The following is a 43901-nucleotide window of genomic DNA, read 5'->3' on the forward strand; positions in this document are numbered from 1 at the left end:
CAGCACGGTCAACACCAGCAGTAGTATTAACAATAATGTTGTTAGCCTCTACAGTACCGGTTGTGCTGTATATGTCTAAGCTGTAGTAGTATCTTGCACCGTCTTCAGTAGTGGTGTCCATATGAGTAATGTTGTTGCCTTTGACTAAAAGGTCATTAGCACTGTGAATCATTACTGCATCAATAGTAGGGTAACTACCGACTGCACCGTTAGTGTTAACATTTACAATGTTATTGGTGAATTCAACATCTTCTCCGCCTTGTATACCGACAGCTAAAACTAAATCTTGGTCGATTCCACTTGCACTGAAGGCAACAGGGACAGCAGGTAAGACTGCGCTGATAGTGTTGTTGTCTATTTTAGCTGCATTACTGTTGCGTACTTCTAATCCGCGATAGTGGTTGGATCCTGGGTTTGCACCTGTGAAGATGATTTCAGAGTTGATTAAAGCGAAGTTTTCAGCGCCGTTAGCGAAGATTGCTTTTGCTTCCACTTCACTAGGAGCATTATAAGTCACAGATACATTGTCTAATGTGACATCAGAACCGCTTACGTAAAGAGCAGCACCGCCGTTATTGGTGAAGTTAGCATCATTTTCGTTTAAGGTAAATCCGTTTACAGTCACATCATCTCCAGTGATGTATAAAGCAATGTTGTTTAAAACAGCATTATCGCTTGTAAGGGTGATTTCATCAGAAATGATTATAGTGTTAACTAAATCAGAGAATTCACCTTGGAAGATTAACTCATCAAACTCAATAGTGTCTAATAATATACCATTTTCATCGAAGAACCTGAAGAAAGTATCATTAGTTACAATATTGGTTAACTCTCTAGGAGGAAGGTTTTCTTTAAGAGTTACATTTGTACAATTACCTGGATTGATTGAATCATCACCAGATAATTCATGAGCATATAAGGTGTTTCCTTCAGCATTTAAGAAAGTTGCATTGATTACAGATATTGTGTATTTACCTTCTGTGTAAACTGTGTTGTTCTGAATATCAAAGGAACGGTCCCCATACATCCATTGAGCGTAACTTATACCGTACATATAAGCGCCATCTTCATAATCACCTACATTATAAGTATAAACTGTGTTATTGTAGATTTTTGCATCACCGTTTTGGATTTCGATACCAGAAACTAATGCCCAACTACCAGTAGATGAAGCATAACCTGTGACATTAATGAAGTTATCTTCAATTAAAAGTTTTGAATCTCCACCGAACATACTTGCTACATAAATACCCAAGTTAGGACCATTAGACACACTTGTAATGTTGTTTCCTTTAATGATTACTTCAGATTCGACACCTTGGAACGCATATGCAGTACCATGTTGATCCTGACCACCTTTAGTAGACATTATGAAATTGTTATATGAGAATGTCACGTTGGTATTGTGGCCAAAGTCTATTCCATACATATAATTGTCCATTCCAGCAGGAGTCATTTCATCAATCATGTATATTTCATTGTGGTCGATTAAAGAATCACTACAACCAATGATATAAATAGATTGAATTGTAGGGAAATCAGCTGAATAGTCATTAGTTGTTGAATTAATAAAGTTATTGGTAAATACAAGGTTGTTGCAGTCTTTGAGTCTTACAGGATTTACATTATTTGAACCCATCAAATAATAATCCTCATCATAGTTATTTACATATACACATGGCAATTTTGTAGTAATGATATTGCCATCAACTAAAGCATTGCCAGCATCAACCATTTGAAGAGCAACTGAAAGCAGTGAATCATCAGTTACATGGCTTTCAAAGAATATTGAGTTGTTTAAAATTTTAGCATCATTACATTTAATATCAATAGCAACACCCATTTCCGCACCAGTGGTGAATGAAATATCCGAATTAGTCAATTCAAAACCGTCAGAATTATCATCAGCAGCAATCAATCCACCAGCAATTCCTTCATCAACAACAAAATCATCTGCAATGAAAGTTAATTGGTCTAATTTTACATCAGGTGCCATAATACAAATTCCCATATCATTTAATACAGCATTGTCACCAGTAATAGTGATAGGCCTTGTAATGAGTATATAGTTATCGGAAATAAGATCAGAGAATTCACCACTGAATATTAGTTCATCGAATTCGACAGTATCTAACAAGAAACCATCAGCATCAAAGAAGTCAAAGAAGTTTTCTTGGGTTACAATATTGGTAGGTTCTACAGCATTTTCTTCAGCTGTGAAAGTAGTTGAATTAGTTAATCCTCTGTAGGTAACTTCAATAGTGTTTTCACCAAGAACAATATCACTAGCAGGAATAGTTTGAGTAACAGCGCCATCAGTTAAAGTAGGAGTAGCAATAACAACACCGTTAAGTTTAATAGTTACTTCACCAGCACCTGCAATAGTGACTGTGACAGAATTTTCTTCACCCAACCAAATTGTAGAGTTTTGAACGCTTAAAATAATATCAACAGGCAAGTTATCATGAACCTGATTGCCTGAACCTGTACCTAAATTTACAGCTCCATCACCTTTTTTACCATTACTAATTAAATAATTATCAGTGACAGTGTTGTCTTTAGTTTTTCCTAAAGAAATTGCATAATCTGAAGTAGTATTAATTGTATTTCCAGTAATTACATTAGTACCGCCTGCAGTTATGCCTACATTACCTGTAATATTGTTATCAGTTACTTCTGTTCTTGCACCAGGAGCATTAATACCGCAGCCAATGAAAGTATTTCCTTTAATGACACCATCATTACCGAAAGATTGTATTCCTGCACCTGTGTAAATTACAGTGTTGTTTTCAAATCTGTTGAAACCGTTACCCTGACTAGCGAATAAGTAACAAATTCCTAAAGCTGTATCAGGACCTTGGATATAACAATTGGTAAAGTTGTTGTGGTCATTGACTGTAATTTGTCCTTTTGCAATAGCTTGAAGCAATTGTGGCAAGAACCATCCTTCAGGCATGGTTTCAAGGTTATATAAGTTAAGATATATCAAGTTTCCAACATTTCCTCTACCTATAATTGATGAGTTATCAACACTAACATAACTTGCATTGGTCAATACAAAGTTAGAGTGACCGCCATTATCTTCAGTTAAGAAGTAAGAGTTTGTAACTTTGATATGTGATGATCCGCCTCTGAATGCAACAACACCGACACCAGAACCAATTTCCTTACCTCTTGCAATAGAGGTCATGTTATTAATAGTTAAATTATGTGCACCAAAGAACCATAATTGAGTATTAAAGAATGAAAGATCACTAATGTTACTTCCAGAACCATTGAAACTAACAGTGAAACGGTTTGAGGATGAAGCGTCCAAATCAATGTAGACATCTTTAGTAGTGGAAATAATGTTTACAGGTTTGTTAATTTCCATTGCATATGAATTGCTGGATGTACTTATGAATTGGCCTTGGAAGTCTAAAGTAGCTCCCTCAGGAATTTCATCACGCAATACTCCATTATTAAAGAAATCTGAAAATGTTTCAGCAGTTACAACACCGTAGAATGGTTCAACTTCTTCTTTAGCACCATGGTTGTTTTCAATAATGGTATTACCTGAAGCATCATTAATATAAACAGTGTCATCACCCTCACCAGTAGATGAGACTAAATAGTTATCGGTAATTGTTGTATCCTCTGCTTTTAACAAATAGATTGTATATTGACCTTCAGTTTCGATTGTATTACCTCGAATATCATAATTGTGGTCGTCGTTTAATGCTTGAGCATAGCTTATACCGTAAATATTCATACCATCTTCATAGCTACCTGTAACGGATTTGGTTACAATGTTATTGTTGTATACGCGGGCAACATTGTCCTGCAATTCAATACCTGATACCAATCCCCAACTGTGGTCAGTAGGAAGGCCAGTTATATCAATATTATTGTTTTGAACAGTGATTTCAGTATCACCATAATAGTTTTGTGAATATATTCCTAATGCAGGTCCACCGCAATTTGAATAAATATTATTTCCGTCAATTACCACACCTTCATACGGTCCGGTTAATTGAACAGGATAGGAAGTTCCTGCATTTTCACTACCACCAGTGGTTTCAACGCTGATGTTATTTCCTTTTACTAAAACAGTATTAGAGTAATACATATCCAAAACGTTTAAGTAATTTGCTTCACCTTCAGGAGTGATAAAATCACTTTCTTCAAATGTATTTCCTATTATATTAACATTATCACAGGATTCCATCATTACACAGTCAAGAGTTGGGAAATCACCATAACGGTCAACTACATTAGCAATGAATGTATTGTCAATAATGTCCAAACCATCAACTGATTTAAGTCCAGTGTTTAATACCAAATCTGTTTGAAGACCAGGTTCCCCCTTATTATAATCCACAGGTAAGATAGGCAGATTTGCTATAAGAGTATTTCCTTCTATCAAAACGCCATTAGATTCAGCAATTCTCATTGCATATTCATAATATTCCTCAACACTTGAACCAGTGAATTCAATATTTGAATTTAAAAGCTGGAAATTATTTGCATTTTCAACATAAATACCATAAGCATCACCATCAGGAGTTGGAGCATAATTAACAGTCAATCCATCAAGAATATTGTCATCACCAGTTACATAAACAATTGCTCCCGGACTCATTCCATTATCTACATCTTCCAGATATTTTGAAGATGTGAGGGTTAGTCCACTAAGTTGCACATCACCCTGTAAGATGATTCCAATGTCCTGAAATTCAGCTTCACTAGCATCTATAACACAACCTCCATCAATGAACATGAATGAAGGAAACTCATCAGCACTAAATACTCCTTCAAGTTTATAATTTCCAGTACAAACGGTACCGCTATCAAATCCACGTTCACGGAAATCATTAGGAGTAAGAATCTCATAATCATCACTTAGCACATCATTATCACTTGATGCACCAAGTTTTACATTTGAATTATCATTTACATTATCATCGAAAGCATTATCGCTTGATGAAACATCCGTAGCGATATCACCATCGACTTCTATTTCTTCAACAGAAGAAGCTATTTCATAACTTCCTCCATCATCAGCAACCGTTAAATTATCAACAGTTGCATCATCAGCCGCATTTACGGCTCCAAAAGTCAAAATGGCTAGCAAAATTAAACTAACCAATAAAAGTTTATTTAATCTCAAAATTAAAATCTCCTTTATAATTTATCAATTATTATAATATTCAGTAAACTTGAATATTACTAATATATATATGAAAATAATTATTTAAAATTTTTCAATTTATTAAAAAGAAATGAATAATGAGCATTTTAGAAAGAAATATTAATAAAAAAATAAAAAAAAGTTAGGACATGAAAGTCCTATTAAAACAATTTATGTTTTTATGCGCTGTTTACTGTTACAGTATTTGATATTGTTTTGCCATTATATTCAGCGGTAACAGTATAAGTGCCTGCCTTTAAATTAATAGGCAAGCTTGCAATACCATTTCCATTAGTTTTGATGTCATATGTTTTGCCGACGATAGTGATTTTTACAATTTCGTTGGCAAGAGCAACAGGCTGGTTTTTACTATCAATCAATTGAACATCATAGCTGCTGCCGTCTTTATAGACCATATTTACATCATTTGCTGAAATGGACATGCCGGAATCTTTAACTGTAATAGTGTTAGTAACTTCAACTGCATTAAACTTGTTGTTTCCTTCGAATTTTGTTGAAATATCATATGTGCCTTGTTTTAAGTTGATTGCTAATGATGCAACACCATTAGCGTCGGTTTCAACAGTATATGCTCTGCCAAGGATAATGAATTTAATAGCAGTGTTAGCAATAGCTTTGCCTTTATTATCTTTTAAAGTTGCTTTAAATGATGATCCATCCTTATAAAACATGACAAGATTATTTGTAGCTAAAGTAGGATTTGCCTTATTGACAGTAATTTTAGCACTGACAAAGCTGGATTCATATCTGGCATGATTGAAAGTGGCATTAACATTATAAGTGCCCGGAGCCAAAGTAATAGGCAATCTGGCAACACCATTAGCATCAGTAGTGAAAGTATAAACCTTACCTACAATGCCAATACCAACGGCCACATTGCTAATGGCCTTACCAGTACCATCCTTCAAAGTAACAGACCAGGAAGAACCATCATTATATGTCATTACAAGATTAGTTGCAGTTAAACTAGAAATTGCCTTATTAACAGTAATTTTAGCACTGACAAAACTAGATACATAATTACTATTAGCGAAAGAAGCATTTACATCATAAACTCCAGGAGCCAAAGTAACAGGCAACTTGGCAACACCATTGGAATTGGTAGTGAAAGTATAAACCTTACCAAGAATGCCAATGCCAACATTTGCATTGCTAATGGCCTTACCGGTACCATCCTTCAAAGTAACAGACCAGGAAGAACCATCATTATACTTCATTACGAGATTTTTAGCAGTTAATTTGGAAGTTGCCTTGTTAACAGTTATTTTAGCAGTTACCATATTGGATTTATATACATCATTTTCAAATGTTGCATTTACATTGTAGGTGCCTGGCTTTAAGTTGATAGGCAGACTAGCCACACCATTTCCATCAGCATTAATTGTATAAACCTTGCCTACAATACCAATTCGAATGCCAACATTGCCTATAGCATTGCCGCCAGCATCAGTTAATGTAACAGTCCAAGCTGAACCATCATTATACTTCATAACCAAATTAGAACCAGTTACGATAGCTGGATTCTTAATTACTTTAACAGTAGCAGAAACAGTTTTCGGATTATATTTAGTATCTCCTGAATAGATTATATCAATATTCTTAGTACCATATGATAAATCTGGAATAGTTACTGATACTCTAGATTTAGCAGCGTAAGTCTCATTGAAGTTATCTCCACAAACTACAGTTATATCTCCTGCCATATCCGGAGCCAAAATGATGTCAAAGGTTGCATTTTCCCCTACATATATATCGTCAATAGGATTAACTGTAATTTCACTATCCCTTTTGACTACAATGATATTCTGAGCGGAAGGGGTTGCTGAATTATATTTTCCATCTCCAGAATAAGAGATTTGAGGAGTTTTAGTACCTTCAGACAGACTTGCAATAGTGACAGTTGTTTCACCATTAACAACCTCACCTATTCCTGTTTTACCATCCACAATCACTGTGACTGTTCCGCTTGCATCAGAGTTCAATACAATATTGAAATCAACGCTATCTCCAACATAAACTGACGTATTATAGTTAACAGTGACTGTTGGGGTATTTTTATTTACTTTGAAAGTCTTTGTGACACTAACAGATTGATATTTGTTGTCTCCAGGATAGCTTATAGTGGCAGTTTTAGTTCCGCTTGTCAATCCTGCAATTTTAATTGTGACTGCACCATTTGAAATGGTACCTGATTTGGAAATGCCATCAACAGTTACAGTTACTTTTCCTGTTGCATCTGAAGGCAAACCAGTAACTTTGAAAACAGCATTTGCACCAACTTTGATATTTGAAACTGAAACTGACATGGTTGGTGTAATCTTATTTACACTAAATTGGATATTCTGTGAATCCGCCATGTAATTGTTATCATTGGAATAGCTTATTTCAGCGTTATAAGTTCCTTCAGCCAACATTGTGATGATTATGCTTGCAGCACCATTATTCACCTGAGTAGAATTAGATGCATCGCCCACCACTACAGTAACAATACCATTAGCATCGGAAGGCAATCCTGAAATTATGAAATTAGCGGAATCTCCAACATTAATGTTGCCTATTGGGGTAACAGTGAATGTTGTTTCTGTCTTAGCAACTGATATGGTACTGGTTTTTGTATCTGAACTATATTTGCTGTTTCCAGAATAGGTTACAGTATATGAATAATCCCCTTTTGTTAAGCCAGAAATGCTTATAGTCGCACGCCCTTTGCTTACGGTTGCAGAACCTGATTTGGTTCCGACAGTAACTGAAACTGTACCTGTTGCATCACTAGGCAATACCACATTGAATACTGCATTTTCACCATAGTTAATGTTATTAGCAGTCACATTCATGTTTGGATCCAATTTAGCTACTGTAAATTTAGGAGATTTAGTAAGTGAGGAATATCTCATGTCCCCAGAGTAGGTTACCTTTGCAGTATAAGTGCCTGCAGGAAGATTGGAAATTACTTTAACTATGTTTCCATTGATTACATCTTCTGTGTAAGTTTGACCATTTACGACAATAGTTACAGTACCTGTAGCATTTTCATTCAATGAAATGGTAATTGTTTCATCATTTCCTATATCAATGTTTTGAGTAGAAACTGTTAAGCCGGATGCCTTTAGGTTAGACTCCATCAATGCATAAACTTTGTTTGATGTAGTAACATAGATTATTCCATTATTATCCATTATTGGAGTTCCGACAATATCTCCGCCTAATTTAGCCTTCCATAATACGTTTCCATCACAATCAAATGCATATAGATAATTATGAGATGCAAAGTACAGATTATTGTCATTTCCGATTAGAATTCCTGAAGTGACTTCCAGATTGCAAAACTTTAACTCATTTCCATCAAAAATATCATAAAGATATAACTCGCCATTAGCATTGACTGAATATATTCCAATTTCAGAATCTAAGAACAATTGCTCTCCAACACCGCCTGTGACTTTTTTACTCCAAACTGAAGAACCTGAATTATCTCTTGCAACAATATTCGCTCCAAGGAATGAATAAATAATACCATACTCATCAGCAACGGCATATCCATTAGAAATTACACCACCAATAGAAGCAGTAATCTCATTTAAATAAACATCAACGATTTTTAGACCATTGTCACATGGAACAGCAACAATACCATCGCCCATAATTGTTGGAGCAGCAACAGGATTGCCTCCTAATGAAATTACAGTAGGATTACCACCATTTTCCCAAATTTTGTAAGGAATAATGACTAAATTAGGATTGTTTCCATCTCCCTGACCCGCAATATAAACATTACCCTTGGAGTCAATTACCGGAGAATAATAGCTTGATCCTTGATATAAGTTGGCATGACCATATCTTGCACCTGTTGACTGGTTGATTAAATACAAAGTATCGTTAACTTTTGGTGCGATAATTATGTCACGGCTGATTGCAATTCCTGAGAAATAATCTCCAGCGGCTGTGGATTCATAAGTCCATCTGAGATTTCCATTGCCATCAAATGAATATATTGCATTTGCAGTGGTTACATATATATTACCTTCACTATCAATAGCCAAGTTTCCAGTAATTTCCTCAACAGAAGCAGACCATTTAATTTCACCGTTTACATTACTGTCATAAGTGGATTTACCTGTACGTCCTATATCTCCACCTTCATTCGCCCATTGTGGTTGATTCCAATCTAGAACATTGAATTTAGTAGTTTTTGTTTTAGTATTATAATTATTTCCAGTATATGTAGCCTTAACAGTATAAGATCCTACATCCAAATCTTCATAAGTCAATGTAACTACACCTGATGTAGGAACATTTTTGGTTTCTGTCCTAATTCCAGATATTTTTAAAGTTCCTCCACATCTTGCAGGCAATACAATCTGCACAACAGCATCTTTGCCCAGCATGATATTATTAGAGCTGATTGTGAAATCAATATTCGCTTTAGCTACATTAAATGTTTTGCTAGTTGATGCATTTTTATAATCATTGCATCCGCTATAGCTAACATCGACATATTTATTGTTTCCGGCATCAATTCCGGAAAGTCTGACAACAGCTACTTTGTTTACAATACTTGAAGTATTTGATTTTCCATCGATTGTTACTGTCACGTTTCCAGTAGCACCATTATTTAAAGTAACAGTAACGACAGCATCCTCACCATAGGTTATGTCCGGAACATCAACAGTTAGTGTCGGTGTCAACTTGCCCACTTCAAATACATATTCATCTTCACTTGGCAAGTATTTAGAATCTCCGCTGTAAACAGCTCTGATTACATGATCCCCTCTAGTGACAGCATTAATTGTATAGCTTTCGCCTACATTAATTGTTTGCGGATTACCGTTGTCGTAATATACATCAACAGTTCCTGTTGCTCCACTTGTAACGGCAATATTAACAGTAACGTCTTCACCTAATTCAAGAGCACCAAGTGAAATTTCTGTTGTGGATTCAAATTTATTAACAGTGAGACTGCCTGTTTCAATAGTGGATGCGTATTTTTCATTTCCGGTATAATTTGCAATCACATCATAAGTGCCTGCAGCAAGATTTGTAATTGAAAATGATGCCTTTGAGTTTGAAATGGTTGCTGTTTTGGTAACGCTTCCCACTTTAAGCACGACTTTACCTGTTGCATCTGATGGAACATAAACAACAACTTTTGCGGTTTGACCTACGCTAATATTATTAGCTACAATTGATAAAGCAGGGGTTGATTTCTTGAATGTGAAATTGATAGTGGAATCAATACCATTGAATGACCCAGTAAGAGAAGAAGGACCCATATTAGTTAAAGTGAAATAGGTTTGTCCAATTCCATTTTCCACGATTATTTTTTGATTGGAACAGGTTCCATTGACGGCAGTTAATGCTAAATCAAAACTTGGTAACTTTAAACCGTCATAATAAGTTACATTACCTTCATTATCGATTTGATTGAAGGAGAATTGAACCAAAGCCATTTGATTAAGTTCAATTTCATTACTTAAAGCTGATGCATTTAATATTAACCAGGTTTTTACAGGATCCCATCCATTTGGCAATTGATTTGATACACCATATACTTTTAAAGCAGGTTTAGTTAAATTATCCGGAGTATTTCCCCACCAGTTATTATGAGCCTGTAATTTTTTAAGGTAGGTTTCACCACCATTAATTACTATTCCATTAGTATTTTCATAAGAGTTGTTAATTAAAATAGAATCTCTGATTACTAAAGTACCTGATGAAATGTAAATGACTGATGAATATTTGCCCATATCCTTATTATTGATAAATTTAGAGGATTCGATCAATACTGAACAGCTATCTTCAATCAATATTGCTGATCCCTTATTGCTTGAAGTGGATATGCTGTTTCCAATGAATGTACAGTCAGTGATTGTTGCCTTATTCTTTTTAACGTCAATACAACCTGCACTAACGACATTATTGATAAAAGTTAGATTTTCCACTTCTAATTTGGTTGTTGAAGATTTATACATCACTAAACCTTTAGATAATGAATAGGTTGCTGTGTTATTAATAAACACTGATGATTTAAGGTATAGTGAATCTGATTTGATTACTGAACCATCTTTATTCTTAATGAATTGTAAATTTTGACCTTGAAGAATACCGCTGGCCTCAATATGTGTTTTATATTCATTTGATTCGAAAATACAATCTTCAATTATTAAAAATCCTGAATTGCTTTGTGTAATTAGTCTATTTTTAGTACTTGACCCATATTTACAATTTTTAAAGATGAGATTTTCAAATTTGACATCACCATCTGTAATAGTAAATCCTTGGCCGGTAACTGTTATTGTTGCACCATTCTCACCGGTTATTGTCAAATTGTAATTAATTGTCAAATTATCTTCGTTAAATGTTCCACCCATAATCACAATATTTTCAGTAGTCCTTGCAAGTTCAATTGCTCTTGCCAATGTCTTAACTGGGACATTTCTGGTTGACCCATTATTCGCATCGTTACCTGATGGTGATACATAAATAAATTTTTTTGCAACACCTGCAAAAACTTCGTTACTTTTACTGTCTGATATAGATGGCATTACATAAACATTGGCACTATTGCCTTTTCCCAAGAATAGTGTGAATGTTCTGCTTGAAACTGTAGTATTATAAACACCATTTATATAAACATCATAGTCTGATTTATCTAAAATATCCGCATCAAAAGAAGTTGGATTTTTTAAACTGGCATCAAGATGGAAAGTTACATATCCATTAACCGGATCGTCAACTGTAAGTTTAAGTTTCTCATATACCAAGGAATTATTATAATAGTAATTGTCCCTTATTTCTGCAACTGAACCTGTAGCTACTCTAACATCCAATACGTCACCGATACGGGTGTGGTTAATGAACCTGTTTCCTACAATCCTTACATCAGGAGAACCGTATGTAAGACCACCATTAATAGCACAGATAGCAGTACCTATAGAAGCACTGTTTTTAATGAATACACTATTATATACTTCAAGACCACCTTCATCCATTAAGGATATTGCTCCTCCACGGCCAGTACCTGAAGTAGACAATTCATCTAATCCCCAACAAGTGTTTTCATTGTTTTCAAATAGACATTCCTCAATGTGTATGTATGGGGCATGTAGGTATTTACAGGCACCAATAGCTCCACCACCATTATTAGTAGTACAGTTATTACCTATAAACCTAGTGTTGTAAATCTGTAGATAACTATAGGTATACAATGCACCACCATTCCAACCTGCAACATTATCTATAAAGTCGGAATCATATATAGTAGTATTGGCACCACCATGAGTATGTATAGCACCTGCCCACCAGAAAGCACTATTTTTATAGAAAGTACTATTGTTGACTACAAGTATACCACAGTTATTAATACAACCAGGTTCGGTTCTAGCATAATTACCTTCAAAGTAACAATCAGTTACTTCCATAGATGCTAGAGTACATGTACCAGTAGGATCATCCTTAGGATTATAAACACTCAAACAACCAAAATCAGTAGTACAATTGATAAAAGTACAGTTAGTCATGACAACATTACCTTTCTTAATATGAAGTATACTTGAATGACCTAAATTAGTTGAAATGTTGGTAAAGTAACAGTTTATAAATGCATTATAATCCACATTACCTCCCATCTGCAGGAACACACCATCAGGCTGATAGCGGGTTCCAATCCATTTAAAGGTTACATTTTCCATAGTGATTCCTACACCAGAATCATCATCTGTTTTAATAGCAGTATAAGTGATATTTCCAGCATTAGGTGAAGTATCCCCAATATATGCACCAGAATTCCCTATAATTTTCACATTATTCTTAACTATAATCTGATAATTTGAATCTGAAACAGAATCAGGATAATAGTTAGTATTTTCCTTTAATTTCAAAACATAATCCTTATCTGTAAGAGAACAGTAATACTGAAGATCATTCCAATCATTTACCGTTATCTCTTCAGAAGTTGTTTGAAACTCAGAATCATCCAAACTGGAATCCAATTCTTCACTATCTGAAGATTCAATCTCTTGTACAACACTTATATCTTCGCTTACGGCAGCTGTTTCAACTTCAAGTGCATCAGAAGCCATTGTTTGATTGGCATCATCCACATCATTAGCTGAAACAGAACCTAATGAAAGCAGAACAAGACATATTGTTATACTTATCATAATAAATTTATTCAATTTCATTTAATCAACCTAAACATATATTATATTAAGCATATTTTTATCCACACACATATATAAAGATTTCAAATGAACTTGAAAATAAATTAAAAAAAGATAAGTTAAAAATATATTAAATTAATAAATTAATATTAAAAAAATAAAAAAAAAGATAAGCTTTAAAAGCTTAAAACTTAATTTTATCTGTTTACTATGATGCTGTTAACAATTGTCTTATCAACATATTGTGCAGCAATTGTATAGTTGCCCGGCCTTAAATTAATAGGCAATTTAGCAACACCATTTGAATCAGTCTTAATATTATAAGAAACGCTTCCAATGTTAAATTTAACAGTTACACCCGGCACAGCAAGAGAATTGCCACCATCATCGATCAATTGAACATCATAAGAAGTTCCATCCTTATAGGTCATATTAACATCATCTGCCTTAATGGATGCCTTTACGTTTACAGAGATTGTGTTGCTTACCCTTACATAATCATAACATGAATCTCCAAAAGCAGCGGTGATTATATATTCCCCTACACGTAAATTTATCGGCAATTTTGCAATTCCATCAGAGTTTGTTTTGATATTATAAGTTACGGAACATATTGTAAACTTAACGACTTCATTAACAATTGGCCTGCCGTTATTATCAACCAAACTTACTTCATAAGCACTGCCATCCTTATAATACATCACAAGATTACTGGAAGTGAGCACTGGAGTTACTTTTAAAACGGTAATAGTATTAGTAATATTATCACCATTGTACATAGCATTACCATTGAATTTAGCAGATATTGTATAATTGCCTGTTCTTAAATTAATAGGCAAGTTGGCAACACCATCACTACCGGTGATACGATTATATGTAGATTTACCGATAGTAACTGCAACTGCAGCATTTGCAATTGGATTATTATTTGCATCAGTTAACCTGACAAGATATGCAGTACCATCCTTATAATCCATAACAATATTATCGGCGGATAAGGTAACTGAAGCTTTGTTTACTGTTACGGTAGCATTGATGAATGATGATTCATACCTATCATTGCCTTCAAAAGTAGCATTTAACTGGTAAACACCAGGTTTGAAGTTTATAGGTAATGTAACCAAACCTTCATCGTTTGTTTTGAGACTATAAACTTTTCCCGGCATGCCGATTTTCACTGTAGTTCCACTAGCAAGCATATTTCCCATATTATCAATCAACTTAACAATCCAAGCGCTTCCATCCTTATAGCTCATAACAATATTATCAGCCAGTAGGATGGTTCGAATAGATGAAATTTGAATTTCAGAAGTGTCAACAGATGATTTATAACCTACAGCATTAAATGTAGCGGATATGGAGTTAAGCCCATTTGCAAAACTGTGGGCTATTTTAGCTATTCCATTGGTTACTTTAACAACAAATTCGCTTCCATTTAAATTAAATGTGACATTTCCATTATTCAACAGATTCCCATACTGATCAATTACAGTAGCAGTAATATTAACCGGATTAAAACCGTCATAATCAATTACCAAGTTAGTGATTGTGTCAATTTCATTTAATATTGTGAACGCTTTAATGCAAGCCACCTGAGATGAATATGTATGGCCTGTATAAGATCCAGAATGATTAAATAAATCAACCCAATTTTCACCATCCAAACTTATGAAAGAAATTCCAGGTTTGTAACTCAATTTATTAAGTGACACATGTTCTGAAATAGGGAACGATACAACATCCGGACGACTTACTTTAAATACAACTTCAAAATCAATACTTGAATTCAAATATATTAACTCATCTAAACCGAATGTATAATATCCAGGATTGGAAATACCTTCCATTACTTCTTTCAATGAACCATTTACATAAACGGATGCTGTCCAATTGGTTTCCTTTTCAAAGTAGGTTGATATTCCCGCTAAAAATTCATTATCCTCAGCATAGAATATATTTTTATACCAAAGAGTACTTTCTCCATTATAATAGAAATCAGTCTCACCAGCAATATCATACTGATAATTTCTGTCATATCTCATGGTATCATTCAGAATATAGGTATATGCAATATTATCTTTGCCCGGTTGAGCTAATTTTTCATCATAGTATGATACATAGAAGTATCCGTTGTCTTTCCAATTAGGACCCCAACTGTTTCTTACTATCCATGCACCGTCACCCTTATCCTGAGACAACCCATAGAAGTGATCTCTGGAGTAGTTATCATCCCATCCTACAATGGTTACAGCATGGTTTGATGAACTGGTACTCCAGCAGTAATATCCTTCCCATCTGAAGAAGTTGCTATCATATAACATTGAAGTTCCAACGGCACCATATTTCATAATAGCTTTTTTGATTGCATCATTATCAAGATAGTTATCCCTTTTTAAGAATAGAACATTTTGAACATGCATTACACTATTCAATATTGGTGATAATGTTCCATGATCATCGAAAACATCGTCAGAATCACTGACAGGACCTAACCAACTTGTAAGATAACCTATATGCATACGGTCATAACCGCCTTCATTGGTTTCCATATCCCATCCGTAATCTGAAAACTGAGCCATGAGATTCTTCATGTTCTCTTCAGACAAATCCAAAGATTCTCCACCAGCCTTTAAAATAGCGGACTCTAAAACTGCAATTGATGCAAATGCCCAACAGTTACCGGAAGATTGCTGGTCTTTTGGGATTGTAAGCAAATTAAAATCACGTAAACTGTAGTATGAAGGCAAATCTGTAACTTCAGAGACATTGTTTTTGTACATAGTGTAATTTCCATTACCTATTGTTAAATTTATAGAGGATATTGAATATTCATCATTTCGGAAAAATGCACTATTTCCATTGAACCTATTATACTGCCTAATGGAAGACATGCCTTTGAATGTGTTGCAGATAGAATAAACTGCCCCTGCAGTCATATTAGCATTATTGTTTGTAAAGACATTATTTCTCAAAAAGAAATTAGTGGAATTATCAATGAATAATGCGCCACCGTTGTTTGCTGAATTGTTAATGAAATTACCATAATAAGATGTGAAATTACCATACATATGATAAATCGCTCCACCATCCCATTTGGCAACAGAATCATTTACAACTATATGATTTAGACTAACATCAGTTAATAAAGAAGAGATTGCACCTCCAAATGTAGCGGATGAATTGACTATTTCCACATCATTCACTTTTAAAGTGGAACCTCTAATATAGATTGCGCCACCTGCATCAGCCAATGAATAGGAATTATAAAATTTAGACCGTGTAATATTAATTTTAACCCCATATTCACCAGCAATTGAACCGCCAAAGTTATATGCAAAGTTATTAATGAACATGGTATCGATTATGTCCAGACTACCGCCATCCATGTAGATTGCACCACCATATTCAGCATAATTATCTATAAATGTACAATTCTTAATATTTACTGCAGGAGTATATCCGCTATAATACGGACAGTATATCGCCCCGCCAAAATTATTTCCGTAGCTATCCTTATTACTGCCGGAACCATGAGCAAATATGGTATTTGTAGCATTTAAAGTTGCATAATTCATTATAGTAGCATCACTGATGGTCAAATTTGTTAAAGTCATTGCATTCCAAGCCCTAAATGCAACACCATCAAATTTTATGATTGTTTGATTGGCATTACAGCCTATGAAATTGACCTGCTCTATTGATTTGACTTTATCCAAATTATATTCCCCATTAGCCAAATAAACATTAGCGTTGGCCTTAATCCTATCGGCAGTCAAATATTTGTAGGGATTGTCTTTTGAACCATCACCCGAATCATCTGCTGCGGATGCATTGAAATAATAATCCTTACTGGTATCTTTGATTATTTCAGCATCTTCATTAATTTCAAGTGGATTTGAACTTCCATCATCAATCATTACTCCAGTAGCGTTTTCATGAGCAAAACTTGAAGGAATAATAATCAATAATACCAATATTATCGAAAGGAAGCACAATCCTTTATTAATCTTAAACAAAATAATATCCTCCAAAAATGTTTAATCAATAGTATATATAAAATTCATATTATAAATAATCAAGTTAGTATAAAGAGATAAAATGAAAGGATGTTACTGTTTAATAATTAGCATGAATGATAAAAAGACAATCAAAATTGGCAAAAAACTTGGAAAAACCACCTTTAAAGAAGGTTATTACGTCTATGTGGGATCTGCCATGAATTCTTTAAGTGCACGAATTAATAGACATTTAAGTAATGAAAAGAAGCTCCATTGGCATGTCGACTATCTTTTGAAAAATGCTAAGATTACTGATGTGATTTACAATGAATCAAATTTAAAAATAGAATGTGAATTATCACAATATCTGGCAACAAAAACCATTGGGATTAAGGACTTCGGATGTTCAGATTGTGAATGTGAAAGTCACCTGTATTATTTTAAAAATAGAAAAGAGGCTATTGAGAATGTTGAGAATGCATATGACTCAATAGCTATGGATTACAAGTTTTTTAGAATATAAAACCTTTCTTTTTCTTGTGTTTGTATGAAATCTCAAAAGAGTCGAGAGCCAATCTCTTTAAAACTTCCCTATCCTCTTCACATATGCCCACAGTTTCTTCCCACTCCTTTTCTAAGCCGGAAATTTCATCCAGAATTTCAATACCTTTAGAAGTTAAGAAACAGTCATAAGCCAAGCCATTGTCAGGATTTAAATCGATTTCAATCAAACCGTTCTTTTCAAGTTTCTTATATTTATTGAGATATAGTCCCAAATGCATGTTAAACAAATCATCCTTTTCAGCCTTTTCATATTCTCTGATTCTAACTTTTTTGTGATGTGGTTTTTCATGCTTTTTGACTCTTTTTAAAAGCTTTATCTGGCTTTCATGCAGGAATATGCTTAAGTTTTCACGAACATAAGTCATTTTAGACTCTTCGATGATTCCTATCAAAGAGGATGCATCCATATTGGAAATTGCTTTTTCGTGAGGATGTGCCATTTTATCGCCTCATTTCATTTGTCCGAATATTCCTCTCATGATTCCTTTGGTAACTTCACGGGCGGCAGTGTTCATTGCTTGAGAAGCGGCCCTTTCAACCATCTTTTGAGGTTCTGATTTTTTAGCTCTTTTTCCGCTGCCTTTTGTCTGACTTGCAATGACAGTACCCAAAATATCCACCAGGACAGAACCTTGCTGTTGTTGAGGTGCTTCTTGAGGAGCTTCCTGTTTTTGGGTTTTGACTTCCTCAATGATTTCCTTATCAGCTGCAGGAACTTCACTTTCAATATTCGGATTTGAATCAATTTTATTTAATAATAATTCATAAGCAGACTCTGGATCAACAGCATCCCAATATTTGGATTTGAATTGGGAAATATCAATTATTTGCTTACGCAATTCATCATCAATGGCTCCAATGTGACTTTGAGGAGGCACTATCTTAACTTGCTCTACAACATTTGGTGCTCCTTTTTCATCTAAAGTGGATACTAAAGCTTCACCGGTTCCTAAATTGGAAATTACTTCAGCAGTTCCGAAATTAGGGTTTGGCCTGAATGTTTCGGCTGCTACCTTAACTGCCTTTTGGTCTTTTGGAGTGTAAGCGCGCAATGCATGCTGTACACGATTTCCAAGCTGTGCCAAAATATCATCCGGAATGTCTGCAGGAGATTGTGATATGAAATATAATCCAACGCCTTTTGATCTGATAAGCCTTACAATCTGTTCGATTTTTTTACCGAATTCAGGTGAAATCTCATCAAACAGTAAATGAGCTTCATCAAAGAAGAATACGAATTTAGGTTTTTCCATGTCTCCAACTTCAGGCAAATTCTGATATAGGCTGGACATCATCCAAAGCAGGAATGTAGAATAAATTTCCGGTGACAGGGATAATTTTTGAGCATCCAAAACATTAATAACCCCTCTGCCGTTATCGTCAACTTGCATGAAATCATTTAAATCCAAAGCAGGTTCACCGAAGAATAGGTTTCCGCCTTGGTCTTCAAATGCGATTAAACTTCTTAAAATGGTATTGGCTGATTTAGGAGAAATTGCACCATACTGACCTTCATATTGATCCTTATTTTCAACGACATGATTAATCATAGCTTTTAAATCTTTTAAATCAATGATTAAAAGGGATTCATCATCTGCCACTCTAAATACAATATTTAAAACACCTTCTTGCGCTTCAGATAGGTTCAATATTTTTGAAAGCAACATAGGCCCCATTTCAGAGAGTGTTACTCTTATAGGAATACCCTTTTCACCGAACAAATCCCAAAATTCAACAGGATATTCATGGAAATTAAATCCTTTTTCCTCAAGAGAGAAGTCTTCAACATTTTTTGCAATGAAATCGTTTGTTGCACCGACTTTTACAAGCCCTGAAACATCTCCTTTCATATCCGCTAAAAATACTGGAACTCCTAAATCTGAAAAGGATTCCGCTAAGACTTTTAAAGTCACTGTCTTACCAGTACCTGTTGCTCCAGCGATTACACCATGCCTATTAGCCATTTTCGGTAATAAAAATACATTTTCATTTTCATTACATCCAACTAAGATTTTATCTTCTGCATACATTGCATTTCACCCATTTTCTATTTTCTTAATTAAATAGTTAGTCTTTTTAACTATATTATTTTTATTAAATGATTTTGATATTCTTTTGATTGCATCCAAGTTCTTAACAAGATTGTCCAGCCATGAGAAAATATCTCCCGGATAGACTTGAATCTGATATTTTCTGAATAGCTTATTTGAAATGTCCTGCGGATCCTTGCCTTTAAGCCTCTCATTAAGGATAACTTCCGAAATTCCCCTTTGCATACAACTGCAGAATGGCCTATCCTGACAATTGCACTGCATAAAATCAGTTTGAAGTGCAATCAAAGCATCCTGGAATTTCTTGTCAACTTTTTCAATAGCTTCACCCGAGGATATGATATCCAAAGTGGATTCTGCAAATAATCTTGTTGAAAACTTAATCTTTAAAGCGTTTGAAATCTGATTGTGGACAACGCTTGACAGGTATGCGTTTTCAAACATTTCCAAATCCAAAGCCATAGCCAAAATCAATACTTTAAGCTTATCATACTTTTCCTTCTTCCTATACATTGGGGAGTGACCGACATATCTTATCAGATATTCCTTATCGTTTAAAGTATTTTTGATGAACTCTGCCTCTTCAATTGATAAGAATGAAACTGATGTTGCCCTTCCATAATTTGTAACTTCCAGCCTATTGTTTGCTGAAATACTTATCAAACCTAAATCTTCCATTTCATCAGCAGCTATTTTTAGCGAAACAGGAACATCAATATCCTTATAGAAGTTATTTAACGCATCAACCGATTTTATTGAAGTGGATGAAATATCTGCCAAAATCTGCTCATAAGCAGACTCTTCATCATATTCAATATAGACATCTTCATGATTGCTTTCCAAAAGGTCCAATGCTTTTGCCTCTTCGGATTCGCCTGCAAAATCATTGCCAACTTCCGGCAGGAGATAAACAATACCTCTGTCGTGATAGGATGGCCTTCCAGCACGGCCTAACATCTGTGAAAACTCATTTGGATTAATCCACTTGTTTCCCATTACAAGTGAGTCGAATATTACCTGTGATGCCGGAAAATCAACACCAGCAGCAAGAGCAGCTGTTGTTACAACACAGGAAATTTTTCCCCTGTCAAAGTCCTTTTCGATTTTTTCCTTCTTATAATATGATAAACCTGCATGGTAAGCCTGAGCATTAACCCTCTTATTGTTTAAATAATTGGCAATCTGGTGAGTTTTACGCCTTGAATTTGTAAATATGATAGTTTGGCCTCTAAAGCCTTTCTTGGATTTGGTATGAAACTCCTTTTGAACAAGATTTCTCATCAAATGACGTTTTTGAGACTCGTTTCTCACATAAACCAAATGTCGCTCAAGCGGAACCGGTCGCTCTGAATATTGAACCAGTTTCATATTGAATTCTGATGCCAAAAATTCAGGATTCTTGACAGTAGCGGAAAGACCGATTATTTGGGTTTTTGGATATAAATTCTTTAGACGTTTAATCAAACCATTTAAACGGGTACCACGGTCTTCATCATCAATCATGTGAATTTCATCAATCAAAACGACACCCAAACCTGATAAAGATTTGGAATTTCCATTCCTTAAAAGATAATCTATTCCCTCATAAGTTGCAACAACAATATCTGCTTTAGATACATCAGAATCAGGAAGTTTTAACTCACCTTTCGCTTTTACACGATTTCTTCCAACCTTAATCGCTACTTTTAAACCTAATTTTCGATATTTCTTCTTAAAATCGCGATATTTCTGATTTGCAAGAGCAACCAATGGAGTCAGAAAGATGAATTTTTTGCCTTTCAGTGCCTCTGTGATTCCTGCAAGCTCTCCAACTAAAGTCTTACCCGAACCTGTTGCACTTACAACAAGCAAATCCTCACCTTTTAAAAGCCCTTCCTTAATGGCCAGATACTGAACCGGCAATAATTTGGTGTTGCCTGAGTCCAAAAGAACCTGTTTAAAGTCTTTAGGAATTTTAAGGCGTTTCATATCTACCGGAGGAATGATGTGTTTTGATTTTTTGGTTTTATCAAATAACGTCAGATTCCTGTTTTTTATAGGGTCAAAATGAGGATCAAGGACAGACAAAGTTTTTTCCAAACTTCCGGTCTTTTCCAAAGTGCCTTTTAAGTTTCTGAATATCTTTTTATCAAATCCCTGAAGTTTAATTTCCTGTTTGATTGTATCATAAGCACAATCTTTACAAATCAACTGATTATTATGTTTGTAAGAATAAGATGAATTGACTATTGTAATATTTCCCTCATAAGCACAAAAGTCGCAAACTTGAGTCTTTCTTACTTTAATATTGAGGGATTTTAAAAATTTCTCTACCTTTTCATCGGGTGTTGCTAAAAAAACAGCCTGTGAACGTAAAAGTTTAATAACCTCACCCGGAGGCATGAGCTTTTCATTTAATGTGGAGTTGTCATTGAAATTATAATCCGCTACAAATCTGGAGATGGATAATGAATCCCCGTCATGTGAAAATTTAATGTTTCCAACAAATTCAGGTTCCCTTTTATGATTTAATGCACCTTTCGGCGAACCTATAGGATATAATCTCCACTGTTTTTTAACCTTTTTTAAAACTAGCATTGCTTTTATTTATATTTTTAATTGTTAATAAATTTTAAAAAAGAATTTGATTAATCAATATAATCAAATCTTGTTTCTAAAATAATGATTATTGCAAAACCGATTATGGCAACAATAAGACATGGGAACAGACCTGCGAAGCTCAATCCTGCTGAATTGATAATTTCAACGCTAGGAACTTTCAAAGAACCTAACATTACACCAATGAGGAATGCCATGGTGACCTTTTCATGGTTTTTAAGCAGGTAATTGAGTATTTTTGAAAATCCAAGTATTCCAATTACTGCACCAACTACAAAAACAATAATATCAACAATATGAAGCTGGTGAAGTGCATTCAACATGTATTTGTACTGGCCTAAAAGCAAAAGCAAAAATGAACCTGAAATTCCAGGCAGAATCATCGCACAGATAGCTATCATTCCTGAAATGAATATCACGATTAAAGAATGATTTGCGGCTATCGGGTTTAAGCTCACAAATATGAATGTTAAAACTGCACCCAATAATGCGAACAATATGTTTTTTATGTTGATTTCATTGAGTTTTTTAAACAATATCACTGCTGAAGCTATAATCAATCCCAAGAAGAATGCATATGTCAGAGCAGTATGCGCCTCCATACAATATGTAACCACTTTTGCAAGTGTCAGGAAAGCAACACCTATACCTAATATCAATGGTATGAAGAATTTAAAGTCAATTTCTTCAAATAACTCTGTCAAAAATCCATTAAAGTCCCCTTTGAAGAGAGGTTTTAAAAATGCAAAACGGATTTTACTAATTGATTCAACCAAATGCCCATAAATTCCAGTAATCAATGCTATTGTTCCACCTGAAACACCCGGAACAATATCTGCTGAACCCATCAAAACTCCGCGAATAAATATCAAAATAGCTTCCCTAATATCAAAACTCAAGTTATCACCTAAATAAATATTGGTCTTAATTAATTATATAGATTATTAAAAAAAAGAAAAGAAGAGAATAATTCAAAAGAATTATTCATCATTAAATGGTTGTGGAAGTTCGCAAACTCCACTGTCTTTTGCAAGATATGCATATGCAAATGCTGCACAGATTGCACCGAGAATAGGTCCGACCAAGTATATTGGGAAGAATCCCCAGAGGTTTTGGCCTCCTAAAATCATGTCCATCAAGTATGGTCCGAATGTACGTGCAGGGTTGATAGAAGCACCGGTAAATGCGCCTAAAACGACGATTACTGCTGCAACAGTCATACCGATTGATATTCCAGCAAAACCAGGTTCTGCCTTTTTATCAACAGCTACACCCATTACAACCATCATTAGGAAGAATGTTCCTAAAAACTCGGCAAACATTGCTTGCATGTAGCTGACTCCAAGACCTGGAGCTGTTGCACCGAGCCCTCCGATTGCAACTGCAGGATTACCTAGACATAAGAATAGACAAAGGCTTCCTAAACATGCACCAATCACTTGTGCAACTATATAATAGATACTGTCAATTAAAGCAATGTTTTTAGTGACAAGGAGCCCAATAGTTACAGCTGGATTCAAGTGTGCACCAGATATCTTACCGAATACATAAATACATATCATTACAGTTAGACCAAATGCTAAAGCAATAGCAATCCAGTCACCAAGTCCACCTAAAGGTCCAATACCAGTAGCGCCAGCAGCATCAGTAATCAACAATGTCACTACAGCTGAACCAGTACCGAAGAATACTAGGAAAAAGGTTCCTAAAAGTTCTGCAAAGAATTTTTTTCTTATATTACAGGTCATTCAACTCACCTATACAGCTTCTCTCCATTGACAATATTCGTGTTTACCATCCACAAGTGAAGCAGCAGCACAGTTTTTACATCCTCTTACAGGAGATCCTGGTGCTTCTTTGTTAAGTGCTATAATATTGGTCATCATTGTAGCTGTAATTGGTTCTGAAGTTAATAGACATGGGTAGTCTGCTAATCTCATCAATGATGAGAATCTTACTGTAATTCCACATGCAGGATATGTATATCTTTGCGGGTTCATTACAACTTCACTGTCTAAAATAGGACTTAAGTCAACCTCAAATCCAGTGATTTTTGGCACTAATTCTCCACCAGTGCCTGCTCTGAATTTTCTTGCTCCGCTAATTGCGTTATATCCTCTGTAAATCATGTCCATGAAGTCACAGTTGTGTAATTCCGCAGCAGCACCTCTAGTTGGGTATTGTTGTACGTAGTTGTGGAATCTTTTAGACAATAAATCTACAATCATTGGTGCATTGAATCCATCTAATTCTAAAATAAATTCAGTTGCACATGCAGATGCACCAGTAGATAATTTCAATACATTGAATGGAGATTCATAATTATCTAAGTTGTTTCTTAAAGTAGCTTCGATTACTTTAGCGGTTGCTTGAACAATAGCTAAGGTCATGTCATCCTTACACATGTTGTAAGTTGATTGACCAATGTGGTGTCCAATATCTCCAACACAGTAAGCAGGAACAGTAACAATGTTTCCGTAGTGTACTCCATCGTCAATTGCAGCTTTAACAACACCGGTCATTGCTTTTTTATATTTGTTCATGTAGTCTCTTACATCGAATGAAGTGTGGTCCGCATCATCCATCAATTGACCTTGTCCTTCAATAGGAGTTTTGTAAATCATTTGCAATGCTGCGATTTCCTTTTCAGTAGCTTCAGCGGCGGTTGCGCCTTCTTCAATAGCGTGAGCAAATGCATCTCCAATACCGTAAGAGGTGTTCATACCCCAAGATTTTGCAGATAAAATTGCTTGTTTGTGGGCTACAGGAATGTCTGTTTTAAGCAATATTTGATTTACAACATTACTGGTACTTCCAGGCATCATCGCAAAGTCAACTACACAGGTTGGTCCGTAAAATCCACCGTATCTTCTGATGGATTCTTTTGCAACAATTGCTTCATTATCAGCAATTGCTTCGATGAATTTATCTAAGCTGTCTGCAAATTCACCATCTTCTTCACATAAAATTTCTAAAACTGGAGGAGTTTGGAAATGTTCAATGAATGGATCATCTTCACATTTTAAAGTGTCAGTAATGGAAGATAAAATCTCAAAGTGGTTTTTAACAGATTCCTTGTGTAAGTTAATTACAGATTCTGCTTGGTTGTCCAATGCTTTCATGCCAGCAACGGCATCGGCATATGGTTTTGCATCAACGATTTTGAAATCGTTGTACCTGTTTTCTGATATAACTGCAATGTCCGCATTTTGAGCAGCCATTGACTCGTTAATCATTTTTTCATATAACTCTCTCATTTTTATCACCAGTGATAAGTGTAGTTAATTAAGTATCGCCTAGGAATTAATACTTAACTACCTTATGATTAATAATTAAACAAGAAAGTATATAAATTTAGTTAAATGATTTTTAGAATTTAAAAAGATTAACAATTAATGTTTATTAATTTTAAGAAAAAATCGAACGGTAAATTAAAAATTAAAATAAAAAAATAGTGAATGAATAGGAGAAAAAATCATTTTCCTATATCTTCTACTAATTCTTTAGCATATGGAGTAATGTTTTCATCAAGCATGCGCTCCAAGAATTGACCTGTATATGTTCCGGCTTCAGCAATCTCTTCTGGAGTACCGGTTGCAATTACCTGACCTCCGCCATCTCCACCTTCAGGACCAAGATCAATAATATGGTCTGCAGTTTTAATAACATCCAAATTATGCTCAATTACTACTACGGAGTTTCCAGCATCAGTTAATCTTGATAAAACTTCCAATAATCTTTTAATATCATCAAAATGAAGACCAGTTGTCGGTTCATCTAAAATGTATAATGTTTTACCAGTGCTTGTTCTGGACAATTCCTTAGCCAATTTAATTCTTTGAGCTTCCCCACCCGAAAGTGTGGTTGCAGGCTGACCTATCTTCATATATCCTAAACCCACATCATACAATGTTTGAAGCTTTTTAGTAATTTTAGGAATGTTTTCAAAGAATTCCAATGCTTCTTCAACAGTCATTTCCAATACTTCATAGATATTTTTACCTTTGTATCTTATATCCAATGTCTCTTCATTGTATCTTTTTCCGCCACAAACTTCACATGGAACATAAACGTCCGCTAAAAAGTGCATTTCAATTTGAACGATTCCATCACCGGAACATGCCTCGCACCTTCCACCTTTTACATTGAATGAGAATCTTCCAGGTTTATATCCCCTTGCCTTGGATTCAGGTGTGTTAGCAAACAATTCACGTATGTCAGTGAATACTCCAGTGTAAGTTGCAGGATTTGATCTTGGAGTTCTTCCAATAGGTTTCTGGTCTATTGCAATGACTTTATCAATATTTTTTAAACCTTCAATCTCCTTGTATTTTCCGGCGAACATGAATTTTTTGGATAATTTTCCATGAGCTCCTTTGTATAAAATTTCATTTATCAAACTACTTTTACCTGAACCGCTGACTCCAGTAACACAGGTGAATTTGCCCAATGGAATTTCAACATCAATATTCTTAAGGTTATTCTGTTCGGCACCAATGATTTTTATAAACAAACCATTTCCAGGCCTTCTTTCCTTAGGAATTTCTATTTTTTTAGCTCTGGAAATATATTGGCCAGTTATAGAATCAGGATTATTCATAATATCCAGTGGAGTTCCTTGAGCCACTATCTTACCACCATGCTCTCCAGCACCAGGACCTATATCGACAACATAATCTGCAGATAGAATTGTCTCTTCATCGTGCTCAACAACAACTAAAGTATTTCCCAAATCCTTAAGTCTTTTTAATGCTTCAATAAGCTTGATATTGTCTCTTTGATGAAGACCAATACTAGGTTCATCCAAAATGTAGAGTACACCAACCAGACCTGAACCTATTTGAGTAGCTAAACGGATACGCTGTGCTTCACCACCAGACAATGTACCGGAAGATCTTGACATTGACAAATAATCAAGCCCAACTTCAACTAAAAAGCTTAATCTTTCTTTAATTTCCTTTAAAACTTCTTTTGCAATGAAATTTTCCCTTTCAGTAAGCTCAAGATCTTGGAAAAATTTATATGAATCCTTGATTGAAAGGTCACAAACATCAATGATTGATTTTCCTCCTACAGTTACTGCCAATACTTCTGGTTTTAAACGTTTACCATCACAGACATAACATTTTCTGTCAGACATGAATTTTGAAAGGTATTTTCTGGAATAGCTTGATTTGGTTTCAAAGTATAGCCTTTGCATTCTAGGAACAACACCCTCAAACTTACGGTTCACCATATATGATTTATTTCTTCGTTTAAATGTGAATGGAATCTTTTCCTTGCATCCAAAAAGAATTGTGTCCTGATGTTCTTTGCTAAGCTCCTCGAATGGTGTGTCCATGCTGAAATTGAAATGCTTTGACACTGCATCAAGCATTTGGAAATAATAGTTTTCTCTTTTTGCAGAACTTGCCCATGGAACAATAGCTCCTTCACTTAATGACAATGATTTGTCAGGTACAACCAAATCTGGATCTATTTCCATTTTAGAACCGATACCATTACATTCAGGACATGCTCCCTGAGGGGCATTGAATGAAAACATCCTTGGAGTAAGCTCTTCGAAGTTTATTCCACAATCAACACAGGCAAAATGCTCGGAATATTTCTTTTCATATTCTTCTTGCCCATCATCAAACAGAACAGTGATTAAACCGTCGGTAAACTCTGCTGCAGTTTCAAGGGAGTCAACCAACCTTCTTTTAAAATCAACATCTTTTCTAATCTTTAATCTGTCGACTACGACATCAATATTATGCCTATATGTTTTTGCAAGTTCAATATCTTCATCTAAATTCCTTATCTCTCCATCAACACGAACCCTTACAAATCCCTTATTTCTAAGGTCTTCCAAAACATCTTTAAATTGGCCTTTCTTATCTCGTACAATAGGTGACAATATGTGAATTTTAACTCCTTCACCCTCTTCGATGACTGCTTCACCAATTTGACCTATGGTCTGTTGTGAGATTTCCTTTCCACAATTTGGACAATGAGGAATACCAATTCTTGCAAATAATAATCTCAAATAATCATAAATTTCTGTAATTGTTCCTACAGTTGACCTTGGATTTTCCCTTGTAGTCTTTTGGTCAATGGAAATTGCCGGAGACAATCCTTCAATGGACTCCATTTCAGGTTTTTTCATTTGCCCTAAGAATTGCCTTGCATAAGCTGATAATGATTCAACATATCTACGCTGTCCTTCAGCATATATTGTATCAAAAGCAAGTGAAGACTTTCCAGACCCACTCAGCCCAGTAATTACAATGAATTCATCGCGGGGGACACTTACATCAATATCCTGCAGATTGTGCTCACGTGCACCCTTGATGACAATTTGTTTTTTAGAATCTTCTCCCATAATAATCTCCTAAAAATTAGTTATATAATATTAGAACAATCTCATTTATAAAGTCTTTTAGAGAGCATTTGGAAAGTAAAAAAATCAACATCCTATATGAGGTATTCTTTCTGACGTATTCTGACGAGTCCATCCTGAGCCCATACTATAATAAAACTTACTTAATTTAGTTTTGGTTGATTTTTTTAGATTATATTTGAGTTTGACTATCAATCCGGAAGTATCATAATCATTAAATCTTCCTTTCATATATTTTACTGTTAGCCATTTGGTAGGAATTTTGTGGCTTCCATGGTCATAATCTCCAGAAGGGTTGCCGACCAAAACCTTTTTTCCGTCTTTGCTTATGTCCAAAATTGATACAAAATGGCCCCAAGTATGGAATATTAATGCACAACCACCTTTTTTAAGCTGCTTTAAAGCCTTGTCAAAAGAACTTTTATAATAAATGCTGCATTTAAAATTATTCTTTTCCAATGCCTTTTTGAGCCCTTTGGTGCTTGATCCGTAAACAGAACTTGTACCTGCCTGTTTGGCCAGATATTTTTCATTTACATATTTCTTTAAAACCTGACTGCACATGCTGGCTGAAGTCGGACCGCATGTATAATCTGTGTTCTGCTCATCCCTAACTTCCGCATAAGTGTAAGATTTGCCCTTAAGTAAAACGGTTATCTGGCTTGGCCAGTAATCATGCTTGTTCTTCTTAACAATTTTTGTATTGATTGCCCTCTCGATAACATTCCATTTTTCTCTTTTGATAATATGATTGATAGTTGGTTCCGCTTTAGATTTGAATATGACATATTTGCTCAATTTATTATTTAAAAACAAACAATAGCTATCTCTTTTAATTACCTCAAGATATTGAGCTTTTGTAAGAGTATATGTCATATCTCCATCGGCCATTGCAAAATATACAGTCATTCTGTCAACATCCGGCACACCATTTTTCAATGGAATTTTGGACTTGAACGGATTTTTGGTATCTCCCTTGACGCAATTGACCTTTTTGGAAGCATTTGATTTAATCGCATTTTTATTGCCCTGGAAAGTTGCCGAAATTTCATGGCTTCCAACACTTAGCTTAGGCTTGAATATAATCATCCCTTCATTATTAGTGGTTTTAACAATGGTTTTTCCATCAATGACTATTTTAACCTTCTTTTTCGAAACCAATGATTGACTAACACTTTTTAAATAGACCCTTAAATGACCATTTGTTAAAAGCCTACTGTTTCCTATAACAAGAGATGTTGTATCTATAACAACCAATTTGGCGGATTTGGATACTGAATTATAATATGAACTTCCAAGAAAAGAAATTTCAAGAGGATAATCCTTTGCATAAAGGTTTATTTTAAGTTTTGCAAGACCATTAATGTCGGTTGTCACCTTATAAGTTTTATCGTTGAGTAAAAAGTTAATTTTTGCATTTCTAATACCATTGCCCTCATCATTTTTGAGAAACATTTCAAGATAATCCCCTCTAAGAAGGGTGGAGTTTTGAATAAAAATACCTGCATTTATTTTTAAAACATCAATATCGAAGGTATTGTTTACTGCAGAATAGTTCTCATTTCCCATAAAAAACACTTTGAGAGCATATGTTTTAGCAGGCATCCATATCTTTAATTGGGCAATGCCCTTTTCATTTGTAAAAAGAGAATAACTTTCATCATTAATATTTGCGGTCAAATTCTGATTTGAAATTGGGGCGTTATTTGAATCCTTCAGAGATATTCCAATTGATGAAGCTTCATAAACTTCAAGGGAATCAACAGAAATGGTTGGGACCTCCTTGGATTCATTTACATCATCATCAACAGAATCGCTTTGAGATTCATTAACTTCACAGATTACTTCCTGTAATGAACCATCCGTCCCCAAACTGTCTGAATCAGTCAAATTTGTGGCCGAAACTCCACTTATGCTAATTAATATTAAAATTATAAGAATAAACAAAACCCTTTTGGACAAAAACATTGATTCACAACCTAATTTCTCATTTATCAAATCCCTTCAATGCATAAAGCTTATTTCTTAAATCGGCAGCCCTTTCAAAGTCCAATCTCGCAGCCGCATCTTTCATGTCTTTTTCTAAATCACGGATAAGTATTTGGAGTTCATCCCTAGGCATCTTTTCAATATCTGCACCCCTGACCTTATATTTTTCATCTTCTTCAGCGAGTTTTTCTTTTAAGGTTCTTTGAGTTGATTTTGGAGTGATTCCATGAACTTCATTGTATTTCATTTGCAGCTTGCGCCTTTTCATTGTAATATCATATGCATTTTTCACGGAATCTGTCATATTGTCCACATACATTATTACACGGCCGTTAACGTTTCTTGCCGCACGTCCAATAGTCTGTATCAATGATGTTTCATTTCTTAAAAATCCTTCCTTGTCAGCATCCAAAATAGCAACTAATGAAACTTCAGGCAAATCCAAACCTTCCCTTAAAAGGTTTACACCGACCAATACATCAAACTTGCCTCTTCTTAAGTCATTTACAATGTCAATTCTTTCCAATGTGTCGATTTCTGAGTGCATATACCTTACCTTAACACCAATTCTAGCATAATAATCAGTCAAATCCTCAGCCATCCTTTTGGTTAATGTTGTAACAAGCACCCTTTCATCTTTTTCGGCTGTTTTTCTGACTTCTTCAAGCAAATCTTCAACTTGTCCAGTCACCGGCCTTATTATTACTTCAGGGTCAACCAATCCGGTTGGCCTGATAATCTGTTCAACAACATTTCTTGACCTTGAAAGCTCATATTGAGCAGGTGTTGCAGATACATAAATAACCTGATTAACAGATGACTCGAACTCATCAAATCTTAAAGGACGGTTTTCCTTGGCGGAAGGTAGTCTGAAACCGTATTCAACTAAAGTCTCCTTACGGGCACGATCCCCGTTATACATTCCCCTTATTTGAGGAACTGTAACGTGAGACTCATCAATAATTGTTAAAAAATCATCAGGGAAGTATTTTAAAAGGGAATAAGGCTTGTCTCCCCAGTTACGTCCTGATAAATGCATTGAATAATTTTCTACTCCTGGACAGTATCCCATTTCCCTAAGCATTTCTATGTCAAAGCGGGTTCTCTGTTCTAACCTTTGAGCTTCGAGGAGTTTTCCCATTGCATTTAGTTCTGAAAGTCTTTCTTCAAGCTCATTTGTAATTTTTGAAATAGCTACATCCATTTTATCCTGGCCAACAACAAAGTGCTTTGCAGGGAAAATCATGTATCTTTGAAGTGATTCCTGTTTCTTGCCTGTGACTTTATCGATGATGCTGATTGCATCAATCTCATCACCGAATAATTCAATCCTTATTGGTGGGGTTCCATGAACCGGATTTATTTCTATGACATCTCCCCGAACTCTAAATTGACCACGTGCAAATTCAATATCATTGCGCTCATATTGCATGAAAACCAAACGAGCAAGAATTTCAGATCTATCGTAGATATCTCCAACGTTAATTCCAAAAGCGAATTCACCATAATCTTCAGGCGAACCGATACCATAAATGCAACTCACACTGCTTACAACAATAACATCATCCCTTGACAATAATGATTGGGTTGCAGAATGTCTCATAATATCAATATCGTCATTGATTGACGCTTCCTTATCAATAAAGGTATCAGTCCTGGGCACATAGGCTTCAGGCTGATAGTAGTCATAATAGCTAACAAAATATTCAACCGCATTGTCCGGGAAAAATTCTTTAAACTCTTCGTATAATTGTGCAGCCAAGGTCTTGTTGTGGGAAATTACAAGGGTTGGCTTTTGGACTTTTTCAATTACATTTGCCATTGTGAAAGTCTTACCTGAACCTGTAACTCCCAAAAGAGTTTGTTCTTTCATCCCATTATTTATACCTTCGGCTAAGGAGTTAATGGCTTTTGGTTGATCGCCTAATGGTTTATAAGGCGATTTTAACTTGAATTCTTTCATGATATCTAGTTTAAGATTGTAACATTGAAACTGATATGTATATAGCTTGGTGCACAGCATGGAGCGACTCTTTGGTCTCTCACTGTTAGCTGTCCGTAGCCTTTCAGGTCTTTATTTAAATCCTTTATCACATTAGGAACTATTTCAGTATTATAAACTTTAAGAGAACCTAAAAACACTGTTTTAGCAGCCATATTCATTATTGATAAATCTTCTACAATATCAGGTTCTGAATATTTTTGTAAAATATCATTCGATTTGTCGATTAGCTCTTTTTTGATTTGATCCTTATCCATTTTATTCCCTCAATGCATCTGCAATAGATTTTGCAATTGATACACGTGAAGTATCTGAAGATAAACTGTTGGTACCAATGATTTTGTTTGCACCTGCAGCATAGATTCTAGTAGCACCATTATTGGTTAAAATCGGGTGTACGCAACATACATCCACTGATGATGCTCCATATTGTTTTAAGATATTGATTGCATTGACAATAGTTCCGCCTGTTGCGATGATATCATCAATGATTACCGCATGCATGCCTTTTACTGAGTCTACATTAACAGTATTTTCACTTTCACTATCACATCTGACGTCTACGATTTTAGTTTCAACTTTATCAGGTCCTAAACGGACTTTTGTTAAATATGTGCAGTCACAACCAATAATTTCAGATATCTCCTGTGCAAAACCATAAGCGCCTTTATCAGGAGCTATGATTAATGGCTTTTCATTTGTTTTTTTGAAAAATTTCTTATCCAAGTATTCTGCGATTGCAGGCATGGCTGAAATATTTCTTGCAGGAATATCAAAGAAGTTCAAAACACATTCCTCATGAATATTGAAGGTTATGAACTCGTCAGCACCGGCAGCCTGTATCAGATTACAGATGATTTTAGCTGAAATTGTCTCTCCAGGATTAAAACGTTTTTCCTGTCTTGCATAACCCATATAAGGAACTACAGCTCTAACTTTCTTTGCTCCCAAATCCTTAAGATTGGAAATGATAAACAATAATTCCATCAAATTTTCATCTTGAGGATATCCTGTTGATTGAATGACTGTCACTTCGTCTTCAATTTCACCATCAATCCTCAAATACCTTTCTCCATCAGGAAACTTTTTAGTTTCAACATAACATAATTCTTCTCCAAGTTCACGTGCTACATGAGCAGCTAAATCTTGTGAAGCTGAACCACCAATAATCACAATATCACCAAAAATTTATATGGAATAATATATGTTTTTGATGATTAAAAAAGGTTAAGTATTAATATTTAAACATTCTATAAAAAGTAATTATGAAAAAAGTAACTGCCATTATTATATTAATTATAGTTGCTCTTTTGGCCGCTACCATCGTTAGTCCCATCATGGTAGTTGCTGAAGATACAACTGAAGATTCCAGTATTGATATGGCCGCATCTTTCTCCATTTTAGGATTTAAATGGATTTACCCTGGAAGTTCTATAAATGCAGAAGGTCAAACATTACATAATGTCCATATTAATCATCCGGAAGACCCATATGGAGCTGCCCGTGACATCATGACATATTCCTACGGCGTTACCCCACATCTGTTTTTTAGCGTGAATAACGAAGCCGCTGAAGCAATATTTGGTGCAAATATCGTAGACAATATTCGTGCAAATGACGGATACTATGGTTATGCAGGCAATGATAATGTTGCCGGATCAATGTCTAGAGGAGATGCAATGGAAAACGCAATGCTTACTGGCGGAGTTAATGTTTTCGAAATTCCTATGCAGATTATACTGGGAAATATCAGATTAATTATTGCTTAATCTGCTTTTTTTTACTTTTTAATGCAACAATACATAAAATGAGAGCGCTACACCGACAAAGGAAATCGCCATCATAATCAATCCATGTTTCTTAAGTGTCGGATGTCTGGATTGAACCAAATAGAACGGCATGAAAAAACCAAAGAATGTGAATGCTGCAAACATCCTATTTTTTGAAAGCAATCCGAAAAAAAATCCGCTCCATGATAAAAAAATAGAGATAATATATGCTACAATAATAGCTTTTTTATTTATTTGGGGCATCTCCTGCCTATAAACATAAAATTGTCTAGGTTGAACTCCTTCAACTAGCGGAGTGCCGCATTTAGCGCAATAATCATAATCGTCTTGATTTTCAAAACTGCAGTTTTTGCATATTCTTGTCATTACTTAAAATTAATAGTTTTTAATATAAATTATTTTTCTAACTTCATGGCGATTTCGATGAATGCCTCACCGAGATAATTCATATTGTTCAATTCTGTCAAATATTTGAATCCTAACTTTTCCAAAACTCTTCCTGACTGTTTATTTTCATATTTGTAACTTGCATAAATTTCATTAACATTCAAATCGGAAAATGCATGATTTATTATAGCCTTTGATGCTTCTGTGGCATAACCTTTTCCCCAATATTCCTCAGCTACCCAATAGCCTAATTCAGCTGAATCTTCACCCCAGTAATGATTGCAATCAGGATGAAACAATAATCCCACGCAGCCAATTGGAATATCATCTTTAACAATGGCGTAAGTTTCTTTCTTAGAGAATACCGTTTTGATAATATTTAAACTATCCTCTACACTTTCATGAGGTGGCCAACCTGCAATAGGACCAATCTTCGGATTTTTTGCAAAGTGATACAGGCATTCCGCATCAGATTCCTCCCAAGGCCTTAAAGTGAGATTTGCAGTTTTAAAAATCATTGAAAATAATATGTTCTTGAATAGATATAATGATTATGTAATTTATTTTTTACATAAATAATCACAATTAATTACTAAAAATGCAATATAATAAAACATGAAAGTTAAAGATGGAATAATCGGTTTTGTAGTTGGAGACGCTTTGGGAGTTCCAGTTGAATTTGAATCAAGATCAGCACTTGAAATGAATCCTGTGACAGATATGAGGGGTCACGGAACATATAATCAGGAAGCAGGAACATGGTCGGACGATACATCAATGACCATTGCGACAATGCAGAGCATCGTAAATAAAAAGGGCATTGACTATGAAGATATCATGGATGAATTCTGCAGTTGGATATACAACGATGAACACAACAACAGTGAAGAGGGCACCTTTGACTATGGAATAACAACCGGCAGGGCAATAGACAGATATCACTTTGAAAACAAAGACCCCATAAAATGCGGAGGAACCAGTGAACGTGACAACGGGAACGGATCTTTGATGAGAATTTTGCCGTTGGCCTACATTAAAGACATCGATTATGAAATCATCGAAAACATTTCCGCTTTGACACATGGCCACAAAAGATCAAAAATTGCCTGTGTATTATATGTTGAAATAGCAAAATCCATGCTTGAAAATGATTTGGAAATACAAGAACACATAGAATTGGCATGCAATAAAATAAAAGAATATTACAAAGATTCAGAAGAATTGAAACACTTTGAAAGAATATTCAATAATGATTTAAATGATTTGAGCTCCAAAGGGTATGTCATCTATACCTTTGAATGCGTGGTTCACTGTCTGCTAACCACCGACAACTATAAGGATGCTGTCCTTAAAGCTGTCAATTTGGGTGGTGACACCGATACCAATGCAGCCATCTGTGGGGGATTAGCTGGAATTTATTATGGTTTTGAATCAATTCCTATAGATTGGAGAAATACAATTTCTAAAATTGATACAGTAGTGTCATTATGTGAAAAGTACGAGGCATTTTGTGATGAATCTTAATGAAACTATCAAAAATATCAGGGCTACATGCAATAATTATGTAGACCCTGATTTAGTGGCAACCGTAATTCATGACAATTACTTCATGGGTGCAAATAACATTTGCGAACTTGAACAATATGGCATCAAAAAGCAGGACACCTTTGAAGAAAGGATATTGAAAATTCTAAAGTATGAAAATGTATTTTTAAATCTTGGAATGTATGCATTCTTCCCATTCATTAATGAATGCGACATCTACTCCAGCCAAGATTTCCATTTGAACCTCACACAGGAAGAGTTTGACAGATATGGAAATGAAAAGGAGAGATTATTCGGAATATTAATCAAGAAAAATTCCACTGACTACATTATTGGAAGCTGTGATCTGTGCGGATGCAGCATTGATTCTGCATTCCAAGAAATAGAAGTTTCGGATTTAGGCTTTTACAAAAAACTGAAAGAGATTATAGACGCCAAGATTATTCATTAATGATTTTCTTTTTGATTTCTCCCCACATTGCCTGTTCTTCACCGCAGCCGGACATGATTACATATTCATAATCGGAATTTATGGCAAGCTCATGCAATTTTTCTATTTTGATTTTCATCTCATCATAGCCTAAAGGATAAAAATCAGCATCAGGATAGTCCTTTTTGATAATATTATAATATTCTTCCGCTTTTTTAATTGATTTCCTTCCAGGAAGAACAACCACATGGCCAGGATTCATACTTTTTATAATTTCATAATGGTCTTCAAAAATCTCATCCTCATATTCATCGGGAGTCGTGTATATGAATTCCAAAGGCCCGTCAAGATATAGTTTCATGAACATTGTGTTGATTTTTAAAGCATCACCATTGTCCCCCTGACCGAGTCCAACAAGCTTATCACCAATATCAACCACTTCGAATCTTCCAGTAGGTATAAAAGACATGTCCAAATTGTTAAAGACCTTTTTAGCTGTTGTTTCGATATTTTCGACTTTCGGTGTGAATGTTGCATAAGCCGTAATCGAAGCAAGCGTATTGTAAATATTGTGCAATCCAAACGGTGGAACATTAAGTTTTAAGTTAAATTTAATATTTTCAGAAACAACGTAGTTAAATAAATCTCCTTCAATAGTCAAATCCCATGAAGAAGAGCTAAATTCTATATCGGTTAGTTTTACATTAGGTTCGGGGCGTTTAAATCCGCATTCACAAGCATATATTCCCCTATGATTTAAATAAAAATGAGAATAATCCAATAATCTGCCGCATTTAGGGCATTCAACAGATTTATCACCAATGTCTTCTATAACATCGGTTGCAATACCATAATAGTTTACTTTAACATCCTTTTCTTTATTTAAGCCTATGAAAGCAGTTCTGGGATCATCACAGTTTGTGACAACAACACCCTCTTGCATGCCTTCAGAAAGCAATTTTTTAGCATTATAGTAAGAGTTAAATGGATTTTTTACTCCTGCAACCTGAATATGCTCCCGAGATATTGTTGTATATACAACACCAATAGGATTAATTAATTTTTGAACCGTATTTGGAATTCCATGGGCTGCATCACGAATTCCATATTCAAATATTCCCAAATCTCCTTCCTGGTTTAGAATAGCAGTGACAATTGCATTTAAAGTATTGTTTTCATAACTGCTTCTAATCTGAACATCATTTGACATCAACTTTATCAAAAGAGTGGTTGTGGTTGTTTTGCCGTTAGTTCCATTAACTAAAACTGAACCAGTATTTAAATCAGAAGCAATCTTTTGAATAGATTCAGGACCTCCTATTTTTTTAAAAATATATCCGGGATATGTTCCGCCGCTTCCAGGACCATGTTTAGCAAGATGATATGCAACTTTTCCGGATAACTTTGCAATATTAAATTTAATAAAACTAAACATAATAGTTATATTTTACACATAAGATATATAAAAATTATTATTAGACAACAAAAATAAGAATAAAAATAAAAAATAGATTTTATTCAAAAAAAAATAAAGAAAAAATAATCCAATCAGTTAGTTGTTGGATTATTAATAGTAGTTTGTGGAACTTTTTCCGCAACTTTAGAACCAATGTTTTTCATCTTTTCAATTAATCTGTCTTTAGCGGAACCACTAATCAAAATATTTTCTAAAACATCACTTAAGGTTTCAGTTGGAATGATTTCAATCATGTCTTCATATTTCTTCTCAATCATAACATCTTTCATGTTTGATTTAGGAATCAATACCTTTTTCATTCCAGCTTCTGCAGCCGCTTCGATTTTAGCGGTTGCTCCACCGATAGGCATTACATCACCACGTACATTGAGTGAACCGGTCAATGCAACAGTTTGGTCGATTGGAATCTCTTCAATAGCTGAAATGACGGCAGTTGCAATACTTACACTAGCTGAGTCACCTTCCACACCGTCATAAGTCTGGATGAACTGAACGTGAATATCATAGTCTGAAATGTCCTTGTTTGTGTATTTCTTAATTAATGCACTTACATTCTGGACAGATTCCTGAGCAATTTCACCCAATTTACCGGTAGCAATGATTTGACCACCTGTTTTGGATTGTGTTGGAGCTGCTTCAGCAGCAATAGGAGAAACAATACCGCTTCTATCCCCAATAACTGCAAGACCATTGATTAAACCAACTCTTCCACCTTCAGCGGATACCATACTGTAGTCTTTTCTTTGCATGATGGATCTGTCAGCTATTTGCTGTTCAAGAGTCCTTGCGAATTTCTTAGCTTCTACAACATGCTCAGCAGTTACGATTTCTGCTCCTTTTTCAATAGCTACATCTCCAGCGGACCTTACTAATCCTCCTAAGTCCCTTAATCTTAAGGTTAAGGCATTTTGCTTTCCAGACCTTCTTTTTGCTTCCATGATTATTTCATCTAATGCATCTGGAGCAAAGTGTGGAATTCTTCCGTCATTCTTGACTTCCTGAGCTACGAATTGGACTAGTTTTTCTCTGTTTTCAGTGGTGTCTTCCATGTAATCCTTCATGAATACTTCATAACCATATCCTCTGATTCTGGATCTCATTGCAATGTGCATTCCTTCTAAAACCTGAAGGTTACCTGATGCAACAAGTACGAAGTCACATGGCACCGCTTGAGATCTTACCATCGCCCCACTTGAGTTTTCACTTTGACCTGTGATTGCATATTGCTTTTCTTGCATTGCAGACAATAATTCCTGTTGGGTTTTCATTGACATTGTACCTATTTCGTCAATGTATAAAACTCCTTTATTGGCTTTGTGAATCATTCCTGCCTCTACACGTTCATGTGCAGGAGTTCCAAGTCCACCGGATTGATATGGGTCGTGACGTACATCACCTAATAATGCTCCTGCATGAGCTCCGGTTGCATCCATGAATGGTGCGAATCTGGATTCCTGATTATTGACCAATAATTTTGGAGACATATTATTGGCTTTCGGTTTAATTTGAATAGATATAAGTAAAATTAAAGCTGCTGCTATAATGGATTCTAACAATCTTCCATACATGAATCCAATTACTAAAATTCCACCTATTGCAAACATTGTAATGATAGTTTTTCTTTCCTCATGACCCTTAGCGGAACCTTTTGTCGCTTTTACTATCTTTTTACCTTCACCTGCAGGCACTGTCCTTATCAATGGATGGTTGCTGTCTTCCATATTTGGATATACTAGGATATCTTGCAGAACTTCATGAGGCAAGATTTGTGCCATTCCTTTAGCAAGCATGGATTTTCCCACACCCGGATCACCAATGAGCAAAACGTTCCTTCTTTGTTTGGCTGCTTTCTTAATTGTTTCAATGGACTCTTCATGTCCAATGACTTGGTCAATCAATAAAGGTGGAACTTCAATATCTTGTGAGCTTTTAATATTATTATAATCTAACATAGGTTTGGTTTCTTCGCCTTTTTCTGACTGCTCTACTTCCGGCTCTAAAACCACATCTTCAGAAGAATCATCTACAATTTCTTGTTCTTCAAATTTCATAAAACAAACCTCACTTCTCTAAATAAATTCATCATTAAAAAATTAAGTTTAATATACTATTTAAATATTATTTAAACCTACGATATATAAAAAGTTTTCTATTTTAGTAAATAAAAGTTACTAAAACAATTGTGATAGGATTAAAGTTAAATTCACCTTAAAATATCAAAACGAAATATAAATTAATTCATGTCAATAAAACAAAATAGATAAAATACCAATTATATTTTTAAAATATTATTAAAATTCAATTTATTTTACTAAAATCAAATTTTAAATAAAAAATAGATAAAAATATATATTAAAAATAATTAAATTAATTAATACAAGATTAATTTTCAATGATTAAATCTTGTTAATCGAATTTGAATGTATGGACACATACCATATCAGTCAGTTTTTATATTAAATGGAAATTTAAATAAATTGAAAACCCCGGATAAAATGGTATATCTAAATCCATGCATCAAATTAGATTAAATTTAACTCATTTTTAAATTATTTATAGCATTAACTCAATATATCATATCATGACAAAATGTATCATGGTTCAAGGAACATCATCAAATGCCGGAAAAAGTATGCTTGTAGCTGCTTTATGTAGAATTTATAAGAACAGGGGATACAATGTAGCTCCCTTCAAATCCCAAAATATGTCTCTAAACTCATATACCACAAAAGAGAATGGGGAAATTGGTATTGCTCAAATGCTGCAAGCGGAAGCGGCAATGATTGAACCTAGCATACATATGAATCCAATTCTTCTCAAGCCAAAGGGAGACTTTACCTCAAATGTGATTATTCAGGGAAAATCAATTGGAGACATGAACTTTTATGATTACCAGCACAAATACCATGATACTGCACTTAAAGCCATCCATGAAAGTTTTGAAATCTTATCCGAAAAGCATGATGTCATAATTATCGAAGGGGCAGGATCTCCCGCCGAGATAAATATGAGAAAACAGGATATCGCAAATATGGAAATCGCCCATATGGCAGACGCCAATGTAATATTAATTGCAGATATCGAAATGGGAGGGGTATTTGCGGCAATAGCTGGAACATATGTTCTTCTTGACGATTATGACAGATCCAGATTAAAGGCAACTGTCATCAACAAATTCAGAGGCAATTTGGATATCTTAAAGCCTGGACTTGACAGAATCGAAGAAATAACCGGCGAACCAGTTTTGGGAGTGCTTCCCTATGATGAAACATTGAAATTGCCTGAAGAGGATTCAGCATCATTGACCACACATGTCTTTGCGGAAGACAAGGACATTACCATAGGAGTCATAAGACTGCCTAAAATAGCTAACTTCACTGATATTGATCCGTTTGAATATGAAAGTGATGTGGCTCTTAAGATGATAGGCGTTAATGATGAAATCGGCGATGTTGATGCAATAATCATTCCAGGTACCCGTAACTCAACAGAAGACATGTATGCACTGCGTGAAAGCGGTTTGGCTCAAAAAATTATTGAAAAATCTTCAGAAATTCCAATTGTAGGAATCTGCGGAGGTCTGCAGATTTTAGGAAATATAATCCATGATGAGGAAAAACGCGAGTCAAAACATGGAACAATCGAAGGCCTTGGGCTTTTAGATATTGAATCCAGTTTTTCAAGAGCTGATAAAATCGTTACACAGTCCATAGCCACAATCCCTAAGAATTTAAACGGTATTGCCGGAGAAATATTTAAAAACATAGCTGGAGAAGAAGTTACAGGCTATGAAATCCATGAAGGAACCACAGAACTCTTAAGTTCATCCAAATTGTTGAATGTCGAAAAAGGTCAAGGAAACAACGATGACGGAGAAATAGATGGAGCTTCATCAGGAAATGCGTTTGGAACCTACTTCCATGGAATATTCCATAATTATAACTTCAGAAGAGAATTTTTAAATTATATAAGAGTCAAAAAAGGTTTCGAAGCTAAAGATGGAGAAGATCCATATGAAACCGAAAAGGACTACTCCCTAAACCGCTTGGCTGAAATCGTTGAGGAAAACCTTGACATGGACATTATCGATAAATTATTGTTTGAATAATAATTTATCTTAAATCTTATTTTTTGTATGCTTTGCCCATACTTTTTCATTATCGCTGGCTGAAACCTTATTGTCGGCCATTACTCCAACCAGGTCATGAGCGACATACGGCTCTTCCAAATAGCTGATGTCATCTGAAGACAACCTTAAATCAACTGACTTGACTGCGCCTTCAACATGATGCATTTTAGTGGCACCGACAATCGGGGAGGTGACCTTTGTAAGCAGCCATGCAAGTGAAACTTCAGTCATTGAAACATCATAATTTTCCGCCAACTCATTTACCCTTTTAATGATTTCTGCATCCTGAACTTCAGTTGACTGGTATTTTAACTGGGCATAGAAATCCTCTTTCAATCTTTTAGAATCGTTTCCTGGAAGCCTTGACAATCTGCCTGATGCAAGAGCGCTGTACGGAGTAACAGCAATATTGTCAGCATGGCACAGAGGAATCATTTCGCGTTCCTCTTCCCTGAAAATCAAATTATAATGACCTTGAATAGATACGAATTTGGCAAATCCTTCACTTTCAGCCAATGCATTTGCCTTTGCAAGCTGCCAGGCAAAACAGTTTGATATTCCAACATATTTTACCTTGCCCTCTTCGATGACCTCATTCAAACCTTCCAAAATATCGTATAAAGGAGTATTATAATCCCACATGTGGTAGATATACAAGTCAATATAGTCCAAACCTAAGTTTTCAAGGCTTTTTTCAACAAAATTGTGGATATGCTGCTGACCTGAGACATTGTTTTTAATTTCCTCTTCTGAACGGGGCAAGAACTTGGTTGCAACAACAACATCATCCCTTGACGCATATTCCCTTATTGTTTTTCCGAGATACTGTTCTGAAGTTCCGTTTTGATATCCTATTGCAGTGTCATAGAAGTTTATTCCATTGTCCAATCCGTTTTTAATGATTTCAATGGATTCTGCTTCAGGCAATGTCCAGGTGTGCATTCCGTTTTTCGGATCTCCAAATCCCATACAACCCATACAGACTCTGCTTACTTTCAAATTAGAATTTCCTAATTGAGTATATTCCATATTAACACTTCCCTATTGTACAAAAAATTAAAAAAATAATCATAATTAGAGTTATCCTGGACTGCACTACTCCCCAGATAATCTCTCACCCAATTCATACGCTTTTTGCAAATCCTTTGGAAATTGTGTTTTTTCGCTTTCTGCCTTATGTTCAGGGTCAAACATATTGTTCACATATGC

General features: G+C 35.0%; 24 protein-coding genes. 5 read left to right on the plus strand and 19 right to left on the minus strand.

The features are described from left to right. The 3 genes from QZU81_RS05825 to QZU81_RS05835 all read right to left on the minus strand — a co-directional run. A partial coding sequence (locus QZU81_RS05825) for a right-handed parallel beta-helix repeat-containing protein (protein WP_295590254.1) occupies nucleotides 1-5149 on the minus strand: 5149 nt, incomplete at its 3' end. A 200-nt stretch (nucleotides 5150-5349) separates the two neighbouring features. Beyond that, nucleotides 5350-13371: an Ig-like domain repeat protein gene (locus QZU81_RS05830; RefSeq protein WP_295590257.1), complete on the minus strand. Its 8022-nt coding sequence runs from the start codon at nucleotides 13369-13371 to the stop codon at nucleotides 5350-5352. 176 nt (nucleotides 13372-13547) lie between these two features. After that, nucleotides 13548-17366, minus strand: coding sequence for a C1 family peptidase (locus QZU81_RS05835; RefSeq protein WP_295590260.1), 3819 nt, complete (start codon nucleotides 17364-17366; stop codon nucleotides 13548-13550). Between the two features lie 82 nt (nucleotides 17367-17448). On the opposite strand from QZU81_RS05835, the gene QZU81_RS05840 reads away from it, so the two are divergent. Beyond that, nucleotides 17449-17871 (plus strand): DUF123 domain-containing protein, encoded by a 423-nt coding sequence (locus QZU81_RS05840; protein WP_295590262.1) that lies wholly within the window; start codon nucleotides 17449-17451, stop codon nucleotides 17869-17871. Here the strand turns inward: QZU81_RS05840 and QZU81_RS05845 are convergent. The 11 genes from QZU81_RS05845 to QZU81_RS05895 form a co-directional block, all read right to left on the minus strand. Beyond that, nucleotides 17861-18352 (minus strand): hypothetical protein, encoded by a 492-nt coding sequence (locus QZU81_RS05845; RefSeq protein WP_295590264.1) that lies wholly within the window; start codon nucleotides 18350-18352, stop codon nucleotides 17861-17863. The genes QZU81_RS05840 and QZU81_RS05845 overlap by 11 nt on opposite strands. 9 nt (nucleotides 18353-18361) lie before the next feature. Continuing rightward, the gene (locus QZU81_RS05850; protein WP_295590266.1) at nucleotides 18362-19942 is read right to left on the minus strand and encodes a helicase HerA-like domain-containing protein; all 1581 of its coding nucleotides are present in this window, start codon (nucleotides 19940-19942) and stop codon (nucleotides 18362-18364) included. 6 nt (nucleotides 19943-19948) lie between these two features. Continuing rightward, nucleotides 19949-22540, minus strand: a complete 2592-nt coding sequence (locus tag QZU81_RS05855; protein WP_295590271.1) for a DEAD/DEAH box helicase — start codon at nucleotides 22538-22540, stop codon at nucleotides 19949-19951. A 50-nt stretch (nucleotides 22541-22590) separates the two neighbouring features. Further along, nucleotides 22591-23409 carry a DUF368 domain-containing protein gene (locus tag QZU81_RS05860; protein ID WP_292850991.1) on the minus strand — a complete coding sequence of 273 codons (819 nt, stop codon included), beginning with the start codon at nucleotides 23407-23409 and terminating at the stop codon, nucleotides 22591-22593. A 132-nt stretch (nucleotides 23410-23541) separates the two neighbouring features. Next, nucleotides 23542-24309, minus strand: a complete 768-nt coding sequence (locus QZU81_RS05865; protein WP_292850705.1) for an MIP/aquaporin family protein — start codon at nucleotides 24307-24309, stop codon at nucleotides 23542-23544. 9 nt (nucleotides 24310-24318) lie between these two features. Next, nucleotides 24319-25818: a DUF2193 domain-containing protein gene (locus QZU81_RS05870; RefSeq protein ID WP_292824768.1), complete on the minus strand. Its 1500-nt coding sequence runs from the start codon at nucleotides 25816-25818 to the stop codon at nucleotides 24319-24321. A 218-nt stretch (nucleotides 25819-26036) separates the two neighbouring features. Continuing rightward, complete coding sequence (gene uvrA, locus QZU81_RS05875) at nucleotides 26037-28925, minus strand: excinuclease ABC subunit UvrA (protein ID WP_292824771.1); 2889 nt, start codon at nucleotides 28923-28925, stop codon at nucleotides 26037-26039. A gap of 84 nt (nucleotides 28926-29009) precedes the next feature. Continuing rightward, nucleotides 29010-30833, minus strand: coding sequence for a cysteine peptidase family C39 domain-containing protein (locus tag QZU81_RS05880; protein WP_295590278.1), 1824 nt, complete (start codon nucleotides 30831-30833; stop codon nucleotides 29010-29012). Between the two features lie 97 nt (nucleotides 30834-30930). Beyond that, a complete protein-coding gene (gene uvrB / locus QZU81_RS05885; RefSeq protein ID WP_292850714.1) occupies nucleotides 30931-32895 on the minus strand; it encodes an excinuclease ABC subunit UvrB in 1965 nt (654 codons plus the stop codon). Nucleotides 32896-32900: 5 nt separating this feature from the next. Next, nucleotides 32901-33191, minus strand: a complete 291-nt coding sequence (locus QZU81_RS05890) for a hypothetical protein (protein WP_292824781.1) — start codon at nucleotides 33189-33191, stop codon at nucleotides 32901-32903. A 1-nt stretch (nucleotide 33192) separates the two neighbouring features. After that, nucleotides 33193-34107, minus strand: coding sequence for a ribose-phosphate diphosphokinase (locus QZU81_RS05895; RefSeq protein ID WP_292824784.1), 915 nt, complete (start codon nucleotides 34105-34107; stop codon nucleotides 33193-33195). Between the two features lie 92 nt (nucleotides 34108-34199). On the opposite strand from QZU81_RS05895, the gene QZU81_RS05900 reads away from it, so the two are divergent. Then, the gene (locus tag QZU81_RS05900; protein ID WP_295590281.1) at nucleotides 34200-34703 is read left to right on the plus strand and encodes a hypothetical protein; all 504 of its coding nucleotides are present in this window, start codon (nucleotides 34200-34202) and stop codon (nucleotides 34701-34703) included. An 18-nt stretch (nucleotides 34704-34721) separates the two neighbouring features. On the opposite strand, the gene QZU81_RS05905 is transcribed toward QZU81_RS05900, so the two are convergent. Together QZU81_RS05905 and QZU81_RS05910 are read right to left on the minus strand one after the other, a co-directional pair. After that, nucleotides 34722-35090, minus strand: coding sequence for a zinc ribbon domain-containing protein (locus tag QZU81_RS05905; RefSeq protein ID WP_292824791.1), 369 nt, complete (start codon nucleotides 35088-35090; stop codon nucleotides 34722-34724). 29 nt (nucleotides 35091-35119) lie between these two features. Beyond that, nucleotides 35120-35629 (minus strand): GNAT family N-acetyltransferase, encoded by a 510-nt coding sequence (locus QZU81_RS05910; protein WP_295590284.1) that lies wholly within the window; start codon nucleotides 35627-35629, stop codon nucleotides 35120-35122. Nucleotides 35630-35726: 97 nt separating this feature from the next. Between QZU81_RS05910 and QZU81_RS05915 the strand changes: the two genes are divergently transcribed. Continuing rightward, on the plus strand, nucleotides 35727-36635 hold the full coding sequence (locus QZU81_RS05915) for an ADP-ribosylglycohydrolase family protein (RefSeq protein WP_295590287.1): 909 nt from the start codon (nucleotides 35727-35729) through the stop codon (nucleotides 36633-36635). Then, on the plus strand, nucleotides 36625-37107 hold the full coding sequence (locus tag QZU81_RS05920; RefSeq protein WP_295590290.1) for a hypothetical protein: 483 nt from the start codon (nucleotides 36625-36627) through the stop codon (nucleotides 37105-37107). The genes QZU81_RS05915 and QZU81_RS05920 overlap by 11 nt, the downstream gene beginning before the upstream one ends. Here the strand turns inward: QZU81_RS05920 and QZU81_RS05925 are convergent. After that, entirely contained in the window at nucleotides 37097-38521 is a 1425-nt protein-coding gene (locus tag QZU81_RS05925; protein ID WP_295590292.1) for a Mur ligase family protein, read from the minus strand. The two genes, QZU81_RS05920 and QZU81_RS05925, sit on opposite strands and share 11 nt — an antisense overlap. A gap of 113 nt (nucleotides 38522-38634) precedes the next feature. Continuing rightward, nucleotides 38635-40515, minus strand: coding sequence for an ATP-dependent protease LonB (gene lonB / locus QZU81_RS05930; protein WP_295590299.1), 1881 nt, complete (start codon nucleotides 40513-40515; stop codon nucleotides 38635-38637). Nucleotides 40516-41144: 629 nt separating this feature from the next. Between lonB and cobQ the strand changes: the two genes are divergently transcribed. Next, nucleotides 41145-42671 carry a cobyric acid synthase CobQ gene (gene cobQ, locus QZU81_RS05935; protein ID WP_295590294.1) on the plus strand — a complete coding sequence of 509 codons (1527 nt, stop codon included), beginning with the start codon at nucleotides 41145-41147 and terminating at the stop codon, nucleotides 42669-42671. 9 nt (nucleotides 42672-42680) lie between these two features. On the opposite strand, the gene QZU81_RS05940 is transcribed toward cobQ, so the two are convergent. Beyond that, nucleotides 42681-43721, minus strand: coding sequence for an aldo/keto reductase (locus QZU81_RS05940; RefSeq protein ID WP_292850735.1), 1041 nt, complete (start codon nucleotides 43719-43721; stop codon nucleotides 42681-42683). Nucleotides 43722-43901 lie beyond the last annotated feature (180 nt).

The sequence above is a fragment of the uncultured Methanobrevibacter sp. genome (assembly GCF_902770715.1).
Classification (GTDB): Archaea; Methanobacteriota; Methanobacteria; order Methanobacteriales; family Methanobacteriaceae; genus Methanocatella.

What these genes read in the sequence shown, in the direction of transcription:
- QZU81_RS05915 (WP_295590287.1), top strand. Translation starts at nt 35,727, where the DNA reads ATGAAAGTTAAAGATGGAATAATCGGTTTTGTAGTTGGAGACGCTTTG.
- QZU81_RS05920 (WP_295590290.1), top strand. Translation starts at nt 36,625, where the DNA reads ATGAATCTTAATGAAACTATCAAAAATATCAGGGCTACATGCAATAAT.
- QZU81_RS05890 (WP_292824781.1), bottom strand. Translation starts at nt 33,191, where the DNA reads ATGGATAAGGATCAAATCAAAAAAGAGCTAATCGACAAATCGAATGAT.
- QZU81_RS05900 (WP_295590281.1), top strand. Translation starts at nt 34,200, where the DNA reads ATGAAAAAAGTAACTGCCATTATTATATTAATTATAGTTGCTCTTTTG.
- QZU81_RS05910 (WP_295590284.1), bottom strand. Translation starts at nt 35,629, where the DNA reads ATGATTTTTAAAACTGCAAATCTCACTTTAAGGCCTTGGGAGGAATCT.
- QZU81_RS05850 (WP_295590266.1), bottom strand. Translation starts at nt 19,942, where the DNA reads ATGTATGCAGAAGATAAAATCTTAGTTGGATGTAATGAAAATGAAAAT.
- lonB (WP_295590299.1), bottom strand. Translation starts at nt 40,515, where the DNA reads ATGTTAGATTATAATAATATTAAAAGCTCACAAGATATTGAAGTTCCA.
- QZU81_RS05940 (WP_292850735.1), bottom strand. Translation starts at nt 43,721, where the DNA reads ATGGAATATACTCAATTAGGAAATTCTAATTTGAAAGTAAGCAGAGTC.
- QZU81_RS05840 (WP_295590262.1), top strand. Translation starts at nt 17,449, where the DNA reads ATGAAAGGATGTTACTGTTTAATAATTAGCATGAATGATAAAAAGACA.
- uvrA (WP_292824771.1), bottom strand. Translation starts at nt 28,925, where the DNA reads ATGGGAGAAGATTCTAAAAAACAAATTGTCATCAAGGGTGCACGTGAG.
- QZU81_RS05870 (WP_292824768.1), bottom strand. Translation starts at nt 25,818, where the DNA reads ATGAGAGAGTTATATGAAAAAATGATTAACGAGTCAATGGCTGCTCAA.
- QZU81_RS05845 (WP_295590264.1), bottom strand. Translation starts at nt 18,352, where the DNA reads ATGGCACATCCTCACGAAAAAGCAATTTCCAATATGGATGCATCCTCT.
- cobQ (WP_295590294.1), top strand. Translation starts at nt 41,145, where the DNA reads ATGACAAAATGTATCATGGTTCAAGGAACATCATCAAATGCCGGAAAA.
- QZU81_RS05925 (WP_295590292.1), bottom strand. Translation starts at nt 38,521, where the DNA reads ATGTTTAGTTTTATTAAATTTAATATTGCAAAGTTATCCGGAAAAGTT.
- QZU81_RS05855 (WP_295590271.1), bottom strand. Translation starts at nt 22,540, where the DNA reads ATGCTAGTTTTAAAAAAGGTTAAAAAACAGTGGAGATTATATCCTATA.
- QZU81_RS05905 (WP_292824791.1), bottom strand. Translation starts at nt 35,090, where the DNA reads ATGACAAGAATATGCAAAAACTGCAGTTTTGAAAATCAAGACGATTAT.
- QZU81_RS05865 (WP_292850705.1), bottom strand. Translation starts at nt 24,309, where the DNA reads ATGACCTGTAATATAAGAAAAAAATTCTTTGCAGAACTTTTAGGAACC.
- QZU81_RS05830 (WP_295590257.1), bottom strand. Translation starts at nt 13,371, where the DNA reads ATGAAATTGAATAAATTTATTATGATAAGTATAACAATATGTCTTGTT.
- uvrB (WP_292850714.1), bottom strand. Translation starts at nt 32,895, where the DNA reads ATGAAAGAATTCAAGTTAAAATCGCCTTATAAACCATTAGGCGATCAA.
- QZU81_RS05860 (WP_292850991.1), bottom strand. Translation starts at nt 23,409, where the DNA reads ATGGGTTCAGCAGATATTGTTCCGGGTGTTTCAGGTGGAACAATAGCA.